The sequence below is a fragment of the Lampropedia aestuarii genome (genome assembly GCF_004803635.1).
GTDB lineage: Bacteria > Pseudomonadota > Gammaproteobacteria > Burkholderiales > Burkholderiaceae_C > Lampropedia > Lampropedia aestuarii.
Genome location: NZ_SSWX01000013.1, coordinates 1 through 57671, shown reverse-complemented (window position 1 = coordinate 57671; position 57671 = coordinate 1). Strand labels below are relative to the sequence as shown.

General features: G+C 56.6%; 48 protein-coding genes, 1 pseudogene and 2 riboswitches. Of the genes and pseudogenes, 24 read left to right on the top strand and 25 right to left on the bottom strand.

All coding sequences use genetic code 11. From position 1 onward, the window contains the following. Window positions 1-442: 442 nt before the first annotated feature. From E8K88_RS10950 to E8K88_RS10890, 13 genes are all read right to left on the bottom strand, one after another. The gene (locus E8K88_RS10950; protein WP_136406711.1) at window positions 443-853 is read right to left on the bottom strand and encodes a hypothetical protein; all 411 of its coding nucleotides are present in this window, start codon (window positions 851-853) and stop codon (window positions 443-445) included. Between the two features lie 100 nt (window positions 854-953). Next, on the bottom strand, window positions 954-1745 hold the full coding sequence (locus tag E8K88_RS10945; RefSeq protein WP_136406710.1) for a hypothetical protein: 792 nt from the start codon (window positions 1743-1745) through the stop codon (window positions 954-956). After that, window positions 1742-2677 (bottom strand): hypothetical protein, encoded by a 936-nt coding sequence (locus tag E8K88_RS10940; RefSeq protein ID WP_136406709.1) that lies wholly within the window; start codon window positions 2675-2677, stop codon window positions 1742-1744. Before E8K88_RS10940 ends, E8K88_RS10945 begins: the two co-directional genes overlap by 4 nt. Then, entirely contained in the window at window positions 2674-6597 is a 3924-nt protein-coding gene (locus tag E8K88_RS10935; RefSeq protein ID WP_136406708.1) for a hypothetical protein, read from the bottom strand. The genes E8K88_RS10940 and E8K88_RS10935 overlap by 4 nt, the downstream gene beginning before the upstream one ends. Window positions 6598-6802: 205 nt before the next feature. Further along, window positions 6803-7108 carry a DUF1799 domain-containing protein gene (locus E8K88_RS10930; protein WP_205880070.1) on the bottom strand — a complete coding sequence of 102 codons (306 nt, stop codon included), beginning with the start codon at window positions 7106-7108 and terminating at the stop codon, window positions 6803-6805. A 35-nt stretch (window positions 7109-7143) separates the two neighbouring features. Next, window positions 7144-7623, bottom strand: a complete 480-nt coding sequence (locus tag E8K88_RS10925) for a phage tail assembly chaperone (RefSeq protein WP_136406707.1) — start codon at window positions 7621-7623, stop codon at window positions 7144-7146. Between the two features lie 126 nt (window positions 7624-7749). Then, window positions 7750-8400, bottom strand: coding sequence for a phage tail protein (locus E8K88_RS10920; protein ID WP_136406706.1), 651 nt, complete (start codon window positions 8398-8400; stop codon window positions 7750-7752). 178 nt (window positions 8401-8578) lie between these two features. Continuing rightward, window positions 8579-8761, bottom strand: coding sequence for a hypothetical protein (locus tag E8K88_RS10915; RefSeq protein WP_136406705.1), 183 nt, complete (start codon window positions 8759-8761; stop codon window positions 8579-8581). A 347-nt stretch (window positions 8762-9108) separates the two neighbouring features. Beyond that, window positions 9109-9492 (bottom strand): antiterminator Q family protein, encoded by a 384-nt coding sequence (locus tag E8K88_RS10910; protein WP_136406704.1) that lies wholly within the window; start codon window positions 9490-9492, stop codon window positions 9109-9111. Window positions 9493-9613: 121 nt separating this feature from the next. Then, window positions 9614-10387, bottom strand: coding sequence for an ATP-binding protein (locus tag E8K88_RS10905; protein WP_136406703.1), 774 nt, complete (start codon window positions 10385-10387; stop codon window positions 9614-9616). Next, entirely contained in the window at window positions 10384-11145 is a 762-nt protein-coding gene (locus tag E8K88_RS10900) for a YdaU family protein (protein WP_136406702.1), read from the bottom strand. The genes E8K88_RS10905 and E8K88_RS10900 overlap by 4 nt, the downstream gene beginning before the upstream one ends. Next, the gene (locus E8K88_RS10895; protein ID WP_136406701.1) at window positions 11142-11393 is read right to left on the bottom strand and encodes a hypothetical protein; all 252 of its coding nucleotides are present in this window, start codon (window positions 11391-11393) and stop codon (window positions 11142-11144) included. The genes E8K88_RS10900 and E8K88_RS10895 overlap by 4 nt, the downstream gene beginning before the upstream one ends. Before the next feature lie 79 nt (window positions 11394-11472). Then, window positions 11473-11697: a hypothetical protein gene (locus tag E8K88_RS10890; protein WP_136406700.1), complete on the bottom strand. Its 225-nt coding sequence runs from the start codon at window positions 11695-11697 to the stop codon at window positions 11473-11475. Between the two features lie 80 nt (window positions 11698-11777). On the opposite strand from E8K88_RS10890, the gene E8K88_RS10885 reads away from it, so the two are divergent. From E8K88_RS10885 to E8K88_RS10870, 3 genes are all read left to right on the top strand, one after another. After that, the gene (locus E8K88_RS10885; RefSeq protein ID WP_136406699.1) at window positions 11778-12554 is read left to right on the top strand and encodes a S24 family peptidase; all 777 of its coding nucleotides are present in this window, start codon (window positions 11778-11780) and stop codon (window positions 12552-12554) included. 692 nt (window positions 12555-13246) lie between these two features. Then, window positions 13247-13672, top strand: coding sequence for an organic hydroperoxide resistance protein (locus tag E8K88_RS10875; protein WP_136406697.1), 426 nt, complete (start codon window positions 13247-13249; stop codon window positions 13670-13672). 466 nt (window positions 13673-14138) lie between these two features. After that, a complete protein-coding gene (locus E8K88_RS10870) occupies window positions 14139-14837 on the top strand; it encodes an ankyrin repeat domain-containing protein (RefSeq protein WP_240754471.1) in 699 nt (232 codons plus the stop codon). Window positions 14838-14884: 47 nt separating this feature from the next. Here the strand turns inward: E8K88_RS10870 and E8K88_RS10865 are convergent, their stop codons facing one another. After that, a complete protein-coding gene (locus tag E8K88_RS10865; protein WP_240754481.1) occupies window positions 14885-15838 on the bottom strand; it encodes an NAD-dependent epimerase/dehydratase family protein in 954 nt (317 codons plus the stop codon). A gap of 271 nt (window positions 15839-16109) precedes the next feature. On the opposite strand from E8K88_RS10865, the gene E8K88_RS10860 reads away from it, so the two are divergent. The 7 genes from E8K88_RS10860 to trpA all read left to right on the top strand — a co-directional run bounded on the left by E8K88_RS10860 (window position 16110) and on the right by trpA (window position 25541). Further along, a complete protein-coding gene (locus E8K88_RS10860) occupies window positions 16110-17162 on the top strand; it encodes a CDP-6-deoxy-delta-3,4-glucoseen reductase (RefSeq protein WP_136406695.1) in 1053 nt (350 codons plus the stop codon). A gap of 111 nt (window positions 17163-17273) precedes the next feature. Further along, window positions 17274-18245: a Bug family tripartite tricarboxylate transporter substrate binding protein gene (locus E8K88_RS10855; RefSeq protein ID WP_136406694.1), complete on the top strand. Its 972-nt coding sequence runs from the start codon at window positions 17274-17276 to the stop codon at window positions 18243-18245. 281 nt (window positions 18246-18526) lie between these two features. Next, window positions 18527-21646 carry a motility hub landmark protein FimV gene (locus tag E8K88_RS10850; protein ID WP_136406693.1) on the top strand — a complete coding sequence of 1040 codons (3120 nt, stop codon included), beginning with the start codon at window positions 18527-18529 and terminating at the stop codon, window positions 21644-21646. Between the two features lie 161 nt (window positions 21647-21807). After that, window positions 21808-22656 (top strand): tRNA pseudouridine(38-40) synthase TruA, encoded by an 849-nt coding sequence (truA, locus tag E8K88_RS10845; protein ID WP_136406692.1) that lies wholly within the window; start codon window positions 21808-21810, stop codon window positions 22654-22656. 33 nt (window positions 22657-22689) lie between these two features. Beyond that, complete coding sequence (locus tag E8K88_RS10840; protein ID WP_136406691.1) at window positions 22690-23454, top strand: phosphoribosylanthranilate isomerase; 765 nt, start codon at window positions 22690-22692, stop codon at window positions 23452-23454. After that, window positions 23451-24695, top strand: coding sequence for a tryptophan synthase subunit beta (trpB, locus tag E8K88_RS10835; RefSeq protein WP_136406690.1), 1245 nt, complete (start codon window positions 23451-23453; stop codon window positions 24693-24695). The genes E8K88_RS10840 and trpB overlap by 4 nt, the downstream gene beginning before the upstream one ends. Window positions 24696-24704: 9 nt before the next feature. Next, a complete protein-coding gene (trpA, locus tag E8K88_RS10830; protein ID WP_136406689.1) occupies window positions 24705-25541 on the top strand; it encodes a tryptophan synthase subunit alpha in 837 nt (278 codons plus the stop codon). A 73-nt stretch (window positions 25542-25614) separates the two neighbouring features. Here the strand turns inward: trpA and tsaD are convergent, their stop codons facing one another. After that, window positions 25615-26709: a tRNA (adenosine(37)-N6)-threonylcarbamoyltransferase complex transferase subunit TsaD gene (gene tsaD / locus E8K88_RS10825; protein ID WP_136406688.1), complete on the bottom strand. Its 1095-nt coding sequence runs from the start codon at window positions 26707-26709 to the stop codon at window positions 25615-25617. A gap of 262 nt (window positions 26710-26971) precedes the next feature. Here tsaD and E8K88_RS10820 point away from each other — a divergent pair, with 262 nt between their 5' ends. The 4 genes from E8K88_RS10820 (at window position 26972) to ligA (ending at window position 31730) form a co-directional block, all read left to right on the top strand. Then, window positions 26972-27217, top strand: coding sequence for a GlsB/YeaQ/YmgE family stress response membrane protein (locus E8K88_RS10820; protein WP_136406687.1), 246 nt, complete (start codon window positions 26972-26974; stop codon window positions 27215-27217). A gap of 87 nt (window positions 27218-27304) precedes the next feature. Then, window positions 27305-27838: a hypothetical protein gene (locus E8K88_RS10815; protein WP_136406686.1), complete on the top strand. Its 534-nt coding sequence runs from the start codon at window positions 27305-27307 to the stop codon at window positions 27836-27838. A 207-nt stretch (window positions 27839-28045) separates the two neighbouring features. Next, on the top strand, window positions 28046-29170 hold the full coding sequence (locus E8K88_RS10810; RefSeq protein WP_240754470.1) for a cell division protein FtsZ: 1125 nt from the start codon (window positions 28046-28048) through the stop codon (window positions 29168-29170). 445 nt (window positions 29171-29615) lie between these two features. After that, window positions 29616-31730, top strand: coding sequence for an NAD-dependent DNA ligase LigA (gene ligA / locus E8K88_RS10805; RefSeq protein ID WP_136406768.1), 2115 nt, complete (start codon window positions 29616-29618; stop codon window positions 31728-31730). A 143-nt stretch (window positions 31731-31873) separates the two neighbouring features. Here the strand turns inward: ligA and E8K88_RS10800 are convergent, their stop codons facing one another. Continuing rightward, window positions 31874-32647: an AraC family transcriptional regulator gene (locus tag E8K88_RS10800; protein WP_136406684.1), complete on the bottom strand. Its 774-nt coding sequence runs from the start codon at window positions 32645-32647 to the stop codon at window positions 31874-31876. Window positions 32648-32850: 203 nt separating this feature from the next. Between E8K88_RS10800 and E8K88_RS10795 the strand changes: the two genes are divergently transcribed. After that, entirely contained in the window at window positions 32851-34095 is a 1245-nt protein-coding gene (locus tag E8K88_RS10795; protein WP_136406683.1) for an MFS transporter, read from the top strand. Window positions 34096-34106: 11 nt separating this feature from the next. Here E8K88_RS10795 and recG read toward each other — a convergent pair whose 3' ends face one another. The 7 genes from recG to E8K88_RS10760 all read right to left on the bottom strand — a co-directional run bounded on the left by recG (window position 34107) and on the right by E8K88_RS10760 (window position 40336). Continuing rightward, window positions 34107-36323 (bottom strand): ATP-dependent DNA helicase RecG, encoded by a 2217-nt coding sequence (recG, locus tag E8K88_RS10790; RefSeq protein WP_136406682.1) that lies wholly within the window; start codon window positions 36321-36323, stop codon window positions 34107-34109. Window positions 36324-36401: 78 nt separating this feature from the next. Further along, the gene (gene yfiB / locus E8K88_RS10785; protein ID WP_136406681.1) at window positions 36402-36911 is read right to left on the bottom strand and encodes an outer membrane lipoprotein YfiB; all 510 of its coding nucleotides are present in this window, start codon (window positions 36909-36911) and stop codon (window positions 36402-36404) included. 40 nt (window positions 36912-36951) lie between these two features. Then, window positions 36952-38199, bottom strand: a complete 1248-nt coding sequence (dgcN, locus tag E8K88_RS10780; RefSeq protein WP_136406680.1) for a diguanylate cyclase DgcN/YfiN — start codon at window positions 38197-38199, stop codon at window positions 36952-36954. Continuing rightward, entirely contained in the window at window positions 38196-38783 is a 588-nt protein-coding gene (gene yfiR, locus E8K88_RS10775; RefSeq protein WP_136406679.1) for a regulatory sequestration protein YfiR, read from the bottom strand. The genes dgcN and yfiR overlap by 4 nt, the downstream gene beginning before the upstream one ends. Window positions 38784-38935: 152 nt before the next feature. Further along, window positions 38936-39448, bottom strand: coding sequence for a glutathione peroxidase (locus E8K88_RS10770; RefSeq protein WP_136406678.1), 513 nt, complete (start codon window positions 39446-39448; stop codon window positions 38936-38938). Window positions 39449-39459: 11 nt separating this feature from the next. Then, complete coding sequence (locus tag E8K88_RS10765; protein WP_136406677.1) at window positions 39460-39741, bottom strand: YfhL family 4Fe-4S dicluster ferredoxin; 282 nt, start codon at window positions 39739-39741, stop codon at window positions 39460-39462. A 46-nt stretch (window positions 39742-39787) separates the two neighbouring features. Further along, window positions 39788-40336 carry a DUF2946 family protein gene (locus E8K88_RS10760; RefSeq protein WP_136406676.1) on the bottom strand — a complete coding sequence of 183 codons (549 nt, stop codon included), beginning with the start codon at window positions 40334-40336 and terminating at the stop codon, window positions 39788-39790. 274 nt (window positions 40337-40610) lie between these two features. Here E8K88_RS10760 and E8K88_RS10755 point away from each other — a divergent pair, with 274 nt between their 5' ends. After that, window positions 40611-41987, top strand: coding sequence for an anti-phage deoxyguanosine triphosphatase (locus E8K88_RS10755; protein ID WP_136406675.1), 1377 nt, complete (start codon window positions 40611-40613; stop codon window positions 41985-41987). A 30-nt stretch (window positions 41988-42017) separates the two neighbouring features. Here E8K88_RS10755 and E8K88_RS10750 read toward each other — a convergent pair whose 3' ends face one another. Further along, window positions 42018-44495, bottom strand: a complete 2478-nt coding sequence (locus tag E8K88_RS10750; protein WP_136406674.1) for a mechanosensitive ion channel domain-containing protein — start codon at window positions 44493-44495, stop codon at window positions 42018-42020. 374 nt (window positions 44496-44869) lie between these two features. Then, window positions 44870-46948 carry a DNA repair helicase YoaA gene (locus E8K88_RS10745; RefSeq protein ID WP_240754468.1) on the bottom strand — a complete coding sequence of 693 codons (2079 nt, stop codon included), beginning with the start codon at window positions 46946-46948 and terminating at the stop codon, window positions 44870-44872. A gap of 234 nt (window positions 46949-47182) precedes the next feature. Here E8K88_RS10745 and E8K88_RS10740 point away from each other — a divergent pair, with 234 nt between their 5' ends. From E8K88_RS10740 to E8K88_RS10705, 8 genes and pseudogenes are all read left to right on the top strand, one after another. Next, on the top strand, window positions 47183-48001 hold the full coding sequence (locus tag E8K88_RS10740; RefSeq protein WP_136406673.1) for a PP2C family protein-serine/threonine phosphatase: 819 nt from the start codon (window positions 47183-47185) through the stop codon (window positions 47999-48001). A gap of 286 nt (window positions 48002-48287) precedes the next feature. Then, on the top strand, window positions 48288-49046 hold the full coding sequence (zapD, locus tag E8K88_RS10735) for a cell division protein ZapD (RefSeq protein ID WP_205880069.1): 759 nt from the start codon (window positions 48288-48290) through the stop codon (window positions 49044-49046). Between the two features lie 338 nt (window positions 49047-49384). Next, on the top strand, window positions 49385-49588 hold the full coding sequence (locus tag E8K88_RS10730; RefSeq protein WP_136406672.1) for a DNA gyrase inhibitor YacG: 204 nt from the start codon (window positions 49385-49387) through the stop codon (window positions 49586-49588). 227 nt (window positions 49589-49815) lie between these two features. Continuing rightward, a pseudogene (gene accD / locus E8K88_RS10725) lies at window positions 49816-50685 on the top strand (acetyl-CoA carboxylase, carboxyltransferase subunit beta); the annotation flags it as partial. Between the two features lie 460 nt (window positions 50686-51145). Then, a riboswitch (glycine riboswitch) is annotated at window positions 51146-51256 on the top strand. 12 nt (window positions 51257-51268) lie between these two features. Beyond that, a riboswitch (glycine riboswitch) is annotated at window positions 51269-51407 on the top strand. A gap of 48 nt (window positions 51408-51455) precedes the next feature. Further along, on the top strand, window positions 51456-52598 hold the full coding sequence (gene gcvT, locus E8K88_RS10720) for a glycine cleavage system aminomethyltransferase GcvT (protein ID WP_136406670.1): 1143 nt from the start codon (window positions 51456-51458) through the stop codon (window positions 52596-52598). Window positions 52599-52758: 160 nt separating this feature from the next. Then, entirely contained in the window at window positions 52759-53133 is a 375-nt protein-coding gene (gene gcvH / locus E8K88_RS10715; protein ID WP_136406766.1) for a glycine cleavage system protein GcvH, read from the top strand. A 149-nt stretch (window positions 53134-53282) separates the two neighbouring features. Then, window positions 53283-56162: an aminomethyl-transferring glycine dehydrogenase gene (gcvP, locus tag E8K88_RS10710; protein ID WP_136406669.1), complete on the top strand. Its 2880-nt coding sequence runs from the start codon at window positions 53283-53285 to the stop codon at window positions 56160-56162. Window positions 56163-56411: 249 nt separating this feature from the next. Continuing rightward, entirely contained in the window at window positions 56412-57470 is a 1059-nt protein-coding gene (locus E8K88_RS10705; protein ID WP_136406668.1) for a TerB family tellurite resistance protein, read from the top strand. The last annotated feature ends 201 nt before the right edge of the window (window positions 57471-57671 follow it).

Here is a 57671-nt window from a genome sequence, read left to right as displayed (position 1 = left end):
GGGCTTTCTGGGCGTGAAAAAACGGCCAGAGGGCCGTTTGTTGCTTTCCGTATTAGGGTTTTGAAAAAAAACTGTTTGAACCCTCAAAATTTATTCCTATTTTGGCGCAATAAATATAAACAATCAAACATCAGCCAAAAATAAAAAATAGTAAACCACAAAAATCATTCACACCAAATTACTTCAACAAAACCAGAGCCACCATTACCACCATTACCAACCGCACCCGCCCCTCGATTCGGATTAATGGTCGCCACAGAATTATGCCCTCCAGACGCCCCTCCCATCCCACTATTTGCAGGAGCATGAGATGCCGAAGCACCACTGCCATTATTGCTAGCCGTTGGTGGCAAACCTAAATTCCCCGGAATAATATTGCCATTATAGTAATACCCCCCTGCGGGATATCCATAATAAGTCCCACTAGCTGCAGAATTTGCAATTAATGGGACTGATCTACTCTCCCTTTAACCGAAACACTCAACACATTTACAGCTGCAATATAACCAGAATCAGAAGAACCAAATGAGCTGCGCCCTCCAAGTGTTGCTGCCGCTGAAGCCGTTTGTCCAAAGCCGCCAGACCCAATCTCGACAGAAGCAATTCCTTTCAAATAAAGATAGCCCTCATTAACTGTTCCATTAGCACCAGGAGGATTACCTTCTTGCGGACCGAGTCCACCTCCTTGCGTAAATGATCCCCGAGGTCCACCTTGACCACCGCTTAAAGCACGAACAAAAACTAGACCACCGCGTGCCAGCAATGCAGCTGATGGAACAAAAACCCCATTCACTGTAAATTTTTGATATTTCAATGTCCCACTTCCACCAAAAAGTAGATTGAAGCCGCTCATAATAATCCTTTTCAATTAGGCGGATTATGCAAAATAAACCACCAGAATTCACATATAAATCTTCATCTTACGATTCAAAATCAGCATTGAATCTAAAGAATTACACCCATGTACCGCCATTAAACCTGACAACAGCCCCCCCATATTGCGGCACAACCATTGCAGCAGGAACTGGCAGCACACCTTTCACAGTTACTCCATTCCACTGAATAATTACATTGCCAGCCGAAGCATTACAAAACCCCACTTCATCACCAAATTTTGGAAAAGCAGGCATCGCAAGTGAAACATTAGGCTCAGTGATTGCATGATAAAAACCAGAAACAGCGAGACTGTTAGTGGTCACATTAATAACAGACAACCCTCCCACGGCAGGAGCATTACCCAAAACCACAGTCCATCCAGTAGCGCTGCCTACTCCTGAGAAGTGACTCACGGCAACAGTTAGCATCCCACTATCTTGGTTATAAGCAGTAACAATCCCATACATACGCTGGGAAGTAGGATTGCTAATCGCAGCAATAACGACTGCTTGGCCAGAAACAAACGCACGGCCACTTTCAACCTGCATATCAATTGAACCGGCCTCAATTGCCAAAGTTTGATTACTGGTTCCATGCGTGGTCGGTGCATTTTTTGCAAGCTCAGCAGATGCTGCTGCATCTGCTGCATTGCTCTCAGCCCAGTTAGCTGCATTCTGAGATGCACTGGCGTGCTCCTGGCTAGCAGTTGCGTTGGTCATTACAGCTTCAGCCACCTCCCCCATGCGCGCAGACCACTCCGGCAAAATCCCCAAAAATCCATCTGCTCGCGCAGAAAAGTTATTCGGGTCGTTGGTGCTCGGCGGCGTCGGTAAAGCCGGTATTGCCGGCACATTCACAATGTCAGTCATAGTTCCTCCAGTTCAAGGCTAAGCCCTCCATACCTCAAGCCCGGCGCGGACAGCGTCCAGTCCTTGAGCAGTCCATAAATCAAAAATGATGTAAACCACGGGTTGTTCGTGTCATCGTCCAGGCCGCTGAACAATGCGGGGCTGGAGCGAATCGCAATCAGCGCGTTGCGGATTTGTTCTGCGTCGCGGCTGTCTTCAATCAACAGTTTCTGGCGTGTCGTTGGCACAAAGCGGCGCTGCACAATGCGCGAGACGTCGCCGTATTCCTGGTCGCGCACAATGCGCGAGTAGTTGGCACCACTGAGCGTGGGATCGACCATGGTTTTGCCCAGATGTACTTTGCGGCAGACCACCAGCGCTTTGAGCGACGGCGGCACATCGCCGTAGACCAGCTCGACCTCAACCTCTGCGTCTTCGTACATTGGCAGATCAGAGAAAATCGCATCGTTCTGGTAAGTGAAATCGTTGAAGAAATAATCGAACCAGTTGTGCACCAAGCGCTTGGTCAGCGAAATCGTGCGCTCTACCTGCAGCGTTGTGCCTTGGTATATGCGCAGCGTGGCGTAACTGGCTTCCATGCCGACCAGGGCCACAGAGTCAATACGAGAACCTGGTTTGACGCGAAACATCAAGGACTCGCCTGCCTGGCCCACGGTTGCATTGGCCCGGCCCCGCTCAAACATCGCCCAGCTGTTGGTCGCGCCCATGTCTTGCCACTTCAGTGGCGAAGACTCGGGCGTGGCCGTATCGCCAGCGGCAATCGCCACCAGTGCCTGGTAGCGTTTGTGCACACTGGCACGAATCACCGCTGTGCCTGCTGCGTAGGCCTGGCCGGATTGCCAGGCTTGCTCGCCATTGGCCACATCGGGCTCCAGCACCGAGGAGGCGATCAAACGCGCATCGGTAATTTCAATCGGTGGATACACGATCATGCAGTCACTCCTTTCGTGATCATGGCTTCGCCGCCGCCGGTGACTTCGTCCAGCGTGCGGTGGATATTGCGGGTATTGGCCGCGGTGTCTTCGGCGTTGCTGCGCATGGCTTGCAACTCGGCTTTGGCAGCGGCCAGTTCTTCGCGCATGGCGCGCATTTCTGACAGCAGCGCGTTATTGCTATTGCTGCCTTGCATTGGTGTGAGCACATCGGCACTGCTGGCTACCGACAAGGTCTTGGTATTGGCTGCGCTTGCAGCTTGCAGGCTGGCCGGCGCGTAAGTGGCCGGAGAGACCTGTGCCTGCAATTTGCTTTTATCGCCGCCAGCGGCGCTGTACAAGTCCGCCACATATTGCTGCGTGGCTTCGAGCGACTGGATATAGGCGGCGATCCTGGCGTTTTGCTCAAACAATGAGGAGCTATTGCCCAGTGCATACGCCTGCAGCTTGCTGACAATGTCGGGCAGCTTGTCTGCCGCGTCTTTGTCGCCGGCTCTGGCCTGTGCGGTCAACAGCGCAAACTGTGCTTCGTAGAAGCTGTTGCCCTCATCCTGGGTGGTGCCCAAGATGCTGTCGCGCAATTTGTTCATCGAGCCAAAAATGGCTTTGTAGACTGACTCCCAGGCAGAGACCAGGGACTTGGCATTCGAATCCACCTGAGAGCTGATGTTGCTACCACTGCCACCGCCACCGCTATTACGCGGCGGTGGCGCAGGCGCAGGTTTTGGCGTGGGCTTGCTCTCGCCAAAAATCTCTTTGTATGCAGGCGAATCCATGAACGCGCTGAGCAAGCTCAGCGCTTGCGCTTCTGCCGATTGAATGCGCCCAATAGACGCATTAGCTTCACTCACAGACGCACTGGCAGCTGCAGCGCTGGCCTGTGCAGAAGCATTCAGCATCACGGTCGAACTTGCGACCAGGTTGCCTGCCATGCCATCAAAAGCCGCGTTGGCAAACAACGATGCGTCAAACAAGCTCATCGAGCCATCGGCAACGCCTTGGAACAAGGCTCCCAACGCCTCTTGCGTCAAGGCAGCGAGTGCTTCCGCCTCCTCTGGATTGATACCAGGCAAACCGGCGAGCATTTCTGCCAAACCAGCGAGAGTTTCTTCATCCACCAGCCCATAGAGTATTTGACTCAAGGCCTCTGTTGCAGGGGACAAATCCATCTCTGCAACCGCTTCAGTGCTCAAATCTGAGACGCTCTTCAACCAGATCGCAATCGCCTCTTGTGTGCCGGCCAGTTCTGTGTCGAACGGCCCACCCACAAAGTCGCCTTTGCCCAAACTGCGCAAGCCTTCATCAGCAAGCGCTTGCATGCCCGCACCGCCGCCTGAGCCATCCGGTGCTTCACCCAGATTCAAAACGCTTTCGCCAGTGATGCTGGCAAATGCTGTATCCATGGCATCAAACACTTGCAGTACCGCATTCTCAGCCGTGGTTGCAGTCTGATCGCCGCGCTCACCGAAGAGATCGGTCATGATCTCGTCCATGGCTGGGGCCAGTGCCTCATCCATGATGCGCTGCATGACCATGTTCAGCGCTTGCATTTGCATGGCTTGCTGGAAGCCGCCGTTGATATATTCGGCCAGCCACACACCAGGGTCTTGGCCATCATTCATGGCCTGCATAAAGCCTTGGCTCATGCTGTCGACTGACAGGCCACCTAACCGCATCCATCCCTCCAACTGGGCCTGGCGTGCATCGTCTTGTGCTTGCGCTACTTCTTGTAAGGCTTTGGCCTGCGATTGCGCAGCATCGACCGTGTCGGCAAAAGCACCACTCAACATCATCAGGGCGGCATAGAGTTCGCGCCCTTTTTCAGTTGTCAGGTCTTGCTCTTCGATCAAAGCGCGCAGCGCTTGTTTGCTCTGCGGCAGCTCGAACCCCAAATCTTTAAACGCTGAAGTGACTTGGCGCAGCGCGATATCTGCTCGCTCTTGCTCGCTGTAGAAGCGATCCATGTAAGAGCCTGCCACAGAGGTCATGGCCTCGAAGCCGCCAAACAAGTCAACCAGTTGGCTGGCCATATCCGCGCCAGCCACTGAGGTGGCAAACAGGCTTAGCCCCAGCGTATCGAGCATGCCATTAACGCCCGTCAGCGCTTGCGACAGGCGCGTCAGAGCTTCTACGCTATTTTCTGAGCTGCGGATGTATTCCTCATACCCAGCCATCAGTTGGTCACCAGCACTCAGTGAAGCATTGGCAAACACCTCTGCCATGGCCGCTTGAATAGCTTCTTCATCCATGCCTTTGGTAGACAGATTGAAATCGAAGCTAAAGTTGTTGATGCGCTCAGCTTCAATGCCAATTTGCTCAGCCATGTTCGCAACGCTGCCAACCACCAAGGCAAACGAGCTGCCCAAGAAGCTGGATGTTTCTTCATCGAGTTCGTTGTACTTGGTCTTGTTCGATCTAAACAGCCCGCCCTTGTAGTTCTCGTAGGAGAAGCCATCAAAGCCTTCACCGAAAGTGAATTCACCACCGATGCCGCTGTCTTTGAGTTTGCGACCAAACAAACGGTTGACGGCGCCGCCGAGCAAGCCACCAATCAGCGAGCCAGCCGGCCCCCAGATCGTACCGATCAAAGTACCAATGTTTACGGCTGAGTTCCCAGAGCTCCCTCCCATTGCGGAGTAGCCACCAGAGATCATTCGACCGCCGTAAACACCACCAGCAACACCAGCGGCAATGCCTGCTGCTGTGCCAACACCTTGTGCAAATCCACCGATTTGAATGGGACCTTGCGCAGCTGTTCCGCCACTGCCTTTGATCCAGTTGATCGCGCCTTGCACATACTCAGCCACATTGCCAGACAAGCTGGCAAATCCACCTGAAATGGCGTCGTAAATACTCTTGCCAGTGGACAGCAAATCAAAGCCGTTGCTGAAACTGTCCATCAGGCTGTTACTCAGGCTCTCTGCACTGATCTTGCCGTCTTTGGCAAATAGCCCCAACACAGCATTGAAGCCGATATCGATCATCGGCTGCAATACCAAAGACTTGAACAATCCCTTGAGGTAGCCGGCAGCGTTTTTTCCGCCCCCCTTGATGAAATCCTCTATGGCTTGGCCAATGGTTTTGGCGGCCTTTTCGCCATCAAACGCTATAGTCTGGATGCCTGCGCTGAGGTCTTTGGCTTGCTTACCAAAGAAGTCCAACACCGCATCCAAACCAAGGTTAATCGTAGGCTCAAGCACCAACGACTGGAATAGCTCTTTAAGGTAATCAGATGCATTTTTTCCACTACCTATGAGAATCGCCTCCACGGCTTGACCAACTTCCTTCGCTGCTCTTTGCGTACTGAAGGTCTTTTTCACCTTGTCTGAATCGCTCTCTGCGCGGGTATCAGCCAAGCTCTCGTTGACACGCTCATTCGACTTGAGCCAATCCTGTGCTGCAGCACTGTCCAGTTGGCGCTGTGCGGCAAGTTTGTTCAGTGCGCCCGAGGTCAGATCAATTGTCTCAATCAGCTCTTTCATGGCCTTGGCCTGTGCTTCAAGCGGGGCCAAAGCCAAATTCATCGCTTGGGCCAAATTGTCTTGTGCCGCTTTGAATCGATTGAGGACATCAATAGAAGTGAGCGCAGCCGCTTGCCCATTCGCTGTGGTGGCCCGGGCTGCTGAGCGCTGTGTGCTCTGCAACCCGCTTGCCAATGCGCTGCGGCCTGTATCTAGGCCTGTTGTGGCCAACTGAAGAGTCAGCCCGGCCATGCTTTCGGCCACAGAGAACCAATCACTTGCTAGCTCTGAACCTGCATCAGCTTCGTTGGTTTGGCGCGTTTGGATCTCTTGTACAGCACTGGCATCTGCGCCGACGGCCGCTTGCGCAGAGTTTTGGCCTAAGCTGCGCAGGCTTTTACTTGGCTCGGTATCGGAGGAATCGAGCTGACCGCCCGTTTTTTTAATATCGTTTGACATAGCTGCGCCCACGAAAAAGCCCCCTGGCTAGGGAGCTTGATTGAATGATTGGCAGCTCAAACGATGAGCGGGCAATAAAAAACCGCCTCAATGGACGGCATGAAAAAGTCGATGGATCACCACCTGAAAAAATGACCTGAACGCAGCAGCTCACCTGAGATCGCGCAGCTATTACAGCAGGGAAATTTGCAGCGCCTCTCAAAGGCTAGTGGCGGGACTGCTCGTCTCTGCGCTTTTGTGCCATCGCATTCAGTGCGCCGCGTTCAATGCAGCGCACTTGCTCAAACATCTCTTTGTTGGCCTGAACAAACTGCAAGGCCGCTATCACGGCCGTGTAGTCCAAGCCTGTTGCGCCAGCCATGCCGATGCGCCACTGTGTGGTGCAATACTCCAAAAAGAATTCAACGGCATCGCTGTTCTCTGGCCAGACCGCCAATACATCATGATCTTGGTAGTCTTCAGGCTTGATTCCCAAAGCTGAAAGCATCGCCAGGTTAGCGGGGTTCGACAACGCATCATCTGCGTATAGCGCCTCGCCAACCTCTCTCAGTTTTTTACGCGGTTCCCCAAAATGCGCTCATGGTATTGCTGGAACAGCTTGGCTTGTACGCCTGGGTAACGATTGATGAGCTCTTTGAGATTGTCAGACGTGAAGTCATCCTCCAAATCCCAGCCCGTGGCCACTTCCTGGATGATCTCGACTGGCGAGTTGAGCGAAGACTCTAGGGTTTCACGAATCTCTTCTTCGTTAATGGCAATGCGCTTGGCTTCGGTCGTCGCTTCTTTTTTCTTGCTTTTCTTAGCACCCTCTTCTGGCGCTTGCGCTTGCTGATCGAGCTTGTCTTGTGCATCGATTTTTGCGTTGACTTCTCCAGCCAAGCGCTGCAAATACAAGGGCTGCCAATCGCGCAAGGTGCGGCCAATGCATTTAAAAATAATCTCGCTTTGCGAGCCGTCCAAATTGTCCAAACTGACAGGCAAGTCAAAGTCCTTTGGAGCACCTTGCAGTGTTTTTAGCTTTGCCATTTTCTTGGTCTTTCAATACAAAAAAGCCCACTCCTGCATACGGTCAGGCGGGCATGAAAAAACCGCCAGGGTTTACACCTTGGCGGCTGGGAAATGCATGCAAATTCCGCTTGTCGCGGACATGCCTTAGGCTTCGTAGCGGATTGGGCGCGACAGCAAGGAGAACGTAGCGCTCACTGTCATGACAGATCCTTTGGTCATGACTGGGGTCTCATTGAATGAGGTGTAGCCATTGAACAAAATAATCGAGTTGTCTGGCAACAGCGCGCGCAGCACACGGATTTCACGACTTTCAGCCGCTTCCTTAAGGGCCTTGTAGCCTGGCAGACTCGGATCATCGGCAATGCTCAATTGCAAAGACTGTGCGGATGCCTGCGTCGGAATTTGCGATTCGAAATCATTCTCCAGGAATGAGTATGTCGCGAACTGCATTTCACCACCCGATGTCGTGCATTCGGTCACTTGCTGCAGTTGCTGCCAGCCAGTGATGGTGCGGAATGCACCCGTGCCACCGCCTGCAGGAAAGCGGGTTGGGTTGGTGGTATCTGTGCCTTCCAGCGTATAGCTATTGTCATCACTGACTTGGGCCACGCGGAAGGCGCGGTCGTTGAGAGCGCTCCAGCTGGACTTGAATTCAATGATTTCTCCATTCGCCAACTGATGGCCTGCAGCTGTTACGACTGCGGGGTTCTGGTTGGAGATCGCAGACACAGCATGCTCAACACTGTACTCAGTAGCCAAAGAAAAAATGATGCCGTTGGGCAATTTGACAGCCATGGTATGGCCCTTTCACATATGAAAAAAGCCCCTAAGGGCCGATTTCTGCGAGGGCATGAAGCCGTGGCAGAGACAAGAAACCGCCTCAGCTGATGCCTTAGCGGTGGGAAAATGGGTACAAGATCACGCGGGGCACCGCCTCTGCATGCTGAAAGCAACATGCAACTCGCGCACGCGTTTAACGCGCATCCTGTGTATCCACACGGCATGCTGTTTGACTCAAATGTTTGTCTAAAGCCGTGAGAGCACCTTTGAAATGCCTGTGCAGGGTACGCGTCAGATCTTCTTGTTCAAAGCGTTCGCACAAGAGTTGCGCCAATGCCTGGCGCAACTCTTGCAATTGCTGGGTTTCATCTGCCATTTTTTGTACGGCAGCGCCGTGCCTTCAGAAAAAGTGGTCCAAGCTGCACAGTCGTGCAGCCACAAAAAAAGCCCCAACCATTTCTGATTGAGGCACATTTGGTGCAGGCATCGCTCCCAGGCTGCATAGTCGCAATAAAAATGGTGGAGCTTGCCCGCATAAAGCAAAAGCCCCAGCTGTTGAGGCTGGGGCTTTGAATTTTTTACGCAGTTGTACTGCATTAACACCTCCAATGTACTTTAGTTGCGACTAGCCGTCAAGGCTTTTTTTCATCCATTTTAAAAAACAGTTTTGAAGGCGGTGCATCCACGGATGGGTACATGCACCGCTGGCGCCCTGCTCATAGATTAGCCGCGCGCGGCCTCTTCAAACTCCATCTGGTACTTGCCGCCCATTTCATGGGCAGTTTGCTCGATCGCGGTTTGAAGCAAGCGGTAGTATGCATCGCGCGTTAATCCCAGCTTGGCGGGCTTGTCCTTGACGTAGCCTGCGCAGATGTAGTGGCAGGCCAGCAGCCTTTTGAGCGAAGGCCGCAGTTGGTGGATGATGCCATTGACGCGCTGCAAGTCATCGTCCACCAGCAGCTCATTGCCAGAGGAGCGGGCACCGTCTACGCGCAATCTGGCAAATGCGGCAATCGAGGGGTAGCCAAGGGCCAGGCTATTCTCACGCACCTTCCAGCGGCCCCACTGGTCGAGCAATGTTTTGATGTTTTGGTCAGATTTGATCATGGTCTTGCCTGCAAATTGGCGTAATGAAGAGGGGTGATCGACAGGCCCGTGCGGCCATCGACTCGGATGAAGTGGGGATTGGCAATGAGTTCGTGCCAACGTTTGTTTGCGTATTGCTGCATCACGCCGCAGGCCGGCGATAGCTGTCCCAAGTAAAAGGCACGACTGCGCCGCCGTCCTCGCTGATGCGGTCCATCACGCGCTCGCCCACAAAGGCACGCACTTCAGCCAGCGTCAGGTTGGACAACAAAAGAGTGGGCCTGCGTAGCTCATAGCGCTCATTGAGCACATCAAACAAGATGTGCTTCTCAAACTCAGAGCCAAACTGCACACCAACTTCATCCAGAATCAGCAGATCCGGTGCGACCATCGTGGCAATCGCTTGCGACTCTGAGATGCGAGCGCCTCTACCCCATGAGTCCTTGACCATGCGCACTGCGCGCAGCACGGTGGTGAACACCACTTTGGCATGGTGTTTGTGCATGGCATGCAAGCCAATGGCAGTTGCAAGATGCGTTTTGCCTGTGCCCGGTTTGCCCAGAAACAAGGCACATCGCCCTGTAGAGCGCACCTGGACAAAGTTCTTCGCGTATTCGGTGGCAAATTGCAGCGCAGCTTGTTGCGCCGGCGTGGTGGCTGTGAAGTTATCCAAGCTGCGGTCCTGGAAGCGTGGCGGTATCGCGGCGCGCTCCAATTTGCTGCGCCATTCCTGCAAGCACATGCGCTCTTGCTGCCTCACTTGCTCAGCCATTTCTGCGGCTTGTTTTTGCTGGATGCAAGCACTGCAACCCAGCCAAATATTGCGCAAATAGCACTTGCTGGTGTAGGGACCGTGCGTAGCGCAATGCGCTGCACGCTCGCGTGGCGGTTGGTGGATTTGCAGATCAAAACTCATACCAGTGTCACCCGCTCGCCATAGTCTTTGGCATCGAAGTTGTCCACTTGCGGCCTGCGGATGGGCTGCGCCCCGCCAGCAGTGCGTTTGACCGCCTCTCGGCGTCGCCCAGCAGCCATCGTCAAGGCATACGCAAAGCCTTTGCCTCTGCGCACTGACTCCTCGGCCGCATAGGCCAACTCCTGCAGTGTGGCCCCCTCGGCCAACAATTGGCCCAGCAGAGGATGTGCTGGGTTGGCATCGTGCAAGCCGGCATCGCGCATGGCTTTACTGGCCCGCCCTGCACTGCTGGCAGAGGGAGCTTCAGACGCAGCAGTCTCTATGGGTGATGGTCTTGGTATAGATGGTGTTGGTGTTGGTAGCACAGCCTGCGTTGAGCGAGCGTTCAGCGGTCGCTCAGCCACTGCTGGCGCTGTGCCAAGCATTTGCTTGGCTCGGACTTTGCGCGCATTCACTGACGCTTCAGCGGACGCTCTGGCCTTGGCTTGCTTGTCTGTCATGCGCATCAACTCGGCATCACAACGGGCGTGAAACCAGCGCTCATCGCGGCAGGTGAAAAACTCATCGAGCACATGGGCCACTTCCTGCTCATGCTCACGCATGCGAATGAGTCGGCTCAGGCGCTGCACATCGCCAGTCAGTGCACCCTCCGTCTGGTAATACAAATCCAGCAGCCTGCGGTAAGCAATGTCCTCCAGCGGCGAGAGGTGCGCTGTGTGTGTGATGTAGTCACCAATGTGAAACGGGTAGTAATTCATGCCAGTCCTCCTGCCACATAAACCCGTGCACCGCCAGTGCCATGGCCTTTGGTGCGAATCGTTGTGCCAATGACTTGCACCAGCCCCTCACGCAGCGCACGTGCATAAATGGGCCCAAATGCACGGTCATCACTTGGCCGAATGCCGGCCTGCTTGGCTGCATTGGTAACCAGCTCGCCACTGATAGGGCCGTGAACTTTGATGTACTCAACCACAAACGCATAGGCTTGCTCGCTGAAAGTAGGCATCACCGCTTTGTGACCACCAGCGCAAGCCTGAGTGGCTGCAAGCGGTCTATATGCGATGTGCTCCAATTTGCGTATTGGCTCAGCCATTAACAGCCTCCTTGTGCAGCTCTGGCCAATTCTTTTGCCAGTCATCAGGCATGCGCCACTGCAGCGCCATGCACGCATCAGGCGCATGGATTTGCCGAGCCAAAGCCAGGCAAACCTGCCTCAAACCGCGGCCAAGTTGGTACAGGCATTGCTCGTCAACGCCCAGCTTGGCCGCGATGGCCAGGCGCTGACTTAGGGTGTAGTTTGGAGTGTTCATGTAGCGACTATATCGCATCGATACAATAAAAACAATCAATTCGATATAATTCGATAATATTCATTTGATAGATTAGCGACATGGAAACATCATCTGAGCGCAGAAAGCGCAAGCTCTCCCTGCTGTGCGATGCCGTGGGCGGCGCCCAAAAGGCCGCAGAACCTGCATCCCTGAACTGGCAATCTCTCTCGCAGGTGATGGCCGGCACCCTGCTGCCGCCCAAAAAAGATGGCAGCAGAAGCCCCAAGGCCTTGGGCGATAGTTCGGCCGCCGCGCTAGAAGAAGCATGGCAGCTTGGGCGTGGCTGGTTTGACAATGAACAGCCCTTGCCAACCTACTTGGGCGGCGTTGGCAAAGACAATGATGTCGAGTACCAAATCATTGGGATTCACCCAGAAGACGAGTTACCGGATGGCTTTATCCATATCCCAGAACACAACATCAAGGTACACGGCGGAAATGGAAGGTCAGCGATTAGCTACGAAGTGGAGGAATTACGTGAGCCAGCCACATTCAGGCTGTCGTGGCTGCAGCGATTGGGCCTGAACCCCAAGTATTTGCTGCGCTTCAAGGTCGCGGGTGTGTCGATGGAGCCTGTCTTGCCTGAAGGCAACTCCGTCCTGGTTAACACGCAAGAAAACCAGCTGGAGCAGATCATTGATGGCAAGGTGTACGCAATCCGCTATGGCAACGAATTACGCATCAAACACCTGTTCTACTCCCCAGTCACCGGCATACTCAGACTGCACAGCGCCAACCCAGCCTACAAGGACGAAGAACTCACTCCGAGCCAAGTCGCAGAGCACATCACCCTGATTGGACGGGTACGCGACCAAAGCGGCCCAGGCGGCCTGTAAGCACGACAAGCACGCGTTTGCCAGACCATTCATTCAGGCCATTTATTAGCGAAAATAGCGAATAACCCCATCAATTGCTCAGCATAATCTATCGATTTAGTCTAAAATTACATCTATTCGATATATTTTGACGTTGTATCAGTCGTATCCAGCGTGCGCCCTGTTTCCCTAGAGGGACTTATAGGGAAACAGGCATGCCAACGCGCACTAGCGCGTCTATGCCTATGAAATGGCACAACGCCGAACCGATGGGCAAGAGGTTTACGAAGCCCATAGCCAGGCACGCACAGCGCGCGTGCTGCGCCATCCGCTGCACAACCAAGTGTTCCTCGAAGAGGCAAAGGCAAAGGCAAAGGCAAAGGCAAAGGCAAAGGCAAAGGCAAAGGCAGAATTTGTAGAGTCGATTGCGCAGACCGATTGCGCTTGGCAGTGGCTGCGCTGATCGCCGGCAATATGGACAGCGCCCTCGCCAATGCAAAGCAAGCAAGGGCCCGTACCGCGTGGAGCAACGCGCACGCCATGATGGCGTCTGAGCAGGACTGCCCCTGCTGGCGATGGAAACGACTCGGCATGTCGGCATCGAAATAGCGCCCCCTCATAACACGCCCCCTCAAAACCACAGCCTTTGCCGGGCCTTCGCATTGCGACTACGCTATGGACTTGCCCCTCTAACCCTTGAGTAAAGGAAGACCATGACAACGCCTCTGGACAAAGTACTGTACACAGCACAAGCGCATACGACTGGCGGTCGCGATGGCGCAGGTAAAACCAGTGACGGCGCACTCGACGTGCAGCTGAGCTCGCCCGGCTCTGGCCAGCCCGGCACCAATCCGGAGCAATTGTTTGCCGTCGGCTACGCCGCATGCTTTATTGGTGCGCTAAAAGCCGTGGGCCCGAAAATTGGCATCCAGGTGCCCAATGATGTGGCGATAGACTCCAGTGTTTCACTGGGCCCCACACAGGGCGGCAAAGCTTATGGAATCGCAGTCAAATTAGCCATCACCTTGCCGGGCCTGGATGCCGCAGACAAGCAACAATTGGTTGATGCAGCGCACCAAGTCTGCCCGTACTCCAACGCTACGCGTGGCAATATCCCAGTGGATCTGGAAATCGTTTAAGCCATCCCAAGCGCCATCGGCACGCCAAGCAAAGCGTACATTGGCGTGCCCGCCGAAGTGGATCACATTGGCATCAGGCATCCACAACATGGGGGCTTGGTCCGTCAGTATTACTACGGAGAAACTATTGCTTCCCTAAGCCGTCTCACTGAACTTGAACAACACGCCTTATAGCCTGTTCACCTTCTTCGCACAGTGGCAGTAGCCGCCAAAAGAGGCCGTGCAAGGCACCTGTTGCCGCTCATACGTTTGAATGAAAAACCGGTAACGCGGCAACGGACTTTTGGGTGCCTTGCAGCTCCTTTGGATGTCAGGAGTTGGTGCCCAACAGGCACACTGCTTTGTTAAAAAATCCCCGCCGGGCAGATAGCCCGACTGCGTTTTTTGCCGCGCATTGCGCCTTTTGTGCTTCAACGCGGCCTGCGAAAAAGATCACAAACAGGTTCTTATGCAACAAGGAGATGCTATGCAACGAATTTTATCGCTAGGACTTGGGCTGCTGATGTGCAGCATGGTGTCTGCACAAACCGAAGCCGCCACCAATCCAGGCAATCCAAGCAATGCAAGTAACGCACAGGGTCTGCACCAGGCTGCCGCCAATAATGATGCCAAAGCGATCCAAGTGATGCTGCAGGCTGGGGGCCTTAAAGACATCGATGCACGCGACAGCCAAGGCCGTACGGCGCTGCTGGTTGCCACGCAGGCAAACCACGTGCAAGCAGCACAAGCCTTGATAGAAGCAGGTGCAGATGTGAATGCCAAAGACGCCATTCAAGACAGCCCCTACCTGTATGCGGGTGCGCGTGGCCACCTGGATATTCTGAAACTGACTCTCAGCCACGGCGCTGATGTGCGCAGCACCAACCGTTATGGCGGCACCGCCTTGATCCCAGCTAGTGAGCGCGGCCACGTCGAGACTGTGCGTACCCTGATTGAGGCTGGCGTCGATGTTGACCACGTCAATAAGCTGGGCTGGACAGCGCTGATGGAGGCCATTGTGCTCAGCGATGGCGGACCGCGCCATCAGCAAATTGTCCAACTCTTGCTTGATGCCGGTGCAGACAAGAACCTGGCCGATCGCGAAGGAGTTACCCCACTGGGCAATGCACGTCTGCGCAATCAGCAAGAAATGGTGCAGTTGCTGCTCAAGGCAGGCGCACAATAAGTGCGCGTGGTATTTGCCGATGGGCGCACTAGCGAATTAATCACCCGCTAAGGTTTGGCATTGGCGCCCTTGAGCTGCAGATACTGCGCCACAGCCACCCCAACATCTGGATAGTGCCATGCCAGCCGCAGCTCCCGTTTGATGCGCTGATTCGACATGCGACGCGACTCTGACAAAAAACTCATTTGCAAAGCGCTCATGGTTTGCTGCGCCTGTGCTCGGCTGATACGCGGGGGCGCAGGCCAATGCATGGCCTTGGCGACGCAGTCAAAATAATCCCCCATCAACAGCGCACTGTCGTCATTGGCATTGAAGATGCGCCCAGCCCGGCCACGCCACAGCGCCAGCCAGCACGCGCGTGCCAAATCTTCTGCATGGATGTGGTTGGTAAACACATCGTCCCCAGCTTCAAGCACAGGTGTGCCTTTTTCCAAACGGCTAAGGGGTGAGCCATTTGGACGGTCAAACGCGTAAATACCAGGCGCTCGCAACACGGTAGCGCCCACGCCTTGCCGCGCCAGCGCACGTACCTGCTGCTCAGCATCGACGCGGCGAAATGCCCGCGCATTGACTGGCGCCACTGGCTGTGACTCACTGACCCAAGCGCCATGGCAGTCGCCATACACACCGGTGGTCGAGACGTAAGCCAAACTGCGCACGGCATGGCCGCTACAGCGCAAGCTGCGCAGCAAGGCCCGAGTACGCCCATCTGCCATACCAGTGGTTGTTGGTGGCGCCAAATGCAGCACCCGCGTGGCCAAACCCGCCAAACGCCTGAGCGTACCGGGCTGATCCAGGTTGCCCACCAAGGCCATCACGCCCAGCTCACGCAATGGCACGACTTGCTCTGGGCGCGAAGTCAGTGCGCGCCAAATCCGATGTGTGCTGGTTGCAGCAGCGGCCGTGTCCTTCGCGTCTGCAGCGCGCGCGCGTTGCCGGATCAAGCGCATGGCCACATCACCACAACCAATGACCAAGACACGCTCACGTTTGAACCGCATCGGCAATGCCCCATGTGATTGGCGTGCAGGAGAAAAATAGGACCACGCCAGAACATCCGAGCGCGCGGCTCGGTGTTGCTGTGCGGGCAAGCCGTTCAAAGGCACAATAGCAGTCTTTCGATTCATATTGAGGTTGCTGGTGCTTCACGCCCATGTTGCGCCAAGCCTGCAGACCACGATCGGACCTATCGGCTTGGCGCAGCATCGCCGTTTTTAAGAATGCCGTCATGGTACACAAGCCTGGTCACCCCCAATGTCTTGATTTTTCACAATGTCTTTTGCCCCGCCCCGCCACACTGTCACCGTTTTGCCCAGCTCGCGCAGCTTTGATATTGCCCAGGATGAGCTGATTCTCTCTGCTGCGATTCGCCAAGGCGTAGGTTTGCCGTATGGCTGTAAAGACGGTGCTTGTGGCTCGTGCAAATGCAAAAAAATGCAAGGCCAGACCGAGATGCTGCCTTATGCCAGCAAGGCATTAACGGCTGAGGAATTGGCCGAGGGGTATATTCTCACTTGCAGGGCCAAAGCCCTTGGCCCAGTCGTGATCGAGTCACGCCAAGTGACCTCGGCCGACTCCTTCCCAATTCGCAAAATGCCGGTGCGTGTGAGCAGCTTGCAGCGTGTCAGCCACGACGTCATGCAAGTGAACCTGCAATTGCCAGCCATGGATCGCTTTGAATACCATGCCGGCCAGTATGTGGAGTTTTTGCTCAAAGACGGCTCACGCAGAGCCTACTCGATGGCCTTGGCACCACATGAGCAGGCCATTTCGCCACGCCTGGAGCTGCATATTCGCCACTTTCCCGGCGGGCTGTTTACCGACCATGTCTTCAACGGTATGAAAGACAAGGAAATTTTGCGTATCGAGGGCCCGTTTGGCAGCTTTTATCTGCGTGAAGACTCGCACAAGCCAATCATCCTGCTCGCCTCCGGAACAGGCTTTGCGCCAGTCAAGGCGATGCTCGAGCACATCATGCACAAGCGCATTGAGCGCCCTATTCACTTTTACTGGGGCGGTCGCCGGCGTGAAGATTTGTACTTGCATGATTGGCTGATCGAGCACACGGCAGCGCTCAACCAATTCCATTTCATCCCTGTGCTGTCAGAGCCGACCGAACAGGACGGCTGGCAGGGCCGCACCGGCTATGTTCACCAAGCCGTACTCGATGATTTTGACTCTTTGGCCGAGTTTGAAGTTTATGCCTGCGGCGCGCCAATTGTAGTCAGCAGTGCTCGCCAAGCCTACACAGAGCAAAGAGGTTTGCCACCCGAGCAGTTCTTTGCCGACGCCTTCACGACCGCTGCCGACCTCGCCGCAGAGTAACCCCAGGCCATAGCCGATTCAACCCCATCGCACCAGCCATTGCGCTGAGGCAAGCTTCTCCGTGATTGTCACTACAATCGAAACAAACCTAAAGGACACCACAGCATGCGCATGCCATTTCGCTCTCTTGTATTAACAGCCCTGTGCATTACCGGACTGACCGGCATCACCGCCACCGCATACGCGGATACGGTCACCACCATTGTCGTGCCTTACGGTCCAGGTGGCCCGCTGGATACCACCGCACGCATTTTGGCTGAATCCGTCAAGGACAGTTTGGGCAATGTCATCGTTGAAAACCGTCCCGGCGCAGGTGGCAATATTGGCCTCAGCCAGGTCGCCCGTGCCAAGCCCGATGGCACAACTTTGGGCATTGCGGCTGTGGCGACCATGGCGATCAACCCTTGGCTCTACGCCAGCATGCCTTATGACGCGGCCAATGACTTCGCCGCCATCACCCCGATTGCCAGCGTACCCAATGTGCTGGTGATGAACAGCGAGCGCGCCAAGGAGCTGGGCATCGCCAATCTGCAGGACCTGATTACCTATGCCAAAGGCCATGCCAACCAGCTCAATTACGGCAGTGGCGGCAATGGCAGCGCGGGCCATTTGGCCGGCGAGCTGTTCAAGCAAATGGGGCAACTGGAGGCGGTACACATCCCCTACAACGGCGCCAATCCGGCCCAGCTGGCATTGCTGTCCAAAGAGGTCGATTTCAACTTCGACAACCTGGCAGCGGCGGCTGCCAATATCCGCTCTGGCAAACTGCTGGCATTGGCGGTGACCACCGAAGCGCCCAGCCCCATGCTGCCTGGCGTGCCCAGCATGGCACAAACGCTGCCCGGTTTTACCATCGACACATGGTGGGGTCTGGTGGCACCAGCCAATACGCCAGCCGACACCATTGCCGAGTTGAACAAGGCCTTCACACAGGCGCTGAAGTCCGAGCAGACCCAACAGCGTTTTGATTTACTGTTGGCACAACCCATCACCAGCAGCGCAGAGGATTTTGGCTCCTTCATGGATGCCGAGCGCCAGCGTTACGAGTCCATCGTCAAAGCTGCCGGGGCGCGCATCGATTAATTGCTGCAGCCAAAACGAGACAAATGACAAGATGAGCAGCGAAACGCAACTACATGATTTGTATTAAAAATGAACAAGCTGTTGCTGCAAGGCAACAAGCCGCTAGTTGTTTTTAATCGTAACAATCAAAGCCCAGCAATATTCTTGTCAGTCCATTTTATTGCTGCTATCGTCCTCGCTTCAAGGGCCTGTGTTTTGTGACAACTGCAGCGCCTGCACGACGGTTACACTAGCCAGTCAGCCGAGAATAACCAATATTTCTTACATATACATCAAAGCAAATGGCCAATACGTACCGCTGGAAACATTCTGCCCTTGCCGCTGCCATTTTCGTCGCCGCAGGCCTGCAACTGAATGATGCATCGGCACTGACCTTGGGACAGGTTCGTGTGCAGTCGAATCTGGGGGAGCCATTAAGAGCCACCATTCCTGTTTCCAACTTGACGCCAGATGAGGCGCAAACACTGCGTGCCAACCCGGCCTCGCCAGACGTGTTCAACGCCCATGGGGCCAATTACTCGGCCATCATGACGCAGCTTGAAGTGCGCTTGCAACAGCACAATGACGGCAACACTGTCTTGCAATTGAGCACAGCCGCACCAGTCAATGAGCCGTTTCTGGATTTGGTCCTCAACACCAGCTGGAATGGTGGCAGCGCTGTGCGCAGCTACGCGATCTTGTTAGACCCGCCTTCGGCCAAAGCCAAACAGGCCCCTATCAGCCCTGCACAAACCGCCCCGGCCTTTGCCCCTGCTCCAGCAGTGAGCAATACTAGTACTGCTGCTGCGCTTGCAGCAGCACCGGTAGGCGCGGCACCAGCCACAGCACGCATTGCGCCAAGCGCGCCGGTAGATACCAAAATGGATCCGACCGTGTACCAGCGTGCCTCTGAATGGATGCGCAGCCAAGGCCAGAGTGTCTCGGGCCAGGTGACCCCGGCGGCGCGCCCAACACGCGCTGCTACACCAGCGACAGCGACTGCCGCCGCACGCCCAGCAACTGCAGCAAACACCACTAGCGCAGTCACCACGCGCCGAGGTGACACGGCAAGCGCAATCGCTCGCCGGCATTTGCCCGCCAATGTCTCATTGGACCAAATGCTGCTGGCGCTGCTGCGCTCGAACCCGCAAGCCTTTGTGAATGGCAATGTCAACTTGCTGCGCGCAGGTGTCACGCTGTCCATCCCGAACGTTGACGAAGCCCAATCAGTCAGCCCACAAGAGGCCAGAAGCCTGATTTCTGCGCAAACGCGTGACTTCAACCAGTACCGCAACCAAATTGCACGCAAGGCGCCAGTTGCCCCGATGGCACCCCAAGCCGCGGACACGTCTTCTGGCATGGTCACTGCAGCGCCTACAGCGCCTGCAACCAATGCCAATAGTGACAAGCTGGAGTTGAGCTCGCAGCAAGCCAGCGAAGCACGTCGCGCCGAAGAGGCCCGCATTGCCACGCAACTGCAAGCCAAAGAAGATGCCGCGCGCAAGCAAGAGGCGGAAGAAAACACCCGCCGCATGGAGCAACTGCTCAAGGAAGCCAATGAGGCAGCGCAAACCGCGACAGCCTCTGCTTCAGCAGCAACGCCAGCTTCTGCTCCTGCCACAGCACCGGCCAATCCTGAAGCCACAGGCACCGCAGCCAATGGCCCCACAGCCAATGGCCCGACAACTGAAACCTCGCCTGGCCCTGCAGGCATCACAATAGAAGCCCAGGCTCCAGCCAACCTGCCAACGGCAGCAATCACCAACACGCCTGCCAACAGCGAGCCGGTTGCCCCAGGCGAGGACATCCCACCCACTGCGACACCAGAGGCCAGCACAACACCAGAAGCAAACCCGCAAGCGGCCACTACGCCTGCTCCTGCTCCTGCTCCTGCTCCTACTCCAAAACCTGCACCGGCCCCAAAACCGGCGGCACAACCTCAGCCCGCCCCTGCTCCAGCACCTTTCTACAGCATGTTTGGTGAAGACCCGCTGTTACCCGCTGCCGGTGGTGCCCTGCTGATCTTGCTGCTCGGCTGGGGCTACTACCGCTACCGCCAAGGGCGCAAGGACCAAGAGGTGGTCTACGAGAACAGTGGCAACGTGCCTGACTCCTTTTTCAATACAGATGGGACCAAAGTCGACAAAAATGCCACGCCTGCAACGGGCAACCATACCGGCAAATCAGGCCTCTCTACCGGCCTGTCGACAGGTGTCTCTTCGATGTCTTACTCGCCAAGCCAGATTGATGCGACGGGTGAAGGCGACCCAGTGCTGGAAGCCGATGTGCTGCTGGCCTACGGCCGCGACCAACAAGCAGAAGAGGTGCTGAAAGAGTCTGAAATCACCAACCCCTCACGCACAGCCATCAAAGTGCGCCTGGCAGAAATTTATGCCTCGCGACAAGACCGCATTTCGTTCGAGGCCAAGGCCCAAGAAGTGGCCCGTCTGACCGAAAAAACAGGCCTTGAGTGGATCAAGGTCGCAGAGTTGGGACGCAATCTGGATCCCAACAACGAGCTGTACAAGCAGATGGGATCGGCAACCCCAGCCGCGCCAGCCCCAGTCCAAGCCAATGCAACTGCGACATCAGCGTTTGCGCCTGCCGCTGCTCCAGTAGCACCTGCGCCCAGCCTTGCTCCTGCAGCTGCCGTGGCAGCCAGCACCAGCGCGTCTTCTGCAGCGCTGTCTGACCTGGGCCCACTGTCAGACCTGGACTTTGATTTTGAGCAATCTGCGACCAGCAAGCCAGGCAATAGCGCATTCGAAGAAAGCCGCTCAGGCGCGGTCTCAGCCGCAGCCAGCTTAGCGGATCTGGACTTCGATCTCAGCGAGCCCATGCCGCTGACATCGAGTGAGAAAAAATCCGACGAGGAACTCAACACCAACCGTGGTGAACTGCCTGCTATCAACAGCAACAGTTTGGAGTTTGAGAACCTGCTGCCGCCTAGTGCCAACAAGCTGGAAGTCAAGTCCCATGTGCCTGGCGTATCTGGCCTCGACAGCATCCGCTCTCCGCTCTCGGCTCCGCAGCTAGACGACTTCGGCTTTGACGAGCAGTCGCTGGGCACACCTTCGGGCCTGCCAACCGACATTTCCACAGCGCTGCCAAACCAAAGCTCCAATGATGACTTGTCGCACACATTGGATTTGGACTTGTCCAGCCTGACATTGGATGCGTACGACGACAAACCGACCAGTGATTCCCCGTCTTTCTCTAGCGATAGCACGATCGCCAACTTGGACTTGCAGGACTTTTCCTCCACCGACCCTCTGAGCACCAAACTGGCCCTGGCCAAAGAGTTCTTGGCGCTTGGTGACAGCGAAGGCGCCAAAGCGTTGGCCCAAGAGGTGCTGAATCTGGCCGACGGCGAGCTGCAACAGCAAGCCGAGCAGCTACTGAAAGAGTTAGACTCTCATTAACGGATTGCCGCAGCGCTGCCACCAGCCCTGCGCAGACGCTTGCCTGGTAAGCCAGGCTGCACCACTGCCACGCCGAAGCCTCCTGCTTCGGCGTTGTTTTTTCCACCGCTGCAAGCGAGAAAGTGTTTATGCTTGCGGCTTTTGCCACCCACACATCACCCATGCGAATCGCACTTGGCGTTAGCTACAACGGCAGCCCCTACCACGGCTGGCAAAGCCAGCCCGATGGCAACACGGTACAAGACCACCTAGAAGCGGCACTGGCCGAGTTTGCTGGCACGCCCATCTCGACCCTGTGCGCGGGCCGCACCGACACCGGCGTGCACGGCCTGGGCCAAGTGGTGCATTTCGACACACAGGTCGAGCGCTCAGAAATTTCGTGGGTGCGCGGCACCAACCGCTACCTGCCTGCCGACATTGCGGTGCAATGGGCCCGCGTCGTCGACACCAGCTTCCACGCCCGCAACCAGGCACGCCGGCGCCGCTATGCGTATATTGTGTTGCAGTCGGCCGTACGCCCCAGTATCGAAGCGGGCAAGGTCGGCTGGATCTTCACTGCGCTCGACGGCCCAGCAATGCAGGCAGCGGCGCATTATTTGCTGGGCGAGCACGACTTCAGCTCGTTTCGCGCTGCCGCCTGCCAGTCCATCACGCCCATCAAAACCATCACGGCCATCCACATCAGTGCCACGCCGCTGCGTCACCAGCATCCACCGGCCTCTGACAGTGAGCGCGCGATTGCCAGCTGCTATTGGCGATTTGAGTTTGAAGCCAATGCATTTTTGCACCACATGATTCGCAACATCATGGGCTGTCTGATCATGGTTGGCCAAGGCCACAAACGCCCAGAATGGATCAAGGAAGTAATTGCAGCACGCTCGCGTGATGCAGCAGCGCCCACCTTCTCACCCCACGGTTTGTATTTCCTTGGCCCACGCTATGACAGCCACTGGCAATTGCCCACTAGCTGTGCGCTGGAAGATTTTTTGCCCGGTAGCAGCCAGTTCTGATCGCCCCTGCCGCAGCACCCCCTCAAGGCCTTTATGACAGACACACTCACTACCGCCCAGCGCCAATGGCGCACCCGCGTGAAATTTTGCGGCCTCACGCGCGAAGCAGATGTGGCCGCAGCCGCACAAGCGGGCGCTGACGCCGTGGGCTTTGTACTCTACCCGGCCAGCCCAAGAGCTGTCACACCTGCGCGCGCCAAAGAATTGGCACGTTTGCTGCCACCCTTTGTGACGCCCGTGCTGCTGCTGGTCAACCCCACAGCCAGCGAAGTCGAAGCAGCACTGCAAGCCGTGCCCAACGCCACCTTGCAATTCCATGGCGATGAAACGCCCGAGCAATGCTGGCAACTCAGCGGCCAAGGCCAGCGGCCCTTTATCCGAGCAGCACGCATCCCTATCGAGACACCAGTTGGCCAAGCGCCGTTTGATCTCGTAGAATACGCGCATCAATTCTCGCAAGCACAAGCCATTTTGCTCGATGCCCATGTCACGGGCTACGGCGGCGGCGGACAGGCATTCAATTGGTCACTCCTTCCAACAAACGTCAGATCTCACCTCGTCTTAAGTGGTGGGCTCACACCATCAAATGTGATCGATGGCATTCATGAGCTGAGCCATCGCGGCCTGAGCTTGGCCGTTGATGTGAGCTCAGGCATCGAGGCCATTGGCCCAGATGGCAAGCCACGCAAAGGCATCAAAGATGCCCATACCATGCACCGATTCATAGCGGCCGTCACGCAAGCAGACGCGCAGCTGCGCGCCAACAGCGCACGCGCCGCCCAACAGGATGAGCAATGACAACAACCTACCAACAACCTGACCAGCTCGGTCACTTTGGCCCTTATGGCGGCAGCTTTATCAGCGAGACCTTGACGCACGCGATTGAAGAACTGCGCACGGCTTACGCCCATTACCAGCGTGACCCGGCCTTCTTGGCTGAGTTCGAATACGAGCTCAAGCACTACGTCGGCCGCCCTTCGCCGATCTACCATGCGGACCGCATGAGCCGCGAGATCGGTGGCGCGCAGATCTTCCTCAAACGTGAAGATCTCAACCACACAGGCGCGCATAAAATCAACAACGTGATTGGCCAGGCCATGCTGGCCAAGCGCATGGGCAAAAATCGCATCATTGCCGAAACTGGCGCTGGCCAGCACGGCGTAGCCACTGCCACCATTTGCGCACGTTACGGCCTTGAATGCGTGGTCTACATGGGTTCGGAAGACGTCAAACGCCAAAGCCCCAACGTCTACCGCATGAAACTGCTGGGCGCCACTGTCGTGCCCGTGGAGTCAGGCAGCAAAACGCTCAAGGATGCACTCAACGAAGCCATGCGCGACTGGGTCGCCAATGTGGACAACACCTTCTACATCATTGGCACCGTGGCTGGACCACACCCCTACCCCATGATGGTGCGCGACTTCCAAAGCGTGATTGGCAAAGAGTGCCTGGAGCAATTCCCGGCGATGAGCGAACACGTCAGACTGGCCGAATCCCAGCCCGATGCCGTCGTCGCCTGCGTGGGCGGTGGCAGCAATGCGATTGGCATCTTCCACCCCTACATCGACCATGCGAACACCCGCCTGATTGGTGTTGAAGCCGCCGGTCTGGGCCTGGATACCGGCAAACACGCCGCATCGCTGCAGCGTGGCAGCGCCGGTGTATTGCATGGCAACCGCACCTATATCATGCAAGACGACAATGGCCAGGTGATTGAGACACACAGTGTCAGTGCCGGCCTGGACTACCCTGGGGTGGGCCCAGAGCACGCTTGGCTCAAAGATATCGGCCGTGCCGAGTATGTCGGCATTGAAGACAGCGAAGCCCTGCATGCCTTCCACCACCTGTGCCGCACCGAAGGCATTATTCCGGCACTGGAATCGAGCCATGCGGTCGCCTATGCGATGAAGCTGGCCAAAACCATGCGCACCGACCAATCCATTTTGGTCAACCTGTCTGGCCGTGGTGACAAGGACATTGGCACCGTAGCCGGTCTGGACGATGGCAGCCTGTTTGCCGCATTGGGCAACAACGCATAAGGAGCAGCCATGACACAGAACCAATCCAACCGCATCGCCCAGTGCTTTGCCCAGTTAGAAGCGCAAGGCCGCAAAGCCCTGATTCCTTTTGTCACAGCAGGCTACCCCAGCAAAGCAACGACTCCGGCGCTGATGCACGCAATGCACGCCGCTGGCGCTGACATTATTGAGCTGGGTGTGCCCTTCTCTGACCCATCGGCTGATGGCACGACCATCCAAAAAGCCAGCGATGTCGCGCTGGCCAATGGCATTGGCCTGGTGCAGGTGCTAGAGCATGTGCGCAGCTTTCGCCAAACCAACCAAACCACGCCTGTGGTGCTGATGGGCTATGCCAACCCGATCGAGCGTTACGACCAGTTGCGCAACGAAGGGGACTTTGTCAAAGACGCCGCCGCTGCGGGTGTCGATGGCTTATTGGTCGTGGACTACCCGCCAGAAGAAGCCCATGCGCTGCACCAGCAACTGCGCGCCCAAAACATGGATTTGATCTTCCTGCTAGCACCGACATCGACACCCGAGCGTATGCAGCAAATCAACGCCATTGCCAGCGGTTATGTCTACTATGTATCGCTCAAGGGCGTGACCGGCTCCAAAGCACTCGATACGCAGCAAGTGGCCCAGGCTTTGCCACTGATCCGCGCGCATGTGAAGTTGCCTGTTGGTGTGGGTTTTGGCATTCGCGATGCGGTCACCGCCAAAAGCATTGCCCAAGACGCCAATGCAGATGCGGTGGTCATCGGCTCGCGCCTGATTGAGCTGCTGCGCGATAACCCAGGTGAGGCCGGTGTGCAAGCGGTGGCGCAGCTACTCAGCGACATGCGCCAGGCGATGGACAGCAAGGCATAAAGCCAGCTGCGGCAGACTCTCTGATGTGGTTGAGGCCCCATTTGCACCACTGCAAACGGAGCCTCACACCATTTCAGCTCGCCGCCTCAATCGCATCCAGAGGCCAGCGCGGCCTGACATCAAAACTCCAGTCCCGCGTAGCCTCTTGCAAACCAGCCTGCAAACGCATCGCCGCAGCCAAGGCAATCATCGCGCCATTGTCGGTGCACAAATGCAGCTCCGGGTAATGCACGCGAATGCCGCGTTTGGCACATTGTGCATTGAGCTGCTCACGCAACAACTGGTTGGCGCCCACGCCCCCTGCCACGACCAAACGCTTTAAGCCGGTCAGGCGCAAGGCCAGCAACGATTTTTTCATCAACACATCAACAATCGCCGCCTGGGTGCTAGCAGCCAGATCACGCTTGGCTGACTCCAAACCATCGCCAAGCTTTTGGATTTGCGTTGCCACTGCGGTTTTGAGTCCGGCAAACGAAAAATCCAGGTTCTCGCCACGCAGCAAAGGCCTGGGCAGCGCAAACGCTGCTGGATCGCCACCTTGCGCCAAACGCGCCAATATCGGCCCGCCCGGATACGGCAAGCCCATCAGCTTGGCTGACTTGTCAAACGCTTCGCCTGCGGCATCATCAATGGTTTCACCCAGAATCTGGTACTGGCCCACACCATCGACCCGCATCAACTGTGTGTGGCCGCCCGAAACCAGCAAGGCCACAAACGGAAACTCCGGCGGATCGGCGCTCAGAAAAGGCGACAGCAAATGCCCCTCCAAGTGGTGCACACCAATCACAGGCTTGTTCAAGGCCGCGCCCAGGGCACAGGCAACCCCTGCACCCACCAACAAGGCACCAGCTAGGCCGGGTCCTTGGGTATAGCCAATCACATCGACATCGCTCAAGCTGCATTGGGTATCACGCAAGACCTGTTCGGTCAAAGGCAAGACACGCCGAATATGGTCACGGCTGGCCAACTCGGGCACCACACCGCCATACAGCTGGTGCATATCGATCTGGCTGTGCAGCGCATGGCCTAGCAACTCGGGCACCGGTAAGGTGGCGTCTTGCAGGTCGTGGGGCTGGGTGCGAACTAAGGCCACTCCTGTCTCATCACAAGAGGATTCCACCCCAAGCACAAGTAAAGGGTGGCGATTGGCATCTGAATGTCTGGTCATGGTTTTCACTCAGCGCGCACTGCGAATGAGCAAGGAATCTGTAGGGGAAAAATAGCGTCAGTACGCGCATATCACCGCATAGTGTAGCCTGAGCACTGATTGGATGCTGAGCACACCGATCGTGTAAGCTGAATGCATATGCGATGCGTTTAAGCAACAATCAGGCATGTGCCAAGCGCTTGAGGGCTCAATCCGAGAACTTTCCCGCAGGCGATTGCATCAAAGCGGCTTGCAGCCGCAACCATTTACGAAAGGACTGACGATGGGAGTTATTTGGACCATTTTGATTGGCTTGCTGGTTGGCCTTGTGGCCCGTTTCCTCAAGCCCGGCAGTGATCCGATGGGCTGGATTATGACTGCGGTGCTAGGCATCGCCGGCTCGTTTTTCGCACAATTCTTAGGTGTCAAGCTGGGCTTCTACCAGGCTGGTCAAAGCGCGGGCTTTATTGCCTCGGTCATTGGCGCCATTTTGCTATTGGTGATTTGGGGTTTTATCGCCAAGAAATAAGTCTGTGAACGTGTTTGCAGCTTTGCTGTCAAACACGTTCATGCCCCCTCTAACAGAAACACCCGATTGATTGCCAATCTGCCAGCTATGAAACTGCGGTCTAAGCCTTCAACGCCCAGCGCCATGGATTTGGCGCAAGGCAACCCACACCTTGAGCAAGCGGTTGCGCGCAGCAAGAAGATTTTGCATAAAAAAGCCTTGATGGCTGCTGTCGCCAGCTCAATCCCAGTGCCCGGCCTGGACTGGGCCGCCGATGCGGCCTTGCTGACCAAGCTGATTCCACAAATCAACCGTGAATTCGGCCTCACACCCGAACAAATTGACGCGCTGCACCCCGAGAAAAGAGAGCAGGTGCAAAAAGCCGTCGCCATGGTCGGCTCAGTCTTGATTGGCAAGTTCATCACCCAAGAGATGGTGGTGAAACTGGCCACCAGCATCGGTGTGCGCATGACCAGTAAGCAAATCTCCAAATTTGTTCCGTTTGTAGGGCAAGCGGTGTCTGCCACCATCGGCTATGCTGCGCTGCGCTACCTGGGCGAGCAACACGTGCGCGAATGCGTCGAAGTGGCCAAACAAGCCGAGTTGGCACTGCCAAACGCCGCCCGAGGCCGCCCCTTATAACAGCCTGGCCCGGCCGGCGCCAGCCCCTCTTACAGAAAAATATCTGTGGATGACTCGCCTTTGCAGGTGTGAGACATTTCTACAATAGCAATTACTATGAGCACCTTGCAAATCACACTGATCCTATTGGGCCTTTTAACCGTTGTGGCTGTCATTGGCTATAACGCTTGGTTCAGCGCCAGGCACGCGCCGCGCAAAGCGCGTCCCATGTCTGAAGAGGATGAGGATGAGACGTCTGCATCCGTGCTGCAGGAGCGGCAGGACCCATCTTTAGAAAGTTATGCTGCCCCCATTGTTGAGTATGGCGATGAAACGCCTGCCTTGAATGGCCAGCCCCAAGCAGCAGGCAAAAAAGGCCTGTTTGGCAAAGGCCCGCACAACTTGGCTGAACCCAGCTCGGACGGCCTGGCCGCTCGCCAGTCGCCAACGCTGACACCAGAGACACCAGAAAAACCAGTCCCAACGGCCAGCGAGCCTGCGCCAACACCGCAGACTGCAATGCTGGCGGCCTCGAGCGAATTTGACAGCTTGGTATGCAGCATTGTGGCTTTGGAGCTGGATAAGCCCGTCTCTGGCGACGCCGCACTGGCGGCCCAGGCACCCACGCGTCGCATTGGCAAAAAGCAGTTCCTGGTACAAGGCTTTAACTTGCAAACCCAGCAATGGGAGGCACCGCGTGCAGGCGCGCGGTACAGCCAGTTTCAAACAGCCATTCAACTGGCCAACCGCCAAGGTCCGCTCAACGAGATTGAATTCTCTGAGTTTGTGCTCAAGTCACAGGCCTTTGCCGATGCGATTGGCGCTGAACCCGACTTCCCCGACATGCTGCACGAGGTCGCTCGCGGGCGTGAGGTTGACCAATTTGCGGCCCAAAACGATGCCATTTTGAATCTGATGCTGGTGGCGCAGCGCGCGACCTGGAGCCCCGGTTATGTGCGCCAAACTGCCGCACAATACGGCTTCAAATCCTCGGTCACACCAGGTCGTTTGGTGCTGCCAGCAGTTACACCAGGTTCGCCGCCGGTGCTGGTGCTCAGTTACGATCCGCAAGCGGCGATGGCCGATGATTTGGACCATGCGCCTGTGCATGAAATCTTGTTCTCCTTGGATGTGCCCAATGTAGACCGCAATGAGCATGCGTTTGAGCGCTTGCGCAACATTTTGGACAGCATGGCTGCCACCATGGATGGCGCGGTAACGGATCCGGAAAGCCGCAAACTGCCAGCGATGGCGCTGGACTCGATCGGCGCCGACATGGAGCGCTTGTACGAAGCGCTGGAGTCGCGTGGCATCCCTGCCGGCAGCCCTGCAGCGCTGCGCCTGTTTAGCTAAGAACGTGTTTACGATCTTTTCACAGTCGCGCAAGGCACAAAAAAGAGGCAGTGCCAGGCGCCTGTTGCAGCTCATACGTCTGTATGAACAAAACGGGCAACGCCGCAATGCGCTTTTTTGAGCCTTGCCCTTCGGGTTGGAGCCCAAAAGGCGCACTGCTTTGTTAAAAATCCTCGCCGGGCAGATAGCCCGACTGCGGTTTTTGCCGCGCATTGCATCCTTTTGGGCTCCAACGCGGTCTGCGAAAAGATCGTAAACACGTTCTAAGAACCTGTTCACGGCTTCAGACATCCCCCACACCGGGCGGCATGCATGCACAATAGGCTGCGCTTGGCGCAGCCTATTGCATTGCAGCCCCCACTAAAATGCCCTGCAATGACCAATGACCAGCCCCTCAGAGGCTGGCTTGGCATTGTCGCTCCCCATTCTCGAAGAAATACCCAGCATGCCAGACTCGACCATGTCCTTATTCCCAGACCCGCAAGCCCCAGCCACCACCATTGAAGCTCTGCGCCGGCAACTGCAGAGCTGGGAGCATGCCTACTATGTACTGGACACACCGTTGGTGCCCGATGCCGAGTTTGACCGCGTCTTCCGTCAGCTGCAGGCGCTCGAAGCCGAGCACCCGGAGCTGGTCACACCCGACTCCCCCACACAGCGCGTTGGCGGCAAAGCAATGGAAGGCTTTAGCACCGTGCGCCACCGTGTGCCTATGCTCAGCATCCGCACCGAAACCGATATCACGGCAGCAGGCGCCAGTGCGTTTGATGCCCGTGTACGCAAAGAACTGGGACTTGAGCCTGGCGATGAGCCTGTGCAATACCAGGCCGAGCTCAAGTTCGACGGTCTGGCCATCAATCTGCGTTATGAACACGGCTTGCTGGTGCAGGCCAGCACCCGGGGTGACGGCGAAACCGGTGAAGACGTCACGCACAACATCCGCACTGTGCGGCAAATACCAATGCGTCTGGGCACGGACAGCCCCCCTGAGGTGGTGGAGATTCGTGGCGAGGTCTATATGCGCCGCGACGATTTTGAGGCCCTCAACGAGCGCCAACGCGAGCGCATTGCCCAGGGCGAGAAAAACGAAAAAACTTTTGTCAACCCGCGCAATGCCGCTGCTGGCGCGATCCGCCAACTCGATGCCTCCATTGCGGCCCAACGGCCCTTGTCGTTTTTTGCTTATGGCTGGGGCGAGCTCAAAGGCTGGAGCGACCAGCCCGCCACCCAATCGGCCACCTTGGATGCATTTGCCAGCTGGGGGGTGCCCGTCAGTGCCGATCGCACCACCGCTACAGGCGCTGAAGATCTGGTGGCGTTTCACACAGCAATTGGCCAGCGCCGCGACAGCCTGCCGTTTGACATCGATGGCGTGGTCTACAAAGTCAACCGCCTGATCCTGCAGCGCGATCTGGGTTTTGTCTCACGCGAGCCGCGCTGGGCTGTTGCCCATAAATTTCCAGCGCAAGAAATGCTCACCACGGTGCTGGCGATTGATATCCAAGTGGGTCGCACAGGCAAACTCACACCGGTCGCCAAGCTGGCTCCGGTGTTTGTCGGCGGCGTGACCGTGACCAATGCAACGCTGCACAACGAGCTGGAAGCCTTGCGCAAAGATGTGCGCGTGGGCGATACCGTGATTGTGCGCCGCGCCGGTGATGTCATTCCCGAAGTAGTTGCCAGTGTGCCGGACAAGCGCCAAAGCGATGCCCCCGTATTCACGATGCCGCTGCACTGCCCGGTCTGCGGCAGCGATGTGGTTCGCGAGGAAGGCGAAGCCGACCACCGCTGCACTGGCGGGCTGTTTTGCTCGGCCCAGCGCAAGCAAGCAGTGATCCACTTTGCCAGCCGCAGAGCGATGGACATTGAAGGCCTGGGCGACAAATTGGTTGACCAGCTGGTTGAAGGCGGCCACATCCAGTCGCTGGCCGATTTGTACCGCCTGACGGCCGAGCAATGGGCTGCGCTTGACCGCATGGGCGAGCGCTCTGCCTTGAACCTCGTTGCGGCATTGGAAAAATCCAAAACCACCACGCTGGCGCGCTTTCTTTTTGCACTGGGTATTCGCCATGTAGGCGAGCGCACAGCCAAAGAACTGGCTGCACACTTTGGCAGCCTGAGCGCCCTGATGGGCAATGACCCCAGCCAAGCGGCCACCCAGGAGCAACTGCTGGCGATTCGCGACATCGGGCCAGTCGTCGCGCACAGCGTGCACACCTTCTTGCAGCAAGCGCACAACCGCGAAGTGCTGCAAGACTTGCAAGCCCAAGGCATTCACTGGCCAGAAACCGATGGCGCCAGCCAGGACTCTTCGGCCAAGCCTCTGAGCGGCCAAACGATTGTGCTGACAGGCACGCTGACCCAGATGGGCCGAGATGAGGCCAAAGACCGCCTGGAAGCCTTGGGAGCGAAAGTTTCTGGCTCAGTGAGCAAGAAAACCCATTACGTTATTGCCGGCTTGGAAGCTGGCAGCAAGCTCACCAAAGCGCAAGAGCTGGGCGTGACGATTTTGGACGAAGCGGCTTTTCTAGCCTATTTGCAACAATTGGAAGGCGCCTGAGCGCCAACTCAAAGAACCTGTTTACGATCTTTTCGCAGACCGCGTTGAAGCCCAAAAGGATGCTAGGCGCAAACAAGCGCATTACTGCGTTGCCCGTTTTGCTCATACAGACGTAGGAGCGGCAACAGGCAAGACGCTTGGCATTATTGGTAGAAGTCGGAAGGCGGCAGGCCAAAGTGCCGCTTGAACATGGCCGAGAACGCACTGGGGCTGGCATAGCCGCAGTCCATCGCAACGCTGATCAGCTTTTGCCCTTTGGCCATTTTTTGCAGTGCATGTACCAAGCGTGCTTGCTCGCGCCATTGTGCAAACCCCATGCCCAACTCTTTGGCAAACAAACGGTGCAGGGTGCGCTCGGCCACGCCTATCTGGGCCGCCCATTCCGCAGCACTGGACGAATCGGCAGGTGAAGCCATCAAGGCCTGGCAAATACGCGCTAGTCGCGCATCCGAAGGCATAGGCAAATGCAAAGCCATGGTGCTTGAGACACGCAACTCATCAACCAGCAAGGCCAGTAAACGGGTGTGTCTCTCATCCAGCACTTGCGTCAGAGAAATGCAGGAAGCGGCCACCAACAACTCACGCAGTAGCGGCGAGACATTGATCACACAGCTGTTGGCTGGCAACTGCGGAATTTTTTGCACATCAATGTAGGCGGTGCGCATCAACACCTGGCCCGACATCACCACGTTGTGCCGCATGCCTGCCAGCAGCCACAAAGCCCGATTGGGCGGCACGACCCATGAGCCTATGTCTGAGTGCACCAGCATCACCCCACTGGTGGCATACAACAACTGGCCCTTGCCATGCTGGTGCCAGCCGGTCGAGGCACCGCTTGGCCAGGCACTCTCCATGACCACCAGCGCGCGCGGCGAATGGTCATAGGGCGCTGATTTGAGTGCGTCTTGGTGAGCCATGGCAGGAATGCGACAGATTATGGCAGTTTGGCGAGCGACTGACTTTAGCACAGCATTTATGCTCCACCCCGCAACCTGCTATTGCCTCCGTTGCCTTGGCGACGGCGGCGCGCCGGTCAAGCGCGCTGTACCACCGCTGCGCCTGGCCAGAGCAAACAACTGCACACTGCATTTACAAGACCGCCTTTGTTGAATTGACTCCAATGACCGCACATACTGCCGAAACGCCCACTGACGCTATCACCACAGCGGCTACGGCGGCCCCACCGCCCCCAAGCAGCACTTCGCACCATGGTTTTTTACTGCCGATCGTCGGCGCTGCAGCCATCGCGCACCTGCTCAACGACGCCATTCAGGCGATGCTGCCAGCGATTTTTCCGCTGCTCAAAACCAATTTCGCCCTCTCTTATGCAGAAATTGGCTTGATCGCCTTGGTGTACCAACTCACTGCCTCGATCCTGCAACCCTGGATCGGGCTGCACACCGACAAATACCCGAAACCGTATCTGCTGCCCTCAGGCATGGTTGCGACCTGCATCGGTATTGGCGTGCTGGCAATTGCGCCAAACTACGCCATATTGCTGCTTGCAGCGGCCATTATCGGCATTGGTTCGGCCACTTTCCACCCGGAGGCCTCGCGCATTGCCAGACTCGCCTCGGGTGGGCGTTTTGGCACAGCACAATCGACCTTCCAGGTTGGCGGCAATGCCGGCTCGGCCATTGGCCCGTTGCTGGCGGCAGCGATCATCATTCCGATTGGCCAAAAAGGCGCGGCCTGGTTCATGCTGGTGGCCGCATTGGCGGTTGCCGTTCTCTACCGCATGACCTTGTGGGTCATTGCCCATGGCAGCCACCGCAGCCAGGTTTTGGCCAAACAACACGTCGCAGGGCTTGATCGCCACTTAGCGGTGCGCGCCATTGTGGTGATCTGCATTTTGATGTTCACCAAGTTCATCTACATCGCTTTGTTTACCAACTTCTTCACCTTTTATTTGATTGAGCGCTTCCATGTGAGCGTGCAGCAAAGCCAGCTGTTCCTGTTCGTGTTTCTGGCCTCGGTAGCCATTGGCACGTTTGCTGGCGGCCCTGTCGGTGACCGGATTGGCCGCAGAGCGGTGATTTGGACCTCGTTCCTGGGGGTGATTCCTTTTGCGCTGCTCTTGCCCCACGTCAACTTGTTCTGGACTGCGGCCTTGTCGATTGGCATTGGTCTGGTCATGTCTTCAGCTTTCGCGGCGATGGTTGTCTACGCGCAAGAAGCCGCACCAGGTCGTGTGGGCATGGTCTCTGGGCTGATGTTTGGCCTGATGTTTGGCATCAGCGGCATTGGCGCAGCCGGTCTTGGTGTGTTGGCCGATATGAAGGGCATCGTCTGGGTTTACCAGGTCATGGCCTGGGTGCCGCTGCTGGGGCTTGCAACGTGCTGGCTGCCTAAGAAAAGCAGCTAAGCCGCGCTTTCCTAAGCTTTCAAATAATCCCAGCGCCCACCCAACCAGCGCTGCATATGCTCCTCGGCCAAATGCGGATGGTCGCGCAGCATCAGCGGCGCCAGTTCTCTGGCCCATTCGAGCAAGTGCTGGTCAGCCTCCAAATCGGCAAAACGCAGCAAGGCTGCGCCCGACTGGCGCGCCCCCATGAATTCGCCAGGACCGCGAATTTCGAGGTCGCGCCGGGCAATCTCAAAACCATCATTGGTTTGCGCCATGGCCCGCAAGCGGTCTTTGGCCGTGTCACTCAACTTGCCACTGTCGCCCGTCGAATACAGCAAAATACACGCGGATTTGGCACTGCCGCGCCCCACCCGGCCTCGCAGCTGGTGCAGTTGCGACAGGCCAAAACGCTCGGCGTGCTCGACCACCATCAGCGAGGCATTGGGCACATCCACCCCGACTTCAATCACGGTGGTAGCGACCAAAATGCCCAACTCACCGGCCGAAAAACGGTCCATCACTTCCTGTTTTTGCGCAGCGGGCATGCGCGAATGCAATAAGCCCATCTGGATCTGCGGCATGGCTGCTTGCAAATCCTCGAAGGTCGCTGTGGCGTTGGAGAGGTCCAGCGCTTCGCTCTCCTCAATCAACGGGCAGACCCAATAGGCTTGCCGGCCTTGTGAAACTTGATGCTGCAAGCGCTCAATCAATTCATCGCGGCGGCTGTCAGCAATCAGGCGCGTGACTACCGGGCTGCGTCCTGGTGGCAGCTCATCAATCGTTGAGACACTCAAGTCAGCGTAGTAAGTCATTGCCAGGGTACGCGGAATCGGCGTGGCCGACATCATCAGCATATGCGGCTCCAGCGCCTCTGACTGCGCGGTCTGCACCGAGTCGGCCAACGCCGTGGGCGCTTCAGAAACAGTCCCAGCTGCAGTGGCTTCTGCCGCACTCGTGGCTGAGGCATTTTTGCTGCGCTGGCGATCGCGCAGGCTCAGGCGCTGCTCCACACCAAAGCGGTGCTGCTCATCGATGATGACCAAGCCCAAGCGGTCAAACTCCACATTCTCTTGAATCACCGCATGCGTGCCAACCACCAAGGCCGCCTCGCCGCTTTGCACCAAGGCCAGCATGTGCTCGCGGGCTTTTTTCTTTTGCGCGCCAGCCAGCCAGGCCACTTGTTTGCCACGTGCAGCCAGCAATGGACTGAGCCAGTCCGAGAGCTTTCTGAAGTGCTGCTCAGCCAGGATTTCAGTGGGAGCCATCAACGCACACTGCCAGCCCGAATCCATGCATATACAGGCAGCCATCGCTGCCACCACGGTTTTGCCAGAGCCCACATCGCCTTGCAGCAACCGGTGCATTGGTCGCTCAAGCGCAATGTCTGCAGCGATTTCTGCCACTACGCGTTGCTGCGCTTTGGTCAAATCAAAGGCAATTTGGCCTAGCAACTGCTCATGCAAGGCCAACTGGCCTGGCTGGCGAACTGGCGTGAGTGCAGGGGCGGCAAACTGCTCACGCAGCTGGCGCACTCGCCACTGCGACAGCTGCTGTGCCAGCAACTCTTCGACTTTGAGCCGCTGCCATGCCGGATGGCTTTGGTCTTCCAGGGTCTGGATCGCCACTTCTGGCTGCGGATGGTGCAAGAACTGCAAGGCCTGCTGCAGAGGCCACCAGCGCTGGACATCGGACAGTCCCGGCTGGGCCAATACCGGAGGCGGTCCAATCGCCCGCCACACCGGCTCAGGCAAGGTTTCTTGCAAACGCGTGCGGTGCAAGGCAGTGACAATCATGCGCCGCAAGTACGCTTGCGGCAAACCTTTGCCAACAGGGTAAACGGGCGTGAGTGAGGTGGGCAAAGGCGCATCGCTTTTGCGCAATTGGGGATGCACCATTTGCTTGCCCCAAAACCCGCCACGCACCTCGCCTTGGATACGCAGCACCGCACCAATGGCCATGCTTTTTTGCTGTGACGGGTAGAAATTCAGAAAGCGCAGCTGGCACTGGCCAGTGCCATCTTCCACCACCACCACCAATTGGCGGCGAGGCCGCAGCTGCACCTCGTTGGAGACCACGGTCGCTTCAATTTGCGCCATCTGCCCATCGCGGGTTTTTGCAATTGGCGTGATGCGGGTTTCATCCTCATAGCGCAGTGGCAGGTGCAATACCAAATCAATATCGCGCAACAAGCCCAGCTTGTCCAAGGCTTTGCGAATCGCTGGATTCATGGCGGAAGATCGTGTCATGACCGCATTATTGCGCCTGCAGCCACCTCTCAGCGAAGAAGCAGGCCAATTAGAGCTTGTTCAGCCAAGCTCTGCGCTTTACTGGACGTTGCTGACAATCATGGAGACACGGCGATTCATCGCGCGGCCCTCTTCGGTTGCATTGTCGGCAATTGGGCTGGTCACACCCAAGGCTCGGGTCTGAATCCACTCAGCATTAAAGCCCTCTTCCTGCATCGCTGCTGCAACCGCCTTGGCACGCTTATCGGAGAGCTCCAGGTTGTATTGCGCATTGCCTTGGTTGTCGGTATGGCCATCCAAGCGCACACGGTTCACACCCACAGTGAGCAGCACGTTGGTCAACCGCACGACAACTGCCTTCATCTCTGGCGTGGCAACAGCAGAGTCGGTCGCAAACAGCAAGCGCCCACTCAAATCCGTTTGCATACCATCGTCCACGATGCGAAAACCTTCTTGCTCCAACGCGGCGACTTGGGCGGCAGTGAAACCAGCGTGGCCAGGTGCTGGCGCAGTTTGGCAGGCCGCCAGAATCAGTGCGCTGCCCAGAACAGCCGCACTGCGTGCTAAAAAATGTCGCTTAGTACCCATTGCAATTCTCCAAAAATACGCTTTGAATCATACTGATGTATTAAGTGACAATTTCCTCCGGGGCCTGAATTTTTCGTTTCATTGAGTACATTTCAGCATCCGCCATGGCCATCAAGCCGCCTAAATCGCGGCTGTCTTCTGGATACATGGAGGCCCCAACACTGATGGACAGCTGCACCTCTTGCTTGTCCTTGAGCAGCGAAAAACCATCAACGGCGCGAACGATCTTCTCGGCAATGAACCGCACGCTCTCGCGATCGTGTACACCAGCAATAAGAATCACAAACTCATCGCCGCCGGTACGAATGATGGCGTCCGATTTGCGCACAATGGCTTTGATGGTTTGTACCAAACTTTTCAGCACCTGATCGCCCAGCGCATGACCATACCGGTCGTTGATTTGCTTAAAGTCATCGCAATCGATTGCAAGCAGTGCAAACCCAACGCCCGCACGCCCAGTCTCTTGAACTGCTTGTGCAAATAGCGGCTCGAGCTGCCTTCGGTTGGCCGCTCCTGTCAAAGCATCGTGTTCAGCATGGTAGGCCAGTTGTGCCTTCTCGCCTTCCAGCTTGCTTTGCCAACGCTCGACTTCACTGATCAGGCTATTGATGTCGCACCCCAATGCATCGAGCTCGGCGATGTGTGTGGCTGGAATGCGTTCATGAAAACTGCGCTCTTTGGCTATATGGCGCATCGTGTCTGACAACTGCCCCCAAGGCTTGGAGAGCCGCGACTGCAATCTGCGCGCGACCATCGTGGCCACTCCCGCACTGAACAAGAGCGCCAGCAGCAACAGCAGCACACCAGCGGCCAAAAAACCAATCAAGGTATTGCCCTGAATGCGCACAGTCACGCGGCCAATCGTCTGGCCCTGATGCACTATCGGCACAATGACTGGTTGCTCAATCACCAGGCTTGAGAGGCGGTTGGCCAGCACTGACGCTGGGCGCAGGTCACTGAACGCACCCAGCGCTGTGCCGTTCACATCTTCGACCACGGCCTCGAGCAAGCCCTCTGGCTCGGCAATCGAGTCAATGATTTGCTGCACCTCTACCTTGTCGTTAAAAACCATCGCGGCTTCGACGTTATAGGCCAAGGTCCTGGCCAGCAGTTGCAAGTACATGTCTGCGTAGCGGCCAATCGTCCACATGCCTGCACCCATCATGCACAAGCTGGTGATCAACACAATAATCAGCGCACCTTTGAGATGTGTGCGGCGAATCAAGCGTCGCAAACTGGTCATGGGTGTGGCGGAGCCAGGGTCTGCATCGGCTAGCGAATGGTTCATGGCCCTTCCCGCCCCATGCGCAGAACCTGTGGATTCACCCGCAATGTACTCAGTGACATGGCCTCAAGATTGGCTTGAAACGTGATTCTATTCACATTGCTGGTATCGATACAAAACAGCGAACCTTCATCACACACTGGCGAATTCTCAAGAATAGTCAACATGGGCTGTCTGCGCACCGCACCCAGCAAGGGGGTATGGCTTTTAGCAAAGTCGAGGCTGTAATACAACGCATCGCACGATGCCAACACCGTCTGTACGCTGGCATCGGCTTGCGCAACGGCATGCCATGTCTCGCGCCCCTGCAACTGGGGCACTTTCTCAAGTAAGACCGATTCAAATTGGCTTAGCGGCATCACGCAAAATGTGCGTGTGCGGCTTGGCTCGGGCCAATAGGTATAACCCAGCATCCCCACAACCACTCTGGCCAGTTGCAAACTGATGGCCGCAGGCTGCTCAGGCGCCGACTCTCGCACCAGTGCCAACTCCGCCACAGGAGCGTGCTGCGCAGTTTGCGCCGCTGCACTCAAGCCCGTGCAGACCAATGCCCCCATGAGCAAGCATTGTGCTGTACGAATGCGCATACGAGCCACATACACCAATTGGATTGCCTCTGCCGTGATTAAAAAAGGATTGTATTAACTCTCTGTCAAACCGCCGATGGAGTGCATCCAACAGAGACTCACAATTTAAACATGCATGCCAGCGAAAAGGTGGCACTGCGCGCATAAATATTTTAGGAGTGCAAAGCTGTCTCAACCGCGCCCGCCAAGTGCTCAGGTTTGGTCAATGGGGCATACCTGGCCAGCACCTGGCCTTGCCGATTGAGCAAAAACTTGGTGAAATTCCACTGAATACGGCGATTGCCAAACAGCCCGCGCTGCTGCTGACCCAGCCACTGAAACAGCGGATCTGCACCTGCGCCATTGACATCCAGCTTGTCCATCACAGGGAACGTCACGCCATAGTTGCGCTTGCAAAAGCTGGCAATGCCCGCATTGTCCAGCGGCTCTTGCCGCCTGAATTGGTTGCAGGGAAAGCCCAGCACCACCAGCCCTGCTTGGCGGTAGTTCTGCCAAAGCTGCTCCAAGCCTGCCAATTGCGGCGTAAAGCCACATTGGCTGGCGGTGTTGACGATCAGCAGCACCTGCCCTTGATGCGCGCGCAATGCATAAGCCTCGCCATTGCGGTGTGTGACAGTGAAGTCAAACACCGATGTGGCTTCAGGGTTCGCAGACCTGGCGCTCATGGGGGCTCCCTTCAAACGCCGCCGTGGGCAGCAGCGGCGTCAGACTGCGCCGCTTGCAGGCGTTGGAATTTTTGCCAGAGCGTTTCTTTGGATTCCAGGTGCTCGGGATTGACCGGAATACAAGCCACTGGGCAGATTTCCACACATTGCGGCGTGTCAAAATGGCCCACGCATTCGGTGCACTGCTCGGGCGCGATGACGTAGTAGTCCTCACCCATCGAAATGGCATCGTTGGGGCACTCAGGCTCACACACATCGCAGTTGATGCACTCATCTGTAATCATCAAAGCCATAACCAGGCACTTTCGTAATGGGGGTGCTGCCGCTTACTACAGCAGCTCAACGCGCATCAGCTAGAGCGGCCTGCTCCAGCGCCAACGGACTCAACACAAAGCCATGGGCAGCGGGCAAATCGGCACTGTTGACAGCACTGGGCTGCCAGGCGCTGTGCTGCTCCAAATGGTCGCTGAAACACAGCATGTCCAAACTGTGCAGCAAGCCCAGTCCGACATTCGTGTCAATGAAAACACGCCCCAGCTCGTCTTCAAAACTATGGACAAACAGCGCATCCAAACCAGTGTGTGTCGTCAATGCGCCACTGGCATCCATGCGAATCACCCATGGCGCAGCTTCCAACTCCACAAACACACGCTGCGGCCCATTTTGAAAATACCAGCGCCCCAACCCATCCTTGCTGTAGTTGCGCCCAATGAACTCAGCCAGCTTCTCATGCTGCAGCTGGGCCCCTTTGGAGGCAGGAAAAGCCCCTGCCTGCTGCACTGCGTCATCGCGCATAAACCAATGGCCTCGTGCATCAAGCCCGAGCCAGCCAGCACATGCCGGCACATTGGGCCATTTGAGCATGGCCTGTTTGACTATTTCATCCATGCCGCCATTGTGCCAAGTGCAAGGCGGCTTGGCAAAAAGCGCTACAAAACACCTTGCGCCTTCTGTGCCAAAAGTAGTGCATGGCCATTGTTTGGAATGTGCCAGCCCGCCGCACGCCCTGCCGAATGTCTCAAGTGCCTTTATCAGAGCCGCACCCCCTCCTCTCTACGCAGTCGCCCAAGGCACAAAAAGGCAGTGCAAGGCGCCTGCGTAGAGATGATCAACAGGCGCACGGGCCCCTACAATCCACTAGACACACGGGAAGGAGTCAACGATGGCCACAGGCAAGACCACGTCCACCAGCGCGTATGACGAACGCTGGACCGAGCGCAAACGCAAAACCGATGAAGGCTACACCAGCCCACGCTTTCAAACCACGCCCGATCACCAGCGCAGCGAGGCGCAATACCAGCGTGACCGGGCGCGCATCATCCATTGCGCGGCATTTCGGCGTCTGCAGTCCAAAACCCAAGTGTTGAATTTGGGCGAGAGCGATTTCTACCGCACCCGACTGACCCATTCGTTGGAAGTGGCGCAACTGGGCTCTGGCATTTGCAGCCATTTGCTGCAGACTCAGCCGCAATGGCGCGACTGGATTGCACCTGCCATGCTGATGGAGGCCATTTGCCTGGCCCATGATCTGGGCCACCCGCCATTTGGCCACGGCGGTGAAACCGCGCTCAATAGCATCATGCACGCGCATGGCGGCTTTGAAGGCAACGGCCAGACCCTGCGCATTGCAATGAAACTGGGCGAGTATTCCGAGTCGCATGGCCTGGATTTGACCCGTAGAACCTTGCTGGGTGTGCTGAAGTACCCCAGTCTGCACCAGCGCATTGCCAGATACCCGAGCGCCAGCCAAACAAACCAGGCCCATCTGGTCAAACCACCCAAATGCCTGCACGACGAAGAAGCCGACGCACTGGCATGGCTGCTGGCGCCTTTTAGCCCATCCGACCAGGCCCTGCTGCAACACATAGACTTTCCTGCGCAAACCGATCAGCATGGCACAACCCGCTACAAAGGCTTTGACACGTCCATCATGGAACTGGCCGATGACATTGCCTACGGCGTGCATGACCTGGAAGATGCGGTGGCCTTGCGGCTGGTGACACAAGCCCAATGGCAAAGCGCAATTGCTGACAAAGCCGCCGCAATTGAGTGGCCCCATGCCAAGGACCAGGCTGAATGTGCGCAATTGCTGGCCTTTGCCAGTCAGCAGCTGTTCCTCGAAGGCGACAAGCCGCGCAAACACGCGATCAGCCGCATCGTGCATTTCTTGATGGAGCGTATCCACATTGAGCACCAGCAGCTGTTTGAATCCGACCTGCTGAACCTGCAAGCGGTGCTCGACCCTGGTGCCGAGCAACTGCTGAAATTGCACAAAGACTTTGTGATGCAGTGTGTGATTTTGCGACCACAAATCCAGGAGCTGGAATTCAAAGGCCAGCAAATGATCAGGCAGTTGATGCACGCCCTATTGCAACACCCCACCCGCCTGCTGCCATTGGAGCAGCAGCAATTGCTCGAGCAAGGCCATGGTTTGCACCGCACGGTCTGCGACTATGTGGCCAGCATGACCGACTTGGAAGCGACGCGCCGTTACAGCCGTTTGTTTGCCCCCAATGTCGGCTCAGTGTTCGCGCCATAGCACTTTGTCGCTGCGCACGCAGCCATCGGCTCAGGTGCTCTTGGTCTCATTGCCCCCTTCTTGCAACGGCTGGCCTTCGTCGTCGTTGATGCGCTCCATTTCGTTGCCCAGCACGTCTTCCGGGCGGTCTTGCCGCCTGCTGCGGCGAAGATGCCGTGGTGTGTGCCCTGCTGCAGGGCTGTTCTCTTGCGGCTCAGCGTCTGGGTCGTAGCGTGACCAGCGCATCGGAGGTGCATCGCCATTTTTGTTCTGGCCAAAATACACCACGGTTTGCGGATAAGGCAGCTCGATATTGGCCGCATTGAAGTGTTTTTTCACCAAGCGGTTAAAGCCGCGCTGCACGGCCCACTGCAAGCCCGGTTTGGTTTTGATCAGCACACGAATCGTAAAGCCGCGCTCATTCAAGGACGTCACACCGGGAATGGTCATGTCTTCCAGAATTTCAGGCGCCAGCACTGGGTCCTTCTTAAGTTCCTTGAATGCCTGCTCCAGGTGGTACATCGCGTCGTCCACACTTTCACGGTAAGCCACCGTGTACTCGCCCAGATGGTAGGAGAAGTCCCGCATGTGGTTAGTCACCGTGTCCACCGAAGAAAACGGAATCAAATGGAAAGCGCCATCAAGCGTTCTAAGCCCCACTGAGCGAATCGTGATGCGCTCGACAGTGCCAAAAATACCGGCAATTTCCACCACATCGTTTTGGTTCATGCCATTTTCAATCTGGATAAAAATGCCGTTGATGATGTCCTGCACCAGTTTTTGAGCGCCAAAGCCAATAGCCAGGCCTGCCACACCGGCACCTGCCAGCAAAGGCGCAATATTGACCCCCAGCTGAGACAGAATCACCATGATCGACATGGCGATGATGAGCACCAACAGTGCGTTGCGCAGCAAAGACAGCAAGGTGCGCACGCGTGCGGACGTCGCCTGCGCACTGTTGTGCTGTTCGGTCATGCGCTGCTCAATCAAGCTGGCCAAGACAGTCCACACCAACAAGGCCAGCGCCAGGACCAGCACCACTTGCGCAACCGCACTAATGAGGTGCTGGCCTGACGGCGAACTCACCCATGCCATCACATCAAACACACCCCACGCATGCAATAACAACAAACAGGCCGACAGCAGCACAAAAGTGCGTGTGATGCGCAAGAAAAACGGCACATAGGTATTGAGCCGCGCCTCCAGCATGGGCATGCGCTGACTGGCTTTTTTCGACACGCCAATATGCCGTGCAATCAGCGTGCTGAGAAAATTCGACACCAGCAAGCCAATCGCGATGATGATGACCGAGTCAAACGACGCCTTGATCATAAATGGCAAGGCCCCGTCTGGGTCCAGCTGGCTGATCACAAACAAGACCGTGAAATAAGCCAAAGCCCACCAGTGCCAGCTGAAGGCCAGCAGCCGCAGCAGCGTGCTTAAAAATGCCGTGGAGCAATGCCGCGCCTTGCGTAGTACATAAATTTTGACCTCGCGGCGCTTGCGCCAAATACGGCCTATCGCGTAGATGTACACCGCCAGCATCACCAACAGACCAACGATGGTGCCCACCGCCGGTGAGAACGCCACCTTGGCCAGGGGCCCTGCAATTGCAATGCAGTATCCGGTGACCGTGACCAAATGCGACAACCAACTGGTCCAATAAGCCGCGGCCTTGGTGGGCACATCCAGCAGCCGCAGATGCACGTAACGCGGCGCAAAAATCAGTCGAAGCATGGCCTTGATCACCTCGACCACGAAGAAAGTTTTAAGAAAGGCCGCATCCAACTGCGTGGCCAGCTCACCTGGCTCGCGCAACAAGGCACTGACCGCCACGCCAGCTGCGGTTGCCGCCAGCACGGCAGCCAGATCAATCAAGAGTCCGCCAAACATCACCCAGGCGCGCTGCTTGAACGAGTACGCGCTTTGCTTGCCAGACTGGGGCGGCTGTTGCAGTGGGTTGAGCCAATCGTCCATGCGCCTATAGCAAATCGCTGCGAGCCGACGCAACACCCAAAAGATGCCCAAAGCAGCCAGCAAGACGCCCACAAAGGGCATCAAAGCCGTCCACCACTGCTGCCAGGTGAGATGCATGCCCTCTTCCTGACTCAACTCTTTGATTCCCTGAATCGTCTGATCCACAGTCGCAGCGAACTCATTGGCCAGGCCTTGCGCATAACTGATGGCCCAATGGCTGACAGCGGCAGGCAATAAATTGTGCTCTTGTTCGGCCTCTTGCGCTGCGACCTGCCTGAGGTGCGCAATCAATTTGGTGCGTGTGGCCTCATCCTCCAGCATATCGGCGAGCAAGGCCGCCGAGGCGGCGTCTGCAGGCGCAGCGGCTGGCGGAGCCGCTGCGGCAGTTGGTTCAGCCAGCGCCTGCAAGGGGCTTTGGGCAGCCGCCTGTGGCTGCAGCAACAAGCCCATGAGCACGCACAACACGCACAGCAAACTCAGCAGCCAGCGCTGCGGTGCTGAAGCTTGGCCGGTCGTGCCAATCGATGGATTTGCGGTAGATAAAAAACGCACAAGAAATTCTTTGCAAGATGCAGGCGCTAACTGCTAACTGCTAACTGCTGACTGCAGGCATGGCTTGATCAGGCCCAGTCTAAAAACCAAATGCCTGTGCGCGTGCGGCGCCCAAGAACGTCAATACGCCCTCATAATAAAAGTAGCGCAAAGTCTATCGGCAATTTCCCAGAAAAACCAGCACACTGGCGGGCATGACCGCGCTGCGCATGCGGCTGAAAGCAGGCTCCATGAGCCATGCCGATTGGACGTTTATTCGTCAATCCGTGCAGTTTCAATCATCAAACTGCAAAGACCTTGAAAGGGATGCGAAAACATGTAACAGCTCCATACGGGGCCGTTTATTTTTACACGGCACAAAACACGACGGCCGCTTAGCCTGTGCCTGCCAATCGACTGGCTGCCAAACGCTTGACGGCCTCGCTGAAATTGGCCGCGCTGCGCATTCTGGACATCGGCGGCAGATTCGCCAGCAACTGGCGACCATAGCCCTTCTCCACCACGCGCGGGTCACACAGCACCAAAATGCCTTTGTCGGACTCGGTGCGAATCAAACGCCCCGCACCCTGCTTCAAGGCAATCGCGGCCTCGGGCACGAACAAGCGCGCAAATGCACTTTGGCCGGACTCTTCGTATTTGCGCGCCTTGGCTTGAATCAGCGGGTCGTTGGGCGGCGGGAAGGGCAGCTTGTCAATGACCACCAGTTGCAAGGCGTCACCTGGCACATCAAAGCCTTCCCAGAAAGTGGCCGAGGCCACCAGCACATAGCCTTTGTCCGGCTCGGGTTCGCGAAAACGCTCCATCAGCCTCTGCTTGGACATTTCACCCTGTATCAAGACCTCGACCGCATCGGTCGCCAGCAGCTCCTCACGCAGTGCATCGCCAATCAGGCGCAGGGCTTTGAGGGTGGTTGTCAGCACCAAGGTTCGCCCACCCAGGGCTTGCGCGCCTTGCGCTGCGAGCGCGGCAACGGCGCGGCCGTGTGCGCCGACCTCTTTGGGGTCAGGCATGTCAGAGGGCACGTACAGCACCGATTGCTTGCTGTAGTTGAAGGGGCTGGGCACTTGCAGCACTTGCGCACCTTCCAAGCCGCAAGCTTGTGTGAAATGGCTCAGTTGCGGATCGGCGCCCAAGGTGGCTGAGGTAAAAATCCAGGCATGGCTTTGCGCCTCAGTGGCTTCTGCGGCCTTGCGTGCAGCCGGCTTTTCTGCGCTTGCATCTGCGGCATCGGCCACATCCGCGGTCGCCTCTGCCGCGGCCAAACCCCAATGGGTGCGCATATCGCCAGCGATATCGAGCGGACTCTCGACCATGCGAATTGTCACCCCGCCCAACTCAACCCAGCGCACCCGACCAGCCCGCGGTCTGGTTTGGAACAGCTGTGCTTTTTGCCGGTGCAGCTGGCAGCGCTCGTGCAGCCGGGCCAGCTCGGGAGCCGAAGCGGCGACCGGCTGCAGCGCATCTTCGAGCGCCTGCAAGCTACTGGCCTGCTCTTGCAGGGCGGCCTGCCAAGCGTCGGCCTTGACCCGCTCAGGCGCATCCAGGCCCCAGCTCAGGCGGATATTCGTGCCCTCGCCCAGGCAACGCATCCAGCGCTTGCAAGCCTCATCGACCTGGTAGACCAATTGCGCCCAATCGCCCAGGCCTCGCGCGAGCTTATTGCCGGTGCGCAGTGTTTCGCGGGCGAAGTCCATCAGCTGCGAGTTGCTCCATTGCTCACCGAGAAAATTCACACCGGTTTCATTGAATTGGTGGGCCTCATCAACAACCACCGCACGCACACTGGGCAGTAACTCGGCCATGCCGGTCTCGCGCACCTGCATGTCGGCAAAAAACAAATGGTGGTTGATCACCACCAAGTCCGCCCCCAAGGCCTCTCGGCGGGCTTTGTTCACATAGCACTGCGTAAAACTCGGGCACTGGGCACCCAAACAATTCTCGCGCGTGGACGTCACCAGCGGCAAATGCGGCGAGCGCTCGACAAAACCGGGCATCTCGCTCATATCACCCGTCACTGTCGTGGTCGCCCATTGGCGCACCTGGCCAATCCAGCGCACCTCGGCTGTGCTTGCGCCATCAAGCTCAGACTCAGCCAGCTCCAGGCGGTATGGGCATAAATAGCTATTGCGGCCTTTAAGCAAGGCAGCATTCAAAGAAATACCCAGCGCTTTGCGTAAGAATGGCAGATCTCGAAAATAAATCTGGTCTTGCAATGCCTTGGTAGCAGTAGAGACCAAAATCCGCTCGCCGCTGAGCAAAGAGGGAATCAAATAGGCAAAAGTCTTGCCCACGCCAGTACCGGCCTCGACCACCAGTGCGCCGCCATCTTGCAGTGTGCGCGCAACGGCCTGCGCCATTTGGAGCTGGCCTGCACGCGGGCGGTAATTCGGGTTGGCTGCAGCCAGAGCGCCGTGCTCAGAAAACGTGCTCGCCGTAAGCTCTGGCAATTGCATTTCAATCATCAATCACAAAAAATCTCTAAGACAGCGCTGCTCTAAGCAAAAACGAAAATGGCTGTACAGTGCAATTGCAGCTACATTGCATGCACTTGGCATTTGTTAGAGCTGCCAATCCACCACTGCCTGTTATTCTTAAGGGAAAGCCCCTTGAAGGGCCTGCCCACACGGCAGCGTGTTGCCCATCATACCGTTTCAGCCACTTTGCTTGAACCAACCCACTGCAAGTCCATGAGCAATAGTTTCCGCTTGACAGCCGCTACCGGGCTGCACAAAGGTGATCGCCAATACCAGCAAGACCAAGTGGCGATTTTGCAGCATCCGAGAAATCAGGACTGCGTCTTGGCCGTGATCGCGGATGGCATGGGCGGGCGCAGCGGTGGCCGCAAGGCAGCCGACCAGGTACTGCTGACTGCCAAACAACTGCTAGAACGCTTTGACCCACAAACCGACGAGCCCAGCGCATTGCTGCAAAACATTGTCAAAGAAGCGCATTTGGTGATCCGTCTGACGGCCATCTCAGCAGAGCAAGAGCCGCACAGCACGATTGCCGCTTTTCTGATCACACCCCAAGGCCAGTGCTTTAGCGTGCATGCAGGAGATTCACGCTTCTACCATTTCCAATCGGGGCGCCTGGTGTTTCGCACCAAAGACCACTCTTATGTGCAAAGCCTCATCGACAGTGGCGAACTTTCCGAAGAGCAAGCCGAAGGCCACCCAAGCTCTAACATGCTGCTGGGCTGCCTGGGCACAGAGGTCGATCCGCCTGCGCCGATTCATGCGGTGAGAAAACTGGCTCCTGGTGATGCCTTTCTGGCATGCAGCGATGGCCTGTGGGCCTACTTTTCCCCGTCGGAGCTAGGACAGACCGTGCACATGTTGACCGCCAAGGAAGCGGCGATGTTTTTGGTCAGCAAAGCACGTGAGCGCGCTCAGGGGTTGGGCGACAATCTATCGGTCGTCATTTTCAAGCTCGAGCCTTTGATAGAACAAGAAAATGTAAAAGCACGCGAGTCACTGCACAAGGTCAATCCAGGCTTGGCGGTCTGAGCCATTGGCAGCGAGGCTCCATCGGGTCAATAAAGCGCTTGGCGCTGCTTAACAATCGCTTTGCATGAGTGCACTGGCCATGCTGCCTTTGTTGCATAATCAAAAATGAATTGTTTCTTGAATTTTCTGTTTCTTTCTATAAAAATCAAACAATTGCTTGGCATGCATAAAGCCTCCCTGAGAATACGCAGATGAAGCATGCTGAGCGGAGACTTGGAAACTCCTATTTTGGCAAGCCCACACAGGCTTGCAACCTTTCTAGTTGCCTCAGCAGGACCGCATCAGAGTGATACTTTACGAATACCCATTCAATGAGCGCATTCGCACATATTTGCGTCTCGAATACCTGCTTTTGCGCCTGCAGGAGCTGCTCGCTCGCTCAGACACCTGTGACCACCAGTACGCGCTACAAACCATTTTTGAAGCGGTTGATGTGGCCAGTCGTACCGACCTGAAAACCGACTTGCTCAAAGATTTGGAGCGCCAGCGCACGGCAATGCAAATCTACAAAGACTATCCAGACATAGACCACGGCGTGCTGGATCGCATTTTTAGCCGCATTGATTACTGCGTTAAAAACCTCAACCTGCTTGCAGGCAAGCCAGGCCAGGCCATCATCGAGAATGAGTGGCTCAACACCATTCGCAGCCGCATGGCTATCCCCGGCGGCACCTGCAACTTTGATCTGCCACTGTTTCACCACTGGAAGCACAAACCCTCGGCCACACGCTTGCGCGATTTAGAGACTTGGGCCAATAGCCTGACACCTGTGGCCGATACGGTGTTTTTGCTGCTCAAACTCATCCGCGATACTGGCACAGCCCACCGCGTCGCTGTCTCTCGAGGCCAATTCCAGCAAAACCTGCCCGCTACTCGCGGCTTCCAGCTGCTGCGCTTGTGGATTGACCCGCGCGATGACGTCACTCCTGAGATCAGTGCCAACCGTTTATTGATCTCTGTGCGTATGATGGAGCCCAATTTAGAAGGCAAATCGAGCCAAACTTATAAAGACTTGTCGCTCGAAGTTGCCATCTGCGGCTTGTAAGAGCCTGTTCAAAGTCTCCACGCAGACCGCGTTGGAGCCCAAAAGGATACGATGCGCGGCAAAAACCGCAGTCGGGCTATCTGCCCGGCGAGGATTTTTAACAAAGCAGCGTGCCTTTTAGGCTCCAACCCAAAGGGCAAGGCACAAAAAAGCGCATTACTGCGTAGCCCGTTTTGCTCATACAGAGGTATGCGCTGCAACAGGCGTCTTGTACTGCCTCTTTTTTGTGCCTTGCGCGACTGCGTCGAGACTTTGAATAGGCTCTAAGAGCCTGATTACGCTCTAACAATATTCCACGCAGCCATGGCCTATATCTTGTGGCTGCTTCAGCATATTCCATGGTCCATTCCGAATCTTCCGTTTCTTCAGCAACTGTTGTTCCTTGCCCGCAGTGCCAGCAGCCCTCTGTTTTTGCGCCCAGTAACCGCTGGAGGCCGTTTTGCAGTGAGCGCTGCAAGCTCATCGACATGGGCGCGTGGGCCAGCGAATCCTTTCGCATCCAAGCTACCCCCCCGGCACTGGATGAAGGCACAGAATCTTGACAAAGAGCTGCGCCGAATGCAGAAAATCCGCACGCAGCAGAAATTGACTACAATCGCAGACCGGCTTTAACGCTGCAAGCTCCCTCTACCTTGTTGAAGTGAGGGGTGAGTACTGATCGTCATAAGCCCACTCTGAGGCCAAGGCAGCGAGTCGTACAAAGCTTGCTAACGGCTGTGTTATTGAACATTCGCGGTCCCAAAGACTGCCCAACCCCTTCCATTCACGCATGTCCTGGCTTGACAAAATAATCCCATCACGACTGATTCGCAGCGCCGAATCTACTGCGCGCCACCAGATTCCCGAAGGATTGTGGTCAAAATGTCCTGCATGTGAAACCGTTTTGTACCGCGCAGACCTGGAAAAAAACCAAAATGTCTGCCCACATTGCGGCTCCCACCAACGCATTGGCGCGCGCATGCGCCTCAATGCCTTCCTCGATCCGGAAGGCCGCTACGAAATCGGCCAGGAAGTCACGCCGGTCGATTCGCTGAAATTCAAAGACAGTCGCAAATACCCCGACCGTCTCAAGGAGGCCAACAAAGCCACCAACGAAACCGAAGCGCTGGTCACCATGGGCGGTCAGCTCATGGGCTTGCCTGTGGTTGCGGCGTGCTTTGAATTCAACTTCATGGCCGGCAGCATGGGCAGTGTGGTCGGTGAGCGCTTTGTGCGCGCTGTGCAAGCTGCGCTGCACAAAAAAGTGCCATTCATTTGCTTTACCGCCACTGGGGGTGCACGCATGCAAGAAGGCTTGCTGTCGTTGATGCAAATGGCCAAAACCAATGCAGCCCTGACCCAGTTTGGTCAGCAAGGTCTGCCTTTTATCAGCGTGTTGACCGACCCTACGATGGGCGGCGTCAGCGCCAGCTTTGCCTTCATGGGCGACTTGGTGATTGCTGAGCCCAAAGCCCTGATTGGCTTTGCCGGCCCACGCGTGATTGAATCGACCGTTCGCGTGAAGCTGCCTGAAGGCTTCCAACGTGCTGAGTTCTTGCTGGAAAAAGGGGCGATTGACATGATCGTCGACCGCCGTGAGCTGCGCCACACAATTGCACAAAACCTGGCAATTTTGACGCACCATAAAGCCCTGCCAGCGCAAGAAATGGGCACTTTGGTTGGCGCCGGCAACGCTGCCCCAACCACAGAGACTGCCAATGACAAAATGGCAGCCAAGTCTGCAGCGAAAAGCGCCCCGAAGTCGCTCTGAGATCAACTGGCGCCTGCAACAGCCATAGCAGCTGACATCAGGCACTAAGCATCGCAAAAGGCCTCAGCAATTTCTGGGGCCTTTTGCTTGTGGCTGTATGCATTCAACAAAAACTCCCAAGTCTGTTGCGCGCATTAGATATAACTAAAAATATTGTTTTTTAACCTCAAATAATTAATAAAAGATAAAAGATAGTAAATATTCCCGCGCCCCACTCGATTCACCAGGCACTTCGACGCAAATACGCATGCAATCTGCCAACGCTGCCTGCTTGTTGAAATGCTGATTCAAAAAAACCTGCACGGCACGCTATAAAACGCTGTGAGCCAGTGCAGAACATCACTACAATCACAACCTGTCAGGAGAGAGTGGGCACTGCATTGCTGATGCAGCAGCACCGCCGCCGAAGGCGCAGGGCCAATAACCCCAAACGCTCAGGCAAAAGGACTGACAAACGTTTGTGATTGCACAAACGCCCCCCGTTGGAGAGAGTTGGTTCGCATCCACGCAAGCTGCAACCAGCCACCGAAGGAGCAAAACCAAATGTGTCAAATGCACTTGCACGACGCATTTGGTTGAATCTCTCAGGTAAAGAGGACAACAGGGTCTCCCCACCGCAGCCGCACGCTGTGGTGCTTTATGTATTGGAGATCCTTGCCATGACTACCTCATCCAACATCGCCACGACTGCGCTACTGCATACCCCACTGCATGCCCTGCACCAAGAACTGGGCGCACGCATGGTGCCTTTTGCCGGCTACGCGATGCCCGTTCAATACCCAGCCGGCCTGATGAAGGAGCATTTGCATGTGCGTGAAAAGGCAGGCTTGTTTGACGTCTCGCACATGGGCCAACTGCGCTTATCAGGCCCAGATGCCGCCGCCGCACTTGAGAGTCTGTTGCCAGTCGATGTGATCGGCCTGGATCTGCACAAACAGCGCTATGGCTTGCTGCTCAATGACGACGGTGGCATTTTGGATGACCTGATGTTCGTCAACCGTGGCGATGACCTGTTCTTAATCGTCAACGGTGCTTGCAAAGCCGCTGACATTGCCTGGATTCAAGCCCGCATCGGCCAGATCTGCACCGTCACCCCCATGCCAGAGCAAGCGCTGCTGGCCTTGCAGGGCCCAAGCGCTGTGCAAGCCTTAGAAGCACTGGTGCCAGGCGTGAACAAGCTGGTCTTCATGACCGGTGGCGCCTTTGCCTGGCAGGGCCAGTCGCTCTACATCACCCGCAGTGGCTACACCGGTGAAGATGGTTTTGAAGTGTCCCTGCCTGCTACGGCAGCCCAAGCCTTTGCGCGTGCACTGCTGGCGCAGGATGGCGTCATGCCCATTGGCTTGGGTGCACGCAATTCCTTGCGACTCGAAGCCGGTTTGTGCTTGTATGGCAACGACATCGACACCAGCAGCACGCCAGCGCAAGCCTCGCTGAACTGGGCTATCCCCAAAGTGCGTCGCTTGGGTGGCGAGCGCGCCGGCGGCTTTCCGGGCGCAGACAAGGTACTGGCAGAAATCGACCAACCCAGCACCCTGCCGCGCAAACGCGTCAGCTTATTAGGGCAAGAGCGTGTGCCGGTGCGTGAGCACACTGAGTTGCACAATGCACAGGGCGAGCGCGTGGGCGAAGTCACCAGCGGCCTGCTCTCCCCTTGCCTCGACAAGCCCATTGCGATGGCCTATGTCCCGCTGGAGTATGCCGCTGCAGGCACCGTGCTCTATGCGATGGTACGCGGTAAAAAAATACCCATGGAAGTCACTAGCGGGTCCTTCGTGCCAGCACGCTACTACCGCGGCTGAGCCGCGCTCAACGCCCCCTTGGGCTGCTGCCAAAACGCCATTGAACCTGCCAGGGCTGCTTGCCCTGGTCTCCAAGTTGGCTACAGTGGCAGCTGTGCTCTCGCACAATTCGAACAGGGACAGCCGTCCCATTCCTTGTCTTACTAACCGGAGCCTCATGATGAGCCTGAAATTCTCCCGCGATCACGAGTGGGTCGACGTCAGCAACCCCGATTCCGCCATTGTTGGCATCACCTTGCATGCGCAAGACGCACTGGGCGATGTGGTGTTTGTGGACTTGCCCGAGGTCGGTGCCAGCTTCAAACAAGGCGATGTTGCTGGTGTGGTTGAGTCTGTCAAAGCCGCAGCCGACGTGTACATGCCTGTTGACGGTGAAATCGTTGAAATCAACGAAGCCCTGCGCGACGATCCGAGTCTGGCCAATACAGCACCACTGGCCGAAGGCTGGTTCTTCAAAGTCAAACTGGCCGTGCCCAGTCAGCTCGACGACTTATTGGATGAAGCCGCCTACGAGGCCTTTGCCAAAGAGGCCTGAGCTGCACTGCCAGAGCTATCCCCACCGATAACTCTGTCCAGGTTGATGCGCTACTGGGGTGCATCACCCCTTAGCGGCTGCATTTGCCAGTCGCTGCATTGTTTTTATTTTGTTTGTTACTTTCTTTTTTGCGTCGCGGCGCCAAGACCATGCCTATGCAAGCTCAGACCACTCTCACCGATTTGGAAAACAGCACGGAATTCTGGCCGCGCCATATTGGCATTACCGAGCCTGATGCCAAGCATATGCTCGCAGCCATTGGCGCGGCCTCTGTGCAAACATTGATTGACAGCATCGTGCCTGCTTCAATCGCCCAGCGCGATGCGATGGCCTTGCCCGCACCAGTCACCGAGGTTCAAGCACTGGCCGAGATGCGCGCCATTGCGCAAAAAAACCAACGCCTCAAAAGCCATATTGGCCAAGGCTATTACGGCAACCATTTACCCGGCGTTATCCTGCGCAATGTGCTGGAGAATCCCGCTTGGTACACTGCGTACACCCCCTACCAGGCAGAGATCAGCCAAGGCCGCATGGAGGCCTTGCTGAACTTTCAGACCATGGTCACCGACTTGACCGGCATGGATATTGCCAATGCCTCGATGCTCGATGAGGCCACTGCTGCAGCCGAAGCCATGGCCTTGGCCAAGCGCAGCGTTAAATCCAAAAGCGCTGTATTTGTGGTCTCTGGCTATTGCCACCCCCAGACCATTGCCGTGTTGCGCACCCGCGCCACGCCACTGGACATTGAGATAGTACTCACACAAAGCCAAGAAGAATGGCACAACGCTTTGGCTCAACCGCACTTTGCGGCGCTGGCGCAGTACCCTGCCAGCATTGGTGGCGTGCATGATTACAGTGAAGCTGCTGCTGCCACACACGCACAGCAAGGCGCCTTCATCATGGCCGCCGACTTGCTGGCCCTGACCTTGCTGAAAAGCCCCGCGGAGATGGGTGCAGACATTGTCGTTGGCACCACACAGCGCTTTGGCATGCCGATGGGCGCTGGCGGCCCGCATGCCGGTTACATGGCCTGCCTGGATGCCTTTAAGCGCTCCTTGCCAGGCCGCTTGGTCGGCGTCAGTGTCGACTCGCACGGCAATCCCGCTTTCCGCCTGGCACTGCAAACCCGTGAACAACACATCCGCCGCGAAAAAGCCACATCCAACATCTGCACTGCACAGGTCTTGCCTGCCGTGATCGCCAGCATGTACGCCGTCTACCATGGTCCCCAAGGTCTGGCTCGTATTGCGCAACGCACTGCCCGCTTGACAGCCATACTGGCCAAAGGCTTGCAAGCCCTGGGCCAGAAGCTCTATGCCAGCAGCGCCTTCGATACCCTCACCGTACTCACCAACGATGCCACTGACAGCGTGTTGGCCGCAGCTGTTGCCCAAGGCGTGAACTTGCGTCGCGTCTGCGCGCAAAGCGTGGGCATTGCACTGGATGAAACCAGCACCCGCGCTGACGTTGAATTATTGCTGGGTCTGTTTGCCAAAACCCAGGCCACTCCAGACCTGAACCAACTCGATGATGGCCAAGACCTGATTCCCAAGGACTTACGCAGAAACAGTGCGTATTTGACACATCCGGTCTTCAATAGCCACCACTCTGAAACTGCAATGCTGCGTTATCTGCGCAGCCTCAGCGACAAGGACCTGGCGCTAGACCGCAGCATGATTCCGCTGGGCAGCTGCACGATGAAACTCAATGCAACCAGCGAGATGATCCCGATCACTTGGCCCGAGTTTGCCGATATCCACCCTTACGCACCTGCAGAGCAGCTGGCCGGCTATGCCGAGCTGGATGCGCAACTGCGCCAATGGCTGTGCAGCATCACCGGTTATGCTGGCGTCAGCTTGCAACCCAACGCAGGCTCGCAAGGTGAATACGCAGGCTTGCTGGCCATCAAGGCCTACCATGAAGCCAAAGGCGATACACAGCGCACGATCTGCTTGATTCCATCGTCAGCGCATGGCACCAACCCTGCCAGTGCGCAAATGGTGGGCTTGCAAGTCGTCGTCACCGCCTGTGACAAGCAAGGCAACGTCGATCTGGCTGACTTGCGCGCCAAATGCGAGCAATACAGCGATCGCCTGGCTTGTATCATGATCACCTACCCCAGCACCCATGGTGTGTTTGAGACCCAAGTGCGCGAAATTTGCGAACTGGTACACCAGCATGGCGGCCGCGTCTATGTCGACGGCGCCAACATGAATGCGATGGTTGGCTTGGCTCAACCTGGCCAGTTTGGTGGCGATGTCAGCCACTTGAACCTGCACAAAACCTTCTGCATTCCACACGGCGGTGGCGGTCCAGGCGTAGGCCCTGTATGCGTGGCTGCAGACCTGGTGCCATTCTTGCCCAGCACCTTGAACACACCAGGCAGCGTAGGACCGGTCTCTGCCGCGCCTTACGGCAATGCGGCGGTACTGCCTATTTCTTGGATGTACATCCGCATGATGGGCGATGCAGGCTTGCGTCAGGCCACGCAAACGGCGATCTTGAGCGCCAACTACATCAGCAGCCAATTGAAAGAACATTTCCCTACGCTGTACGCGAGCGAGAATGGCCGCGTAGCCCACGAATGCATTCTGGACCTGCGCCCGATCAAAGATGCTTGCGGCATCACCGCGGAAGATGTGGCCAAACGCCTGATTGATTATGGCTTTCATGCGCCCACACTGTCATTCCCAGTGCCTGGCACCTTGATGGTTGAGCCCACTGAAAGCGAAAGCCTGGCAGAGCTGGACCGTTTCATTGAAGCCATGGTGTCCATTCGCCAAGAAATTGCCCAAGTCGAAAACGGCACTTGGCCGCAAGACAACAACCCACTCGTGCATGCGCCGCACACTGCCGCGAGCTTACTGGTGGGTGATTGGACTGCGCCTTACTCCCGCGAGCAAGCCGCTTACCCGGTAGCCCGTTTGAAACAAAGCAAATACTGGTGCCCTGTAGGCCGTGTCGACAATGTCTATGGCGACCGTAATTTGTTCTGCTCTTGCTTGCCAATACAAGCTTATGAGGACTAAAAGCCTGCAGTGCGATTAGCAAAGACTTAGCTCAGCAGAGCTGCGCTGCCACAAACCCCGCTTATGTGTTGGACGACACATATCGCGGGGCTTTGATTATGATGGGCAGACACCAGTGGCATGGTGCAAAAAAGCACGCTGGTTTGAAACCAAATACACCAACTTCGATCACATAGTCTGTATCAAGACGCGCGCAGGACATGGCCACGCCAACGCCTGCCTGCACCCCGATTACACACCTTACCTACCATGACCGAACAAGAAGTACGTGCCATTTTGACCATCGCCTTGCTCGCAGCGTATGCTGACAGCGAGAAACATGCGCGTGAGCGTGAAGAGATTCGTCGCATAGCCGAAGGCTTGGTACAAAACGCAGACATCAATCTCCCATCACTCTACCAGGATGTCTTGCTCAAGCGCACTAATGTCGACCTCGCTGTTGCAGCACTGCAGTCAGATGAAAGCCGCGAACTGGCCTATGAAATGGCCGTCTGCGTTTGCGATGCCGATGGCTCAACCAGTAGCAAAGAACAAGCATTTTTGGAAAATCTGCGCGAAGCACTAGGCCTGAGCAAAAGCTTTGTGCATGACACAGAGCAACAAGCTGACACCTTAGTCAATGCCCCTTTGCAAGCTGCAAGTATGGCCTCAACCGCGACTGCAGCAGCTATGCCGAGCATCACCCAGGTCGCAGAGGACAGCACCAGCTACGCCAATGACGCACCCCACCCTGACTTGTCACTGCCTGGCACGGCCAACGCAGCCCGTGCAAGCACGCTGGATACACAAGCCATGGACAGCAAAATCCTGCGTGCCTCTGTCATCAATGGCGCGATTGAATTGCTGCCGGAGTCGCTCTCAACGATGGCCATCATTCCCCTGCAAATGCGGCTGGTCTACCAGATTGGGCAAAGCTATGGCTATGAACTGGACCGCGGCCATATTCGTGATTTCCTGGCGACCATCGGCGTGGGCATGACTTCCCAATATTTGGAGCAGGCGGGGCGCAAATTACTGGGCGGCTTGCTTGGCAAGGCAGGTAAAGGCATTCTGGGCGGCTTGGGCAAACAGGCTGTGAGCTCGGGCATGAGCTTTGCCTCGACCTATGCGCTGGGCCATGTAGCCAACCAGTACTATGCAGGCGGGCGCAGCATTTCTACGCAAATGCTCAAAGATGCCTATGCCCATGTACTCAAAGATGGTCGCTCGCTGCACAGCCAGTATCTACCGCAAATGCGTGAGCAAGCAAACAAACTCAATGCCAGCAGCATCATGTCGATGGTCAGCGGTAAAACCAGCGCTTTCTGATTGATTCGCAAGCCACACATGCACAGCAATGATCCAGGCAAGCATTTGAGTCTTAGCCTCTGAACATGGGAGCCAAATGGCTCCCATTTTTACGCCCGCATTACGCCCGCACTACAGGCAAACACAGCCCCGCTTCAGTTTAGCCATGACGAGAGCGCAAAACGCGATTCCAAAGCAAAACCCCCTGGCGGTTAGGCACAG

What these genes read in the sequence shown, in the direction of transcription:
- dgcN (WP_136406680.1), bottom strand. Translation starts at nt 38,199, where the DNA reads ATGAACCATTCGCTAGCCGATGCAGACCCTGGCTCCGCCACACCCATG.
- E8K88_RS10850 (WP_136406693.1), top strand. Translation starts at nt 18,527, where the DNA reads ATGGCCAATACGTACCGCTGGAAACATTCTGCCCTTGCCGCTGCCATT.
- E8K88_RS10935 (WP_136406708.1), bottom strand. Translation starts at nt 6,597, where the DNA reads ATGTCAAACGATATTAAAAAAACGGGCGGTCAGCTCGATTCCTCCGAT.
- E8K88_RS10765 (WP_136406677.1), bottom strand. Translation starts at nt 39,741, where the DNA reads ATGGCTTTGATGATTACAGATGAGTGCATCAACTGCGATGTGTGTGAG.
- E8K88_RS10855 (WP_136406694.1), top strand. Translation starts at nt 17,274, where the DNA reads ATGCCATTTCGCTCTCTTGTATTAACAGCCCTGTGCATTACCGGACTG.
- E8K88_RS10760 (WP_136406676.1), bottom strand. Translation starts at nt 40,336, where the DNA reads ATGGATGAAATAGTCAAACAGGCCATGCTCAAATGGCCCAATGTGCCG.
- yfiR (WP_136406679.1), bottom strand. Translation starts at nt 38,783, where the DNA reads ATGCGCATTCGTACAGCACAATGCTTGCTCATGGGGGCATTGGTCTGC.
- recG (WP_136406682.1), bottom strand. Translation starts at nt 36,323, where the DNA reads ATGACACGATCTTCCGCCATGAATCCAGCGATTCGCAAAGCCTTGGAC.
- E8K88_RS10795 (WP_136406683.1), top strand. Translation starts at nt 32,851, where the DNA reads ATGACCGCACATACTGCCGAAACGCCCACTGACGCTATCACCACAGCG.
- E8K88_RS10925 (WP_136406707.1), bottom strand. Translation starts at nt 7,623, where the DNA reads ATGGCAAAGCTAAAAACACTGCAAGGTGCTCCAAAGGACTTTGACTTG.
- trpA (WP_136406689.1), top strand. Translation starts at nt 24,705, where the DNA reads ATGACACAGAACCAATCCAACCGCATCGCCCAGTGCTTTGCCCAGTTA.
- gcvP (WP_136406669.1), top strand. Translation starts at nt 53,283, where the DNA reads ATGCCTATGCAAGCTCAGACCACTCTCACCGATTTGGAAAACAGCACG.
- E8K88_RS10875 (WP_136406697.1), top strand. Translation starts at nt 13,247, where the DNA reads ATGACAACGCCTCTGGACAAAGTACTGTACACAGCACAAGCGCATACG.
- E8K88_RS10885 (WP_136406699.1), top strand. Translation starts at nt 11,778, where the DNA reads ATGGAAACATCATCTGAGCGCAGAAAGCGCAAGCTCTCCCTGCTGTGC.
- E8K88_RS10755 (WP_136406675.1), top strand. Translation starts at nt 40,611, where the DNA reads ATGGCCACAGGCAAGACCACGTCCACCAGCGCGTATGACGAACGCTGG.
- E8K88_RS10810 (WP_240754470.1), top strand. Translation starts at nt 28,046, where the DNA reads ATGTCTGAAGAGGATGAGGATGAGACGTCTGCATCCGTGCTGCAGGAG.
- gcvT (WP_136406670.1), top strand. Translation starts at nt 51,456, where the DNA reads ATGACTACCTCATCCAACATCGCCACGACTGCGCTACTGCATACCCCA.
- E8K88_RS10945 (WP_136406710.1), bottom strand. Translation starts at nt 1,745, where the DNA reads ATGACTGACATTGTGAATGTGCCGGCAATACCGGCTTTACCGACGCCG.
- E8K88_RS10915 (WP_136406705.1), bottom strand. Translation starts at nt 8,761, where the DNA reads ATGGCAGATGAAACCCAGCAATTGCAAGAGTTGCGCCAGGCATTGGCG.
- E8K88_RS10800 (WP_136406684.1), bottom strand. Translation starts at nt 32,647, where the DNA reads ATGGCTCACCAAGACGCACTCAAATCAGCGCCCTATGACCATTCGCCG.
- E8K88_RS10770 (WP_136406678.1), bottom strand. Translation starts at nt 39,448, where the DNA reads ATGAGCGCCAGGTCTGCGAACCCTGAAGCCACATCGGTGTTTGACTTC.
- ligA (WP_136406768.1), top strand. Translation starts at nt 29,616, where the DNA reads ATGCCAGACTCGACCATGTCCTTATTCCCAGACCCGCAAGCCCCAGCC.
- E8K88_RS10865 (WP_240754481.1), bottom strand. Translation starts at nt 15,838, where the DNA reads ATGCGGTTCAAACGTGAGCGTGTCTTGGTCATTGGTTGTGGTGATGTG.
- E8K88_RS10815 (WP_136406686.1), top strand. Translation starts at nt 27,305, where the DNA reads ATGAAACTGCGGTCTAAGCCTTCAACGCCCAGCGCCATGGATTTGGCG.
- E8K88_RS10900 (WP_136406702.1), bottom strand. Translation starts at nt 11,145, where the DNA reads ATGAATTACTACCCGTTTCACATTGGTGACTACATCACACACACAGCG.
- E8K88_RS10705 (WP_136406668.1), top strand. Translation starts at nt 56,412, where the DNA reads ATGACCGAACAAGAAGTACGTGCCATTTTGACCATCGCCTTGCTCGCA.
- E8K88_RS10950 (WP_136406711.1), bottom strand. Translation starts at nt 853, where the DNA reads ATGAGCGGCTTCAATCTACTTTTTGGTGGAAGTGGGACATTGAAATAT.
- gcvH (WP_136406766.1), top strand. Translation starts at nt 52,759, where the DNA reads ATGAGCCTGAAATTCTCCCGCGATCACGAGTGGGTCGACGTCAGCAAC.
- E8K88_RS10940 (WP_136406709.1), bottom strand. Translation starts at nt 2,677, where the DNA reads ATGATCGTGTATCCACCGATTGAAATTACCGATGCGCGTTTGATCGCC.
- E8K88_RS10740 (WP_136406673.1), top strand. Translation starts at nt 47,183, where the DNA reads ATGAGCAATAGTTTCCGCTTGACAGCCGCTACCGGGCTGCACAAAGGT.
- E8K88_RS10820 (WP_136406687.1), top strand. Translation starts at nt 26,972, where the DNA reads ATGGGAGTTATTTGGACCATTTTGATTGGCTTGCTGGTTGGCCTTGTG.
- E8K88_RS10860 (WP_136406695.1), top strand. Translation starts at nt 16,110, where the DNA reads ATGTCTTTTGCCCCGCCCCGCCACACTGTCACCGTTTTGCCCAGCTCG.
- E8K88_RS10895 (WP_136406701.1), bottom strand. Translation starts at nt 11,393, where the DNA reads ATGCCTACTTTCAGCGAGCAAGCCTATGCGTTTGTGGTTGAGTACATC.
- tsaD (WP_136406688.1), bottom strand. Translation starts at nt 26,709, where the DNA reads ATGACCAGACATTCAGATGCCAATCGCCACCCTTTACTTGTGCTTGGG.
- yfiB (WP_136406681.1), bottom strand. Translation starts at nt 36,911, where the DNA reads ATGGGTACTAAGCGACATTTTTTAGCACGCAGTGCGGCTGTTCTGGGC.
- E8K88_RS10890 (WP_136406700.1), bottom strand. Translation starts at nt 11,697, where the DNA reads ATGAACACTCCAAACTACACCCTAAGTCAGCGCCTGGCCATCGCGGCC.
- E8K88_RS10905 (WP_136406703.1), bottom strand. Translation starts at nt 10,387, where the DNA reads ATGAGTTTTGATCTGCAAATCCACCAACCGCCACGCGAGCGTGCAGCG.
- E8K88_RS10870 (WP_240754471.1), top strand. Translation starts at nt 14,139, where the DNA reads ATGCAACGAATTTTATCGCTAGGACTTGGGCTGCTGATGTGCAGCATG.
- E8K88_RS10745 (WP_240754468.1), bottom strand. Translation starts at nt 46,948, where the DNA reads ATGCAATTGCCAGAGCTTACGGCGAGCACGTTTTCTGAGCACGGCGCT.
- E8K88_RS10730 (WP_136406672.1), top strand. Translation starts at nt 49,385, where the DNA reads ATGGTCCATTCCGAATCTTCCGTTTCTTCAGCAACTGTTGTTCCTTGC.
- trpB (WP_136406690.1), top strand. Translation starts at nt 23,451, where the DNA reads ATGACAACAACCTACCAACAACCTGACCAGCTCGGTCACTTTGGCCCT.
- truA (WP_136406692.1), top strand. Translation starts at nt 21,808, where the DNA reads ATGCGAATCGCACTTGGCGTTAGCTACAACGGCAGCCCCTACCACGGC.
- E8K88_RS10920 (WP_136406706.1), bottom strand. Translation starts at nt 8,400, where the DNA reads ATGGCTGTCAAATTGCCCAACGGCATCATTTTTTCTTTGGCTACTGAG.
- E8K88_RS10840 (WP_136406691.1), top strand. Translation starts at nt 22,690, where the DNA reads ATGACAGACACACTCACTACCGCCCAGCGCCAATGGCGCACCCGCGTG.
- E8K88_RS10910 (WP_136406704.1), bottom strand. Translation starts at nt 9,492, where the DNA reads ATGATCAAATCTGACCAAAACATCAAAACATTGCTCGACCAGTGGGGC.